A 49,429-nucleotide genomic window follows, 5' to 3' on the forward strand; every position below is an offset into this window, starting at 1 on the left:
CCGCATCCGCTCGAGCGCGATGAGACGACGACGAATCATCCGACGAGCCGCATCGCGCTCGATCTCATTCCGTCACGGGCATGAGTCAGCGCCCAGGCCAATCCGGCCCGACCTGGTCATGTCCTGGGTCACCGATACAGCCGGTCGCCGTATTTGCGCTTCAGGTCCTCGCCGTAGAGGTGGGCGACCTGCTCGGCGTAGCCGTTGAACAGCTTGGTGGGCACCTTTTCGGGGCTGGCGAGGAAGCCGACGTCGTCCGTGCTTTGCAGGAACTCTTCCGTCGCCTGGCTCCAGCGCGGGTGGTCGACCTCGGGGTTCACGTTGGCCCAGAAGCCGTACTCGCGCCCGTTCACCTTGGACCAGAAGGTCTTCGGCATCGCCTCGACGAAGCTGACGCGGACGATGCCCTTGATGGACTTGAAGCCGTACTTCCACGGCACGACCAGGCGCAGGGGCGAGCCGTTCTGCTTGGGCAGGGGGTGGCCGTAGGCGCCCGTGCCGATCAGCGCCAGCTCGTTCGTGGCTTCCTCGATGGTCAGCGCCTCGACGTAGGGCCAGGGGTACCAGGGCGAATCCTGACCGGCGGCGACCCCGGGGTCGTGGAAGGTCTCCAGGCGCACGTACTTGGCGCCGGACAGCGGCTTCGCCATCTCCACCAGCTTGCGCAGGGGAAAGCCGGTCCAGGGCACCGCGATCGCCCAGGCTTCCACGCAGCGGTGCCGGTAGCGCCGCTCCTCCAGATCCATGCGGGCGAGCAGGTCCGCCGCGTCGATCTGCTGCTCGTTTTCCACCGCGCCGTCGATCGTGACCGTCCACGGGCGGATGGGCAGATCCTGCGCCTTTTTCCAGATGGTCTTGGAGGAGCCGAACTCGTAGTAGTTGTTGTAGGTGGAAACCAGCTCCTCGCCGGAGATGGGGCGGTCCAGGGTGTAGGCCTCGTTGCGCGGGGCCGGGTATTTGCCGGCGGCGGGCGCGTCGGCCGGCGCCCCGATCTTCTTCGCCGAAGCCGTCACGGGCCACGCACCGGCCGTCCCGGCGACGGCTGTGGCCCCGGCGGCCTGCATCAGCCGGCGGCGGTTCCAGAACACGTCCGGGTCGGTGACGGCGTGGTCCGGAAGGTCCCAGGGACGCGAGCGCTTGATCCGCATGGCCGGCCTCCTGTGCCGTATAATCCCATGATGTCGGGCCAGCGCGGGGTCCGGCAATGCCTCCGCGCCGCCCGGACGGATCAGCCGCGCGAGACCGGGGCGTTGATGGACCAGTCGTAGCGGTCGTCGCCGATCGACGAGAAATCGGCCAGCTTGTCCTTGAGCGCGGGCTCGGCGTACTGGCGCAGGTGTTCGATCACGCCCGCGTCGGAGCCGCCGAAGTCTTCCTGGAACCATTCGTAAATCGAGGACACGACCAGCTCGCCGTTGCGCACCGTGGCGCCGCGCGGGTGGTTGACGTAGGTGCGCGCGGCTTCGTTCAGCTGCTGGTCCAACTTGGCGCCGGTGAAGGGCTCGACGCGCAGGTTGGGGCAGCCGATCGAGGCGCAGTTGACCGCGTAGTGCACGCGCGGATCCTGCCAGATCGGGCGCAGAATGCGGTGCTCGATGTCGTTCAGGGACAGCTCCGCGCCCTCGACCGTGACCAGCTTCTTGCCCCAGGGGCCGTCGCTGAAAAGGCCCGGCGAGATGTCGATGTCGCGGATGGTATCCACGGGCCAGTGGCGCAGGATCACTTCGACGGTGAGCGCGTTGTAGAGGTTGGCCCAGTAGGCGAACTGCTCGGCGCGGTTGTACTCGCTGATCCGCGTGCCGGTGAGCGCGTCCAGATAGCCCTTGAGCGCCGTGCGGTCGGCCTGATCCACCGCCCCGTAGGCCACGCGGTTCACGCCGTCTGGCCCGCGCGAGACGTATTTCTTCAGGAAATCGCCCCAGGCGCCGTGGTCGATCGTCTTTGTGGACTCGGGATCGTGCTTTTCCCAGCGCGGCCAGAGGTCGGCCTCCGGCGCGGCGCGGGCGGGCACGGGCAGCGTGGCGCCCACGGCCAGCGCGCTGGCGGTTCCCAGAAACGTGCGGCGGCTGACGAAGCGGGCGGTCATGGCGCGGCCCTCCCTGTGTGCGGCGGTTCCGCTCCGGTATGTGCCGCGCACCGATCCCGAAACAAGTCTGTTCACGCGGATCTGTTCGCGGTGTGAACGGCGGGGCGTGGGGTGTCGGAAAGGAAAACGCCCGGCCCCGCGCACGGGGCCGGGCGGATCACGGCGTGCATGCCGACGTGCGCCGGTTAGGCGGCTTTGGCCTCGCGCGTGGGCGGCGCCATGAACTCGGGACCGACGGGATCGGTTACCGTCTCGTTCACGATGCGCTCCATCTCCACGAGCGTGGCGTCGTCCAGCGCGATGTCCGCGACCTCGTGCACGGGGTCGAGCTGATCGGGCCGGCGCGCGCCCCAGAGCGCCACGCCCACGCCGGGCTTGCGCAGCAGCCACGCCAGCGCGAGATGCAGCACGCTCTTGGCGTCGTGTTCGCGCGCCAGGGCGTCCAGCTTGGCCACGGCGTCCAGGTACTGCCGGTAGCGGGGATTCTTGAACTTGGGATCGACGTTGCGGAGGTCGTCGCCCTCGAACGTGGTGTCCGGCGTCAGCTTGCCCGTGAGCAGGCCGCGGCAGAGCGCGCCGTAGGTGAGCGTCGTCTGGCCGTGCTCGCGCGCGAAGGGGAAGATGTCTTGCTCCGCGTGGCGCTCGAAGATGTTGTAGGGCGGCTGGATGACGTGCAGCGGCGCCTCCGCGCTGAAGCGCCACATCTCCGCGGGCGCGAAGTTGCTCACCCCGATGGCGCGGATCTTCCCTTCGTCGTACAGCGCCTTCATCGCCTGCGCCGTTTCCTCGACCGGCACCAGGGGGTCGGGCCAGTGGACCTGATAGACGTCGATCACGTCCGTCTGCAGACGGTGCAGGGAGTCCTCGATCTCCGTGCGGATGCGCGCAGGCGTGGCGTTGCGGTAGGGCTGGTTGCCGTGCCACTCCAGCCCGACCTTGGTGGCGAGCACCACCTTGTCGCGCCGGCCGCCCTCGGCGAGCGCGCGGCCAACCAACTCCTCGGACTCGCCCATGCCGTAGACGGGCGCGGTGTCCACCAGCGTGATGCCGCGGTCCACGGCGGCCTGGACGGTACGGATGGATTCCGCCTCATCCGTGCCGCCCCACATCCAGCCGCCGATGGCCCAGGTCCCCAGGCCGATGCGGGTGGCCGACATGCCGGTGTCGGCGATTGCGGTGGTCTCGATCATGGCGGGCCCTCCTGTGTTGCGAAGCCCAACACGTATGATGCGCCGCACAAACGGCGGCGCGAAACCCCCGTGCGACAGGATGCTTCACCTCTTTCGGGGGAGAGGGCGCCGACGGCACGAAAATGGCCCGGTCGCGTGCGACCGGGCCGTGTGCGGTGGGCGGCGAGATGCGCGATCAGCTCAAGTGCGCGCGCAGCATCCAGGCGTTCTTCTCGTGGACCTGAAGGCGGTCGGTGACCAGGCCCTCGGTGACGTGGTCGCTGGCCTGCGCGGCCGTGGTCACGACCTGGCGCAGCGTGCCCACGACCGTTTCCTGGTCCTCGGCGAGCTGGCGCACCATCTGCTGCCAGTCCGGCTGGCCGGTCTCTTCCGGCACGGCCGCGAGCTTTCCGAATTCTCGGAAGCTGCCGGGAGCGTGGTGGCCCAGGGCGCGGATGCGCTCGGCGATCTCGTCGATCGCCTCGCGCAGGTCCGTGTACTGCTCCTCGAACAGCTCGTGGAGCTGCTTGAAGGACGGGCCCTCGACGTTCCAGTGGTAGTTCTGCGTTTTCACGTAGAGCGTGTAGCTGTCCGCCAGGACGCGCGACAGGCCCTCGGCGACGCGCTTGCGGTCCTCGGCGCTGATCCCTGTGTTCACCTGCGTCATGCTGCTCTCTCCTTTGTCCGGGGTGGCGGCGGCGACACCGGCCGTTCCCCTTTGTGACGTGGCCTGCGTTCGGCAGTGCCGCAAGATCTCTTTAGACCAGTTCTAAACTGTTCCAGACCCGTTTACGCAGGCCGGGCCGCGCCGGATCACCGCCTTTCACCATTTTCCGGCAGGCGCCTCACGAGGCCGGCATGCGGTGCAGCACGCGCTCGGCCTCGCGGCCGGTCAGCTCCTGCAGGCGCTCGAAGCGGTGGGTGAAGAAGCCCAGCCCGCGCGTGAGCGAGCGCAGGTCGATGATGAAGTCGTCCAGCGCGGCCGCCGGCATCAGCGCTTCCAGGTCGTCCCAGCCGGTCCAGCCGGGCTTGTCGTCGAAGCCCAGCACCTGCCCGCGCCGCTCAGCGACCAGGCCGTGCATGTTGTGGGTGTAGTGCTTGGGCACCGAGACGGTGACGCGCTCGATGGGCTCCAGCAGCACGGGATCGCAGCTCGGCAGCGCCTCGGACACGGCCATGCGGCCGACCGTCTTGAAGGCCTGCTCGCTGGAATCGACCGAATGGTACTGTCCGTCGAACAACTCCACGGCCACGTCCACCACCGGGAAGCCCAGCGGGCCGCGCTCCAGCGCCTCGCGCACGCCCTCCTCGACCGCCGGGACGAACTGCTTGGGCACCGTGCCGCCGACGATCGCGTTGGTGAACTGAAAGCCCTCGCCGCGGGCGCGGGGCGCGATCTTGATTTGGACGTCGGCGAATTGCCCGTGCCCGCCGGTCTGGCGCTTGAAGCGGCTGTGGTGGGTGGTGCCCTGGCGGATGGTTTCGCGGTAGGGCGTGGGCGGGCGCTCGGTGCGCACCTCGACGTTGAAGCGGTGGCGCAGCTTGTCCAGCGCCACGGCCAGGTGCATCTCGCCCTGACCCTGGAGCAGCATGCGCCCGGTGTCGGGGTCGTGCTCCAGGCGGTAGGCCGCGTCCTCCTCCACCAGGCGTGAAATGCCCGTGGTCAGCTTGACCTCGTCGGCGCGCTTCTCCGGCTCCACGACGAGCGTGTAGACCGGCTCCGCCGGGCTCGGCCAGGGCAGGGCGGTGTCGCTCAGCGTGGCCTTGCCGGTGATGAGGCTGCCGGTGTGCAGCGCGTCCAGGCGGGGTAGGGCGACCAGCTCGCCCGCGCCGGCCGCCCCCACCTTGCGCGGCTCGCTGCCGGTCAGGCGGTAGATGGCGGACAGGCGCTGGCCCGCTACGGTGTCGCCGTCTGTGAGCTGGCCCTGCCAGACGCGGGTGAGCGAGAGCTTGCCGGCGTGGGGCTGGTGGAAGGTGCGCACGACCGTGGCCGCCAGCTCGCCGTCCCCGAGGCCCGCGGCCTCGCGCACGCCCAGGCGTTCCGCGCCCGCTGCCGGCCCCGGCGTTTCGTGGCGCAGCGCCTTCCACAGCCGCGTGATGCCGTGGCCGTGCGCCGCCGAGCCCAGGAAGACCGGCACCACGAGGTCGTCGCGCACGTCCTGCTTGAGGTCGGCGTAGATCTCCTCGGCGGGCGGGACGGCGTCCTCCAGCAGCTTTTCCAGCAGCTCGTCGTCGTAGTCGGCCAGGGATTCCAAGAGCGCCTGACGGGCCTCCTCCTCCCGCTCGGCCACGTCCTCGGGCAGGCTGACGAGCTCGGACGGCTGGCCGTCGCGGTAGCGGTAGGCGCGCTCGCTGACCAAGTCGACGTAGCCCGAGACCTTGCCGCCCTCGCGGATGGGCACCTGGCGCAGCACCAGCGGGCGCGCGGACACGTCCTGCAGCGCCGCCATGACCTCGCGCACGGGCGTTTCGGCGCGGTCCATCTGGTTGATGAAGACCATGTGCGGGATGGCGTAGGCGTCCAGGGTGCGCATCAGCGGGTCGAGCGCCAGGACGCGCTCGGGGTCGGGCTCCGCGACCACCACGGCCACGTCCGCCGCCATCAGGCAGGTGCGGGTGTCGTGCATGAATTCGATGGAGCCGGGGCAGTCGATGATCGACCAGGGATCGCCCAGGTAGCTCGCCTCGGCGACGTTGGGCTCCACCGACATCTCGCGCTCGCGCGCCTCGCGGCTGGCGTCGCCCACGCTCGTGCCTGCGCTGGGCGAGCCCCGGCGGTCGAGCGCGCCGGCACTGTGGAGCAGGGCTTCCAGCAGCGTCGTCTTGCCGCTGGTGTACTGCCCGGCAAGCACCGCGCAGCGCGGCGTCGCGGCGGCATCGTGCGTCATCCCGGCACCTCCCCGTTCCGGTTGCTCCGGCGGGGTGCCGCCCCGGGGCCGGCGATGCGGGCGCGGGACGGCACCGCGCCGGTCGTTGGGGAAATGGTTTCAAAACCGCGCCAGTTCCGGCAACACAAAAACGCGCCGGCGGACACGGATCGGGATGTGCGCATGGGCCGGGACGCGCCCCGGCCCGGCCATCATGTCAGCTCGGCGCAGGCCTTTTCGATGCGCTCACAAGCCTTTTCGAGCGCGTCCATCGAGGTCGCGTAGGAGATGCGGAAGAAGGGCGACAGACCGAACGCCGCGCCGTGCACGCACGCCACGTTGGCGTGGTTCAGCAGGTACTGAACGAAGTCCTCGTCGGACTGGATGGTCGTCCCATCCGGCGTGGTTCTGCCGATGACGCCCGCGCACGAGGGGTAGACGTAGAACGCGCCCTCGGGCTTCTGGCAGCTCAGCCCGGCGCACTGGTTCAGCTTGTCCACGACGTACTCGCGCCGGGCCTGGAAGGCGCTGGCGCGCTCGCTGAGGTGCTCCTGCGGGCCGTTGAGCGCTTCCACGGCCGCCGCCTGGCTGATCGAGGAGGGGCTGCTGGTGGACTGCGACTGGATCTTCGCCATGGCCGCGATCAGCTCGCGCGGGCCGCCGGCGTAGCCGATGCGCCAGCCCGTCATGGCGTACGCCTTGGAGACGCCGTTCACCGTGAGCGTACGCGCGTACAGCTCGGGCGCCACCTGGGCGGGCGTACAGAATTCGAAGCCGTCGTAGACGAGGTGCTCGTACATGTCGTCGGCCATCACCCAGACGTGGGGATGGCGCTTCAAGACCTCGGCCAGCGCCTGCAATTCGGCGCGGGAGTAGCCCGCGCCGGTGGGATTGCACGGGCTGTTGAGGATCAGCCACTTGGTGCGCTCGGTGATGGCGGCTTCCAGCTCGTCTGGCTGCAGCTTGAAGCGGTTGGCCTCCTTCGTCGCCACCGTCACGGGCTCGCCGCCGGTGAGCAGCACCATGTCCGGGTAGCTGACCCAGTAGGGCGCGGGGATGACGACCTCGTCCCCGGCCTCGACCGTAGCGAAGAGCGCGTTGAACAACACCTGCTTGCCGCCGGTGCCGACGCTGATCTGCTGGGGCTCGTACGTCAGCCCGTTCTCGCGCGCGAACTTGGCGGCGATGGCCTGCTTCAGCTCGGGCGTGCCGTCCACGGCCGTGTACTTCGTCTGCCCGGCGTCCATGGCCGCCTTGGCCGCGGTCTTGACGTGGTCGGGCGTGTCGAAGTCGGGCTCGCCGGCGCCCAGGCCGATGACGTCGTAGCCCTGGGCGCGCAGCTCGCGCGCCTTGCTGGTGACGGCGATCGTGGGCGAGGGCTTCACCCGGTCGAGGCGGCTGGCGAGGATGGACATGGCGCGGCCCCTTGCGGCGCTGCACGGAAAACCGGCGCGACCGTACTGCCCGGTTCGTGGCGTGTCCAGCGGCCGGCCGACGAGTGCGCCGCGACGCCCCCGCCGCATTGCAAAATGCGGTCACGATGGGTACGACCGAAGGCTGCCCGGTGCGCCCGGGCCACCAGCAACGTTTCCACGGAAGCGTCGTGAACGGGGACACCGCCAACGTTCAAACCGCGCCCGGACGCCCCGGCGCGGTCCACCGGCCGGCCCGCGCGTGGCCGCCGCCGGCGGCGAGTCGCGCAGCAACCGAGCGCCGCCGCCCCAGTGTCCCCTGATCAACCGCGGACGTGATGACAACCGCCACCGAAACGCCGACCGAACCCGCGACCAGCAGTCGCCCCCGCGCCAAGCCCATTCAGCTTACGCTGGTGCAGCTGTGCGCCCTGTCCATCGGGCTCGGCATCGTGACCGGCATCGGCGCCGTGATCTTCCGGTTGCTGATCGGATTGATCCACAACCTCTTCTTTTTCGGCGAACTCTCGCTCGTCTTCGAATCCGAAGAGTTGATGCCGCTGAGCCCGTGGGGGCCGTGGGTGATCCTGGTCCCCGTCATCGGCGGGTTGGGCGTCACCTGGCTGACGCGCACCTTCGCCCCGGAGGCGCGCGGCCACGGCGTGCCCGAGGTGATGGACGCCATCTACCACCGCGAGGGCAACGTGCGCCCCGTGGTGGCGGCGGCGAAGTCGATGGCCTCCGCGCTCTCCATCGGCACGGGCGCCGCCGTGGGGCGCGAGGGCCCGATCATCCAGATCGGCTCTTCGTTCGGCTCCTCGTTCGGCCAGCTGCTGCGCGTGGTGACGTGGCAGCGCATCACGCTGATCGCCGCGGGCGCCGGCGCCGGCATCGCCGCCACTTTCAACACGCCCCTGGGCGGGGTGCTCTTCGCCATCGAGCTGATGTTGCCGGAGGTGAGCAGCCGCACCTTCCTGCCCGTGGTGCTGGCGACCACGACGGCCACCTACATCGGCCGGCTGGCCTTCGGCATGCAGAACGCCTTCGTGGTGTCGCTGCCGGCGGCGTCCCAGGCCGGGGTCATCAACATCCCCACGATCGCCGGCTTCATCCTCCTGGGGCTGGCGTGCGGGCTGGTCTCCTTCGCCTTCATTCGCGTGCTCAGCTTCATGGAGGAGACCTTCGAGCGCGCCTTCCGCAACGACTACGTCCGCCACACCGTCGGCATGCTCATCGTGGGCGGGCTGATGTACGCCGTCAGCCAGCTCTACGGCCACTACCTGATCGCGGGCACCAGCTACGGCACGATCACCGCGCTGCTGCACGGCGAGCTGGCGGGCGTGACCATCATGGCCCTGTTGCTGGTGGCCAAGCTCGTGGCGACCACGGTCAGCCTGGGCTCGGGCGCGTCGGGCGGGATCTTCTCGCCGTCGCTGTTTTTCGGCGCCACGCTGGGTGCGGCCATGGGCGGGGCGCTGAACCTGCTGTGGCCGGGCGCGGGCTTTTCGCCGGTCGAGTTCGCCATGGTCGGCATGGCCGGCGTCGTCGGCGGCGGCACGGGCGCGGCCATGACCGCGATCGTGATGGTGTTCGAGATGACGCAGGACTACGTCATCATCGTGCCCACGGTCATGGCGACGGCCCTGGCGATCGGCGTGCGGCGCTGGCTGTCGGACGAGAACATCTACACCATCAAGCTGGCCTGGCGCGGCAAGCACATCCCCAAGGAGCGCCACACCAACATGTTCCTCGTCCGCCACGCGGACGAGATCATGGAGACGGAATTCATCACGATCCCCAGCCACGTGCGGCTGGACAAGGTGCTCTCCGATCTGAGCGAGCACACCAGCAAGCGCTACATCCTGGTGGCCGACGACGACACCGTGCGCGGCGTCATGCCCGTCGACGACGTCGTGCGGCTGTGCCACGGCGTGTCCGACGACTTCACGCTCGGCCAGCTCGCCAACACCGCGCACGCCTGGTGCGGTGCGACGGAGATCCTGCACGACGTGCTCAAGCGCATGGTCAACGAAAACGTGCCCTACGCGCTCGTGGTCACCGACGACCGGGTGGACTCGCCCGATGCCGGCTCGGTCGTGGGCATCGTGGACAAGGACCACATCGCCGACAGCGTGATGCACCACTTCAAGACGTGACGCCCTTCACGGTTCCACCTGTCCGTCATCGGGCTTATGGCGGTTCCGGCGCGGGGCGGCGCCCAACAGGCGGTCCAGGCGTTCGGCCAGGACGGGCCGGCGCCGGCGCAGCACCCGCCGAACCAGCCGCGCGCGCCCGGACGTCCGCCAAAGCAGCGCCAGGCCGACGCCGACGACGAGCGCGCCCAGCGGAATGGGCGAGATGAACAGCGGCACGCCCACCACGACCAGCAGGGCGCCCGTCGCGGCAAGGACCGCGCGAAACCGGTTCCGCCGTTTCCGCATCGCGCCGCAGGGTAGCGAAAGCGCGTGACACGCGTGTTGCGCGCCGCACGCCCGAGCGGGCGTTCACGCAGGTTTCATCGCCCTGTCCGCAAACCGTGATCCGGCAGCCGTACCCTTGCCGCACCACGGGACGGGGGTGCGGCGGCCCATGGCCTCCGAGATTCAGCGCCTGCACCGCTACCGGGCGGTTTGGATATCCGACGTCCACCTGGGAACGCGCGGCTGCAACGCGGAGCTGCTGCTGGACTTCCTGGACACCGTGGACACCGAGCGCCTCTACCTCGTCGGCGACATCGTCGACGGTTGGCGGCTCAAGCGCTCCTGGTACTGGCCCGAAAGCCACTCGGCCGTCATGCACGCCATCCTGCGCAAGGCGCGCCACGGCACGCGCGTGATCTACGTGCCGGGCAACCACGACGAGGTGGCGCGCGCCTACCTCGATGTGGCGCTGGGGTCGATCGAAATCCGCGACCCGGCCGTGCACACGAGCGCGGACGGGCGCCGTTTCCTCGTCCTCCACGGGGATCAGTTCGACGGCGTCGTGACCTGCGCGCGTTGGCTGGCTCTCCTGGGCGATTGGGCGTACGATACAGTTTTGCGGACGAACATCGTCTTCAACGCCGTGCGGCGGCGGCTGGGGCTGGGCTACTGGTCGCTGGCGAACTTCCTAAAGGGGCGCGCGAAGACCGCCATGCAGTACATCTGCGACTTCGAAGCGGCGGTGGCCGAGGAAGGCCGGCGGCAGAAGGTGGACGGCGTGATCTGCGGCCACATCCACCACGCCAGCCTGCGCCAGATCGACGGCATCACCTACGCCAACGACGGCGACTGGGTGGAAAGCTGCACGGCGCTGGTTGAACACCCGGACGGGCAACTGGCGATCGTGGACTGGACGGTGCCGCAGCCGGCGGCGCAACCGGACCCCGGCCCCGAACCGGAGCGGGCGGCCGCGTGATGCGGATCGCGCTGGTCACCGACGCCTGGCACCCGCAGGTCAACGGCGTGGTGCGCGCGCTGTCCACGACGATTCGCGAACTGGAGCGCCAGGGCCACGCGGTCACGGTGATCGCGCCCGACGGCTTCCGCACGGTGCCGTGCCCCAGCTACCCGGAAATCCGCCTGTCGGTGGCGCCGTACCGGGCGGTGGCGCGCCGCCTGGACAGCTTCGCGCCCGAGGCCGTGCACATCGCCACCGAAGGCCCGCTCGGCTGGGCGGCGCGGCGGCACTGCCGGCGGCGGGGGTGGCCCTTCACCACCTCTTTCCACACGCGCTTTCCCGAGTACGTTCACGCGCGCACGCGTCTGCCGCTGCGCGCGGGGTACGGGCTGCTGCGGCGCTTCCACGCGCCGGCGGCGCGGGTGATGGTGACGACCGAAACCCTGCGCCGCGAACTCGCCGACCTGGGGCTGCATCGCACGGCCATCTGGACGCGCGGCGTCGATACGACGCTGTTCGGCCGGCAGGCGCCGGCCGAGCTGGACCTGCCGCGCCCGGTGTTCGCCTACGTCGGCCGCGTCGCCGTCGAAAAGAACCTGCGCGCCTTTCTGGACCTGGATCTGCCGGGCAGCAAGCTGGTGGTGGGCGACGGGCCGCAGCGCCCGGCGCTGGAAGCCGAGTATCCCGACGCCCGCTTCGTGGGCGCCAAGCACGGGCCCGAGCTGGCGGCGCACCACGCCGCCGCCGATGTCTTCGTCTTCCCCAGCACGACGGACACCTTCGGCCTCGTGCTGCTGGAGGCGCTGGCGAGCGGCGTGCCCGTCGCGGCCTATCCCGTGACCGGGCCGACGGACGTCCTCGGCGACAGCGGCGCGGGCGTGCTGCGCGACGATCTGCGCGCCGCGGCGCTGGACGCGTTGAACATCCCGCCACAGGTGTGCCGCGCCCACGCCGAGCGCTTCGCCTGGCCCGCCACGGCGCGCGAGTTCGTCGCCAACCTGGAACCGATCGCGACCGGCGCCCCCGCCGCCGCGGCGTGAGCGCGGGGCGGGCGTTTACAGCCCGCCGCTGGCCATGACGCTGGGTGGTTGCGTTGCCAACTCAGCCGCGGCGAGCTTCTGATACGAATTGTGCTTCATCATGCCGCGGATTTCCCGCACGTAGGCGTCGCCGCGCTGGGAGTACGCCTTCAGGCCCGCCATCAGCCGGTGCGAGTTCAACCCTCCGTTGCCCTTGCGCTGCTCGGCGCGCAGGCGCCGGAAGGGTTCGTAGGCGGAGTGCGTGTTGAGGTTGCGCATGTAGCCCGCGACCGAAGCGCCCAGGGTCGGGAACTTGCGCACGCCGTAGTTGCCCTTGCCCTTTTGCAGGCTCTTGGGGGCCATCGCCTGCGAGGTGTCCCAGGTCCACTGCCCGAAGAGCGCGTTGCCCTGGCGGGCGAAGCGCGAGGTGCCCCAGCCGGACTCGTTGGCCGCTTGGGCCAGCGCCATCGGCACCGGCACGACGTCCACGCGCTGCCTGAGCTTGCCGAGGTCCGGCTTGTTCAGCTTGTATTGCTTGGCAAGCGCCGTCAGCCACTGCCGTTCCGCCGCCGCGAGGTCTCGGCCGTCCGGCTCGTCGCTCTTGGCGATCAGCTTCAGCAGGCGCTCGCGGTCGGCGCGGATCTCCGCGTTGGCCTTGAGGATGAGCGGCAGGACGATCTTCTCGAACAGCGTCTTGCGCGTCTCGCCGCCGTCGAGGGTCGCCCAGTCGCGCGGCATCTCGCGCACGAAGATCGGCGGCACGCCGCGTTCGTCCGCCGCGATGGCGGCGAGGTCGTAGGCGTTGCGCTCGTAGATGCCTTGCAGCGTCTTCACCGAGACGCCCTGAACGGGCATGGCCGTGATCGAGCGCTCGCCCACCGGCTCGGGCACCATTTCGAACTCGGTGGTGTCCTGCATGGCCGGCGGGACGGCCAGATGGATGCCGAGCGCCACGGGCGCCGCCAGAAGCATCACGCCGCCCGCGAGCGCGATCGCGGCGACTTTTCCGGTGTCCGGCCCAAGCGTTCGCACGGGTCCGTCCTCCTGTGCCGTTCGGCGGGCGAGCCTGCCCGAATGGGGGAGGGTTTTCCACCCCCGGGGTTACGCCGGGCTCTCGGCGGGCGCCACGGGATGCTTTCGGGACCTGCGCTGTCGCCTTAGCCTGCGCGGGCCGAACGACCCTTGGGAGCGAGCGAATGACGGACGCGCGTGCGGACACCGGCGAGCTGGCGCGGCTGCTGGCGGCGGCCGATTCACCGTACGACGTGCCCACGCTTGACGAGCTGCTGGCGGGCGTCGCGGCCAGCCACCGCCAGCTCGGCGATCCCGACGCCTGGATGCGGCTGGTGGCGGCCGACCCGGCCCCGGCCCTGCGCGACGCGCTCAACGCGCGGCTGGAGCGGGTGTTGGCGCACGCGGACGGGGGCCTGAGCGCCGGCAAGACCGCGACGGCCGAACGCCTGGCGGCGCTGCGCGCGGAGCTGGACCGGCGCGGGCTGGACGGTTTCGTGATCCCGCGCGCCGACGTGCACCAGGGCGAGTTCGTGCCGCCGCACGCGCAGCGGCTGGCGTGGCTGACCGGCTTCACCGGGTCCGCCGGCACGGCCGTGGTGCTGCGCGAGGCGGCGGCGATCTTCGTCGACGGCCGTTACACCGTGCAGGCGCGTGGGGAGGTGGACACCGACCGGATCGCGGTTTGCTACACGGGCGAGACGCAGCCGGCCGACTGGATCGCCGCCAACCTGGGCGACGGGCGCCTGGGCCACGATCCCTGGCTGCACACCGAGCGCGGCGTCCAGCGGCTCCAGAGCGCGGCGGCGCGCGCGGGCGGGCAGGTGGTCGCCACCGACGGCAACCCGCTCGACGCCGTGTGGACGGACCAGCCGGCGCCCCCGATCAGCGCCGTGGTTCCGCACGAGCTTGCGTATGCGGGCGAAACCAGCGCCGCCAAACGCGCGCGGGTGGCGCGGACCGTTGCCGAAGCGGGCGCGGATGTGGGCGTGCTGACGCTGCCGGACTCGATCACGTGGCTGCTCAACGTGCGCGCCAGCGACATCGAGCACACGCCCGTGCCGCTGTCCTTCGCCGTGCTGCACGCGGATGGGGCGGTGACCTGGTACCTGGACGCCCGCAAGCTGCCCGACGCGACCCGTTCAGCGCTGGACGACGCCGTGACGATCCGCCCGATGGCGGCCTTCGCGGACGAGGTGGCGGCGCTGGCGGGCGACGGAACGCGCCTGCTGGCGGACCCGGCGACCGCCCCGGCGCGCGTGCTGGACGCCATCCGCGCCGCCGGCGGCGAGCCCGTGACCGGCAGCGATCCGGTGCGTCTGCCCAAGGCGTGCAAGACGGCGGCGGAACTGGCGGGCAGCCGCGCCGCCCACGAACGCGACGGCGCGGCGCTGACGCGCTTTCTGGCGTGGCTGGCGCGCGAGGTCCCCGAGCGCGCGGGCGGCGACGCGCCCGTGACAGAGTTGGAGGCGGCGGAGGCGCTGACGGCGCTGCGCAAGGGCGATCCCGCGTTCCGCGACGCCGCTTTCGGCACCATCTCCGCCGCCGGGGAGCACGGCGCCATCGTGCACTACCGCGTTAGCGCCGCGAGCAACCGGGCGCTCGGCGCGGGCGAGCTCTACCTCTGCGATTCCGGCGGGCAGTACCCCGACGGCACGACGGACGTGACGCGCACGATCGCCGTCGGCCAGCCCACCGAGGCGCAGCGGTGGCGCTACACGCGCGTGCTCAAGGGCCACATCGCGCTGGCGACGGCCGTGTTCCCCGAGGGCACGACGGGCCACCAGCTCGACCCCTTCGCGCGCCGGCCGCTGTGGGCGGCGGGGCTGGACTACGCGCACGGGACGGGGCACGGCGTGGGCAGCTACCTGGGCGTGCACGAAGGCCCGCAGGTCATCAGCAAGCGTGCCAGCGAGACGGCGCTCAAGCCGGGCATGATCTGCTCCAACGAGCCGGGGCACTACCTGGAGGGCGCGGACGGCATCCGCATCGAGAACCTCGTCGCCGTCACCGAGGTCGAGGTGCCGGGCGCGGACCAGCGCGTGCTCGGCTTCGAGACGCTGACGCTCGCGCCCTACTGCCGCGCCCTGATCGCGCCCGAGCTTTTGACGCCCGACGAAATCGCCTGGATCGACGCCTACCACACCCGCGTGCGAGAGACGCTCACACCCGCGCTGGACGCCCGCACGGCCGAGTGGTTGGCCGAAGAGACGCGCCCCCTGGCGGGATGATACGCGGTGTCAGCGCAGCTCGGTCGGCTCTTCGTCGTCCTGCTTGGGCTGGCGGGCCTGCTGGGTTTCCGTCGGCTCCCCACCTGCGGTGTCGGTGGCAGCCCCGGTGACCGCATTGCCGGCGCTGGAGATATCGCGGCCCAGTCCCTCGACGGTATTGCAGCCCGCCGCGCCCGCGGCGAGGCCGATGGCGGCGAGAAGGGCGATCACGTGTCGCGGCATCGGAACGTCCCCTTTTGTGCCTTTCGAGGCCGCGCGGCTCGCAACGGGCGGTCCCGCCCGGCTATGTCCGCGCGGTGCACAGTATGCGGCGCGGTGCGGGCGCGTTCCACGTCCCCTCGTGTACATTCCGTGGCAAAGGCGTGGGAGGCGCGGGCCGAAGGCGCTACGTCCCGAGGGCGATACGGGGCCACATACGAAAGGGCCGCCAGCCCGGAAGCTGGCGGCCGAACCACGGGCGCGGGCCGGCATCGCGGCCGGCCGCGCCTTACTGGAATCGCACGTCGACGATCTCGAAGTACTTCTGCCCCTTGGGCGTCTCGATCTCGACGGAATCGCCGACGGACTTGCCGATCAGCCCGCGGGCGATGGGCGAGGTGACGGAGATCTTGTTCTCCTTCACGTCGGCTTCCACCTCGCCGACGATCTGGTAGGTCGTCTCCTCGTCCGTGTCCTCGTCGGCGATCGTGACCGTGGCGCCGAACTTCACGGTGTCGCCCGACAGCTTGGAGACGTCGATCACTTCCGCGCGCGCCATCTGGTCCTCGATCTCGGCGACGCGGCCCTCGATGAAGCTCTGGCGGTCGCGCGCGGCGTGGTATTCCGCGTTCTCGGACAGGTCGCCGTGCTCGCGCGCCTCGGCGATGGCCTGGATGACCTCGGGCCGCGCGGTCAGGCGCAGATGCTGGAGCTCTTCCTGAAGGCGGTTATAGCCTTCGGCCGTCATGGGAATCTTCTGTGTCATTGGCACTCAACCGCGGCCAACTCGTGTGGTCCAGAAACTGACGTGATGGCGGCGGCGCTCGGCGCAAGCACCGCGATCAGAACGATCCTTCAAAGTAGGATTGAAGCGGTGCGACTTCAAGCTGGCCGGCCCGCAGCGCCTGGATGGCGCGGGTCGCCGCCACGCACCCCGACACCGTCGTGTAGTACGGGATGCTGTGCGTCAAGGCGGTTCGGCGCAGGGAGAAGGAATCGGCGATCGCCTTCGCGCCCTCGGTCGTGTTGAAGACCAGGTCGATCTCGCCCGACTTCATCGAGTCGAGCACGTGCGGCCGGCCCTCGCGCACCTTGTTGATGCGCGTGACGGGCAGCTCTGCGGCCTCCAGGCGGTCGGCGGTGCCGCCCGTGGCGACGATGGTGAAGCCGAGAGCCAGCAGCTCACGCGAAAGCTCCACCATCGCTTCCTTGTCCCGGTCCTTCACCGAGATGAAGGCGGTGCCGGACTCCGGCAGCTTCACGCCCGCGCCGATCTGCGCCTTGGCGAAGGCGCGCGCGAAGTCGCCGTCCAGGCCCATGACCTCGCCGGTCGACTTCATCTCCGGGCCCAGGATCACGTCCACGCCCGGGAAGCGGGTGAAGGGGAAGACCGCCTCCTTCACCGCGACGTGGCGGCGCTTGGCGCGCTCCAGCTTGAAGGCGTCCAGGCGCTCGCCCGCCATGAGGCGCGCGGCCACCTTGGCGATGGGCGCGCCGATGGCCTTGGCGACGAAGGGCACCGTGCGGCTGGCGCGGGGGTTCACCTCAAGAATGAAGATGTCGGTGCCGTGGACGGCGAACTGGATGTTCATCAGCCCCACGACGCCCAGCTCCAGCGCCAGCCGGCGCGTCTGGCGCTCCAGCTCGGCGACGACGTCCTCGCTCAGCCCGTGCGGGGGCAGGGCGCAGGCGGAGTCGCCGGAGTGGATGCCGGCCTCCTCGATGTGCTCCATGATGCCGGCGACGAAGACGTCCTCGCCGTCGGAGAGCGCGTCCACGTCCACCTCGACCGCGTCGGCCAGGTAGCTGTCGATCAGCACGGGGTTCTTGCCGGAGACGCTGACGGCGGAGGTGATGTAGCGGTGCAGGTCCTCCGGCGTGTGCGCGATCTCCATGGCGCGCCCGCCGAGCACGTAGGACGGCCGCAGCAGCACGGGGTAGCCGATGCGCTCGGCCTCGCGCGCGGCTTCCTCCTGGCTGGTCGCCAGGCCGTTGTCCGGCTGCTTCAGGCCCAGGGAATTGAGCAGCGCCTGGAAGCGCTCGCGGTCCTCGGCGCGGTCGATGGCGTCCGGGGGCGTGCCCAGGATCGGGATGCCCTGGGCTTCCAGGTCGCTCGCCAGCTTCAGCGGCGTCTGCCCGCCGAACTGCACGATCGCGCCCGCGAGCCGGCCCTTGCGCTGCTCCACGGCGCCGATCTCGGCCACGTCCTCCGCCGTCAGCGGCTCGAAGTAGAGGCGGTCGGCGGTGTCGTAGTCCGTCGAGACCGTCTCCGGGTTGCAGTTGACCATAATGGTCTCGTACCCGGCGGCCTCCAGCGCGTAGCAGGCGTGGACGCAGCAGTAGTCGAACTCGATCCCCTGGCCGATGCGGTTGGGCCCGCCGCCCAGGATGAGGATCTTGTCGCGCTCGCTCGGGTCGGCCTCGTTTTCGACCGGATTGACGCCGTCGCCCTCGTAGCTGGCGTACATATAGGGCGTGGGCGAGGGGAACTCGCCGGCGCAGGTGTCCACGCGCTTGAACACGGGATGCGCGTCCAGGCGGTGCCGGTGCGCGGCCACATCCGCGTCGCTGCCGCCGATCAGCGCCGCCAGGCGCGCGTCGGAAAAGCCCATCCCCTTCAGCCGCAGCATCTCGCGCTGGCTTTCGGGCAGGCCGTTCGCGGCCACCTGCGCCTCGGTCTGGACGAGCTGCTGGATCTGGCGCAGGAACCAAGGGTCGATGCGGCAGGCCTTGTGCACCGCGTCCACGCTCAGGCCGTGGCGGAAGGCCTGAGCCACGCGCAGCAGGCGGTCCGGCACGGGCTCGGCCAGCGCGCCGCGGATGGCCTCGCTGTCGACGTTGCCCTGCTCGTCGACCGCACCCTCGATCGCGACCGGATCGAAGCCGCTCAGCCCCGTTTCCAGGGAGCGCAGCGCCTTCTGCACGGATTCCGCGAAGCTGCGGCCGATGCTCATGGCCTCGCCCACGGACTTCATCGAGGTCGTCAGCGAGGCCTGCGCGCCGCGGAACTTCTCGAAGGCGAAGCGCGGCATCTTGGTGACGACGTAGTCGATCGTGGGCTCGAAGGAGGCCGGCGTGACCCGGGTGATGTCGTTGGTCAGCTCGTCCAGCGTGTAGCCCACGGCCAGCTTGGCCGCGACCTTGGCGATGGGGAAGCCCGTGGCCTTGGACGCCAGCGCCGAGGAGCGCGAGACGCGCGGGTTCATCTCGATGACCACCATCTCCCCGGTTTCGGGGTGGATGGCGAACTGGACGTTGGAGCCGCCGGTGTCGACGCCGATCTCGCGCAGGCACGCGATCGAGGCGTCGCGCATGCGCTGGTATTCCTTGTCGGTGAGCGTCAGCGTCGGTGCCACGGTGACGCTGTCGCCCGTGTGGATGCCCATGGGGTCGATGTTCTCGATCGAGCAGACGATGATGCAGTTGTCCGCGTGGTCGCGGACGACCTCCATCTCGTACTCCTTCCAGCCCAGCACGGACTGCTCGATCAGGATCTCGTGCATGGGCGAGGCGCGCAGGCCGTTGCGGACGATCTCCTCGTATTCGTCGTCGTTGTAGGCGATGCCGCCGCCCGTGCCGCCGAGCGTGTAGCTGGGCCGGATGATCGCCGGCACGCCCACGTGCTCGCGCGCGGCCATGGCGTCCTCGTAGGAGCGCACGATGCGCGCCCGCGGGCTCTTCAGGCCCACGGCGTCCATGGCGGCGCGGAACTGCCAGCGGTCCTCGGCCTTTTCGATAACGTCGGCGCGCGCGCCGATCATCTCCACGCCCAGGCGCGAGAGCGTGCCGTCGCGCCACAGCTCCAGCGAGGTGTTGAGGCCCGTCTGCCCGCCCATCGTGGGCAGGATGGCGTCGGGGCGCTCGCGCTCCAGCACCTTGGCGACCGTGGCGGGCTCGATGGGCTCGATGTAGGTGGCGTCCGCGAGCCCCGGATCGGTCATGATGGTCGCCGGGTTCGAGTTCACCAGGACGACGCGGTAGCCCTCCTCCTTGAGGGCCTTGATCGCCTGGGTGCCGGAGTAGTCGAACTCGCACGCCTGCCCGATGATGATCGGGCCGGCGCCGACGATGAGCACGGAGCGGATGTCGGTGCGCTTGGGCATGCCTGGGCGGGTCGCTTGCTGGTGCGGTGGCTGGGTGGCTGCGCGGTTTTAGCGGCTGCTGCGCTCGCCGATCTGCTCGATGAAGCGCTCGAACAGGTAGTGGCTGTCGTGCGGGCCCGGGCTCGCCTCCGGGTGGTACTGCACCGAGAAGACCGGCGCGTCGCTCAGGCGCAGGCCCTCGTTGGAGCCGTCGAACAGCGAGACGTGCGTGGCCTCGGCGTTCGCGGGCAGGCTGTCGGGCAGCACCTTGAAGCCGTGGTTCTGGCTCGTGATCTCCACGCGCCCGGTCGCCAGATCCTTGACCGGGTGGTTCGCGCCCCGGTGGCCCAGGTGCATCTTTTCGGTGCGCGCGCCCAAAGCGCGGGCGAGGATCTGGTGGCCCAGGCAGATGCCGAAGACGGGCGTGCCCGTCTCCACGATCTTCTCGACCGTGGGCACGGCGTATTCCCCGGTCGCCGCCGGGTCGCCGGGCCCGTTGGAGAGGAAGACGCCGTCGGGCTCGTGGCGCATGACGTCCTCGACCGTCGCCGTCGCCGGGACGACCGTGACCTGACAGCCGGCCGCCGCGAGGTTGCGCAGGATGTTGCGCTTGGCGCCGTAGTCGATGGCGACGACGCGGTAGCGCGGCTCCACCAGCCGGCCGTAGCCCGTCGCCGGATCCCAGGTGGTCTCGTCCCAGGTGTAGAGCTGGCGGCAGGTCACCTCGCGCGCCAGGTCCATGCCGTTCAGGCCGGGCCACTCGCGCGCGCGCTGGATGGCGGCGTCCAACTCGAAGCGGCCGTCGGGGGCGTGGACCACGACGCCGTGGGGTGCGCCCAGGTCGCGGATGCGGCGCGTCAGCGCGCGCGTGTCCACGCCGGAGATGCCCACGACGTCCTGGTTTGTGAGCCAGGCGTCGAGGTGCTGGGCGGCGCGCCAGTTGGAGGGCTCGGTCACTGGCGCGCGCAGCACCACCGCGCGGCAGGCGGCGTCGCGGGTTTCGAGATCCTCGGTGTTGGCGCCGACGTTGCCGATGTGGGGAAAGGTGAAGGCGATGAGCTGGCCGGCGTAGGAGGGGTCGGTGACGATCTCCTGATAGCCGGTCATGCTGGTGTTGAAGCACACCTCGCCGACGGCGCGGCCCGTGGCCCCCACGCCGCGGCCCCAGAACACCGTCCCGTCGGCCAGGACGAGCGCGGCGGTGGCGTCCTGCGGGGCGTCGGATGTCATTCGGCTGGCTCCCGGTCCGGCAGCGGGCTTGTCTGCGTCTCGCACGCGCGTATATACGAGCGCCGCGGCGCGTTCCAATGCATTGTGCGAATGCGAAGGGCGGCCGCGCGTGTGCGCGTGCTGATCCACGCCCGCTGCCCCGGGCAGCGGGCGGCTTTCGTTTACGCGCAGTTCGCGCTTCGGTCAAACGTAAGGCGGTGGCGGGATGTTGCGCCAGCAGCTCAATGATGCCCTCAAGCAGGCCCTGCGCACGCGCGATGAGCGCACGGCGGCGACGCTGCGGCTGATCCTCGCGGCTCTGAAGGACCGCGACATCGCCGCGCGCGCGCAGGGAAGCACCGACGGCATCGACGACGATGAGATCCAGCGCATGCTGGAAAAGCTCGCCCAGCAGTCGCGCGAGGCCGCGGCCAACTACGACCGCGCCGGCCGTGCGGACCTGGCGGAGAAGGAGCGCCAGGAGATCGAGGTGATCCAGCGCTTCCTGCCGCGCCAGCTGGACGAGGCGGAGACGCGCCGGGCCGTGGACGACGCCATCCAGGAGCTGGGCGCGCACAGCCTCAAGGACATGGGCCGCGTGATGAACCACCTGCGCAGCCAATACCGCGGGCGCATGGACTTTACCCACGCCTCCAGCATCGCCAAGCACAAGCTGGATTAAAGATCGCGAGGATTGACCCGATCACGTTTGGGGCGAATTGTCTCGCTGTGATTGCCGAGCAGATGCTTGATTCATGTTTCTTCTGTGATATCGGCGTCGTCGCAACCTCCTCGGAAAATGCGATCATTCCGCCGCGACAACGCCGAGGGCGGCATATGTATGCTGGTCTCGGCATGTGTCTGCCGAGCACGGCGTGACGTTGCCGACCGGTTGTGGTATCCTGCGCGCATGGATGTCGAACCCAAGCGTAAACGACAGACTTCAAGCGCGCTGCGTCAACCGTTCGATTATGTGTTTCGGACAAATTCTCATGTTCGTATATTGCGAGTTCTTTATAAAAAGGGTTCGCCGATGTCCAACACACTGATCGCTCGATGGGCGGGTTTGCCGGTTCGGACAGTACGGGCAGCGGTCTCGGAACTCGAGAATGTATCTGTCATAGAGATGCACGGTTCCCAGCATCATCCCACATTTTCATTAAAGTCTGACAGTGTTCTGGCAGATGCGGTTGTGCAGATCTTCGGTGCAGAAGAAACGCGCTACGCCGACATTCTGGAGACGATCGAGCACGAAGTCTCAGTGCTGGGCAAACATCTCGATGCGGCGTGGCTGTTTGGAAGCGTGGCGCGCGGCGATGACAAGCCTGACAGCGACATCGATATCGCGGTGGTGTCGAGTGCCAACATGACCAAACAGCAGCAAATGGATTTGCAGACGCTGTTAGCGCAACGCCTCTTTGTTGTGACGTATAAGCACCAATACGAAGTGTCCGTGGTGCTGATTGATGAAGCTGATATCCGGGAATACGAGCGCCTGGAGAATGCGTGGTGGGAAAACCTCAAGGCTGAGGCTCGAACCCTTGTTGGTGACGACCCTGTCACCATGAGCAAGCGGATCGCTCGTCAGGCGCCCAACCGAGGGGCGCGGCAATGACCCGCAAGGGCCGGAGGACGATCGCGACTCCCGAGACGGGGCGCGCACGTTTCAAGAAGGCAAAACGCGACCATGCGTCGGCTGAAACGTTGTTGGCACTCAAGAGCGATGAGCATGAAGCGGCGGATGATGTTGCAAAGCTCATCATTCAGGCCGCGATCGCTTACACCGATGCGGTGACAGCCGAGTATGGCGGAGAAATTGCGCAGGGGAGGCACGCCGAGAGCGTTAAGGTGCTCCGCGACGCGCTGGGCAACAAGTTGCCCAAGGAACAAGAGACGCGCTTGGGTCGATTGCTAACCCATAAGGAAACCGTGGAGTATGGCGCACGCGAAACGACCGTGAAGCAGGTCCAGCAGCTTCAACTCGACCTGGATCGGTACGCCTCCTGGGCGCGTGAGTTGTTGGGTCGTTCGTAATCGGCATCACCGACGCTGTTGCTGCGTTCACGCGTCGTTGGCGTGCCAGTGCCGGCGTGCGGCGGCCGGCGGGGGCGTCACGCGCGGCATGGGGACGACGACCCGGCTCCGCGCCGGTTCGGCCGTCCGCTGCGGCCGGTTCACGGCGTAGAGCTGCTTGCCCGCTTCCAGCATGAGCACGCCGCCGAAGTGCGGCATCCAGCGCTGGCCCAGGCGTTCGAACGCGGGCGCGGCGCCCAGCAGCGTGCGCGAGCGCGTCGGCGGCACGAAGAGGGCCCGGCGCGTCTGGATCGGCATGAACATGGCCTCGCGCAGCACGCCCGCGAGCTGGCTTGCGGAATAGGGCTTGCCCTGGCCGAAGGGCGTGCTGTCGAAGCGCGACCACAGCCCGCGCCGGTTGGGCACGATCACCACCACGCGCCCGTCGCCCATGAGCACGCGCCACACCTCGCGCAGCATCTCGCGCAAGTTTTCGGTGCTTTCCAGGGAGTGCGCCAGCACCACGCGGTCGACGGAGAAGTCGGTCAGCGGCAGCGCACTCTCGTCCACCAGGGCCGTGCGGTTCGCCCCGACCTCGGGCCAGCCGAGCACCCCCTGCTGCGCCGGCATGAAGCTGAGCACGCGCTCGGCCTCGTCCTCGAAGGGCGCCAGGAAGGGCGTGGTGTAGCCCAGGCCGAGCACGCGCTGGCCGCGCAGGTCGGGCCAGGCGCGGCGCAGCTCGCGGCGCACGATGCGCCGGGCGACGCGCCCCGTCCGGGTGGCGTAGAAGTCGCGCAGATCGACGACGTCGGCGAACATGCCTCGACGTATCCCATGAAAACCGGGTGCTGGGCGCGCCCGGGCGCGCGGGCCTTTTGTCGCGATGGCGGGCAGTTTACCGTGCGTCCGCGCCGCGGTGCAACGCGCGCCGGGCGCGAGATCAGCCGCGCCCATGCGGCGTTTCGTCGGTCGGCAACCATCGAGGAGGATGCCGGGATGGCCGAGCTTCAGGTCGTGCTCGTTCCCGCCCTGTCGGACAACTACATCTATCTGGCCCACGAGCCATCCACGGGCGAGACGGCGGTGGTCGACCCCGCCGAGGCCGAGCCCGTGCTGCGCGCCGCGCGCGATCGCGGCTGGACCATCACCCACATCCTCAACACCCACCACCACGGCGACCACACCGCCGGCAACCGCGAGGTGCAGGACGCCACGGGCGCGCCCATCGTCGGCCCCAAGGCGGATCAGGGCCGCATCCCCGGCATCACCGTGGCGCTGGACGAGGGCGACACCTATTCGGTGGGCGAGGCCGAGGCGAAGGTGATCTTCACGCCCGGCCACACCAGCGGCCACGTCAGCTTCTGGTTCCACACCGCCGACGCGCTCTTCGCCGGGGACACGCTGTTCGCGCTTGGCTGCGGCCGGCTGTTCGAGGGCGACGCCAAGCAGATGTGGACCTCGCTGCAGAAGCTGCGCGAGCTGCCGGATGCCACGCGCCTCTTCTGCGGCCACGAGTACACGCGCACCAACGCGCGCTGCGCGGTGACGGTCGATCCCGACAACGCCGAACTGAAGCGCCGCGCCGACGAGATCGAAAAGCTGCGCGAGCGCGGCGAGCCGACGATCCCGTCCACGCTGGGCGCGGAGAAGGCGACCAACCCCTTCCTGCGCGCCGACGCGCCGGAGATCGGGCAGGCGCTGGGCATGCCGGGCGCCGATCCCGTCGAGGTCTTCGCCGCCGTGCGCGAGCGCCGCAACCGTTTCTGAACCGCTCGGGAACGGGCCACGACAAACACGGAGAGCCGCGATGCTGCTGCGCTATTCGCCCACCTCGCCCTACGTGCGCAAGGTGACGGTCGCCGCCGAGGAGATCGGGTTGGCCGACCATCTGACCTGGCAGCACACCAACCCGTGGGTGCCCGAAAGCGACATCGGCACCCACAACCCGCTGGGCAAGATTCCCGCGCTGGTCCTCGACAGCGGGGAAACGCTCTACGAGTCGGACCTGATCTGCGAGTACCTGGACAGCCTGCACGCGGGCGAGAAGCTGTTTCCGCCCGAAGGCGAGCGGCGCTGGCGTGCGCTCAAGCTGCACGCGCTGGCCGACGGCATGCTCGACTCCGCCGTGCACCGCATCGTGGAGAACAACAAGCGTCCCGCCGAGCTGTACTGGGCGGACTGGGACGCCTATCAGCAGCGCAAGATCGACCGCGGCCTGGACGCGCTGGAAGCCGACCCGGACCGCCTGGAGGAACGCCTGACCATCGGCCAGATCGCCGTCGCCTGCGCCCTGGGCTTCCTCGACTTCCGCTTCCCCAGCGTCGCTTGGCGCGAGACGCGCCCCCATCTGGCGGCCTGGTACGACGCCTTCGCCAAGCGGCCGTCGATGCAGAAGACCGTGCCGCAGCAGCCGTCGTAACGCCGTGGACGCCGCCACCGTCATCGCCCGCCTGGGCCTGACGCCCCATCCCGAGGGCGGGGCCTACCGCGAGACCTTCCGCGAGCCCGATCCGGCCGGCGGGCGCGACCGCACCAGCGCGATCTACTACCTGCTGGCGGCGGGCGAGGTGTCGCACTGGCACCGCGTGGACGCCAGCGAGGTCTGGCACCACTACACGGGCGATCCGCTGGCGCTCGCGATCTCGCCGGACGGCGTGACGGTCGAGCGCATCGTGCTGGGCAGCGATCTGGCGGCGGGGCACCGGCCACAGGCCGTGGTCCCGGCGTGGGCGTGGCAATCGGCGGAAACGCGGGGCGCCTGGACGCTCGCGGGCGCGACCGTGACGCCCGCCTTCACCTTCGACGGCTTCGAGCTGGCGCCCGCCGACTGGGCGCCCGGGGTGTCATGAGCGCCCGCCCGCAGGCCGTCACGCTCGCCCTGCACGGCGCGCTGCTCGACCGCGACAGCGGGGTGGCGGCGGCGCTCGCGCCCTGGGCGGAGCGGCACGGCGTCGAGGCCGATGTGGGGCCGCTGGTGGCCGCCTTCCACCGCCACGAGCCGCGCCGCCTGCGCGAGAACCCCGAGCTGCGCTACCCGGACGTCCTCGAACTGGTATTCGCGGATCTCGCGCGGGATTTCGGCGTCACGCCCACGGGCGCGGAGGCGGCGGCGTTCGGTGAGTCCGTGGGCGACTGGCCGCTCTTCGCCGAGAGCGCCGAGGCGTTGGGCGCGCTTCAGCGCCACGTCCACGTGGCCCTGGTCGCCAACATCGACCGCGCCACCTTCACGTCCGTCGCCGGGCGGCTGGGCGGGCAGCCCGACGTGCTCGTGACGGCGGAGGATGCGGGCGCCTACAAGCCCGAGCGCGCGCCCTTCGAGATGGCGCTGGACTGGCTGAGCGAGATCGGCGTGGGCTTCGACGCCGTGCTGCACACGGGCGAGGCGCGCGACGCCGACATCGCGCCGGCGCGGGCCATGGGGCTGCGCACCTGCCGCATCGACCGCGCGGACGAGGGGGCGGGCGAGGCGGACTGGCGGGTGGGCTCGCTCAACGAGCTGGTGGCGGCGATCCGTCAGATGTGATGGGAGGACGGCCGCGGTGGCGGGCGAAGCGGCGAGTGTACCCGTCTGGGTGTTCGACCTGGACAACACCCTCTATCCCGCGTCCTCGCGCCTGTTCGATCAGGTCGACGCGCGCATGGGCGCGTTCGTGCAGGACGCGCTCGGCATCGCCGACCGCGACGAAGCGCGCCGCATCCAGAAGCAGTACCTGCGCGAGCACGGCACCACGCTGCGCGGGCTGATGGACCGCCACGGCGTCGATCCCGACGCCTTCATGGCCTACGTCCACGACATCGACCTCTCGCCGCTGGCCCCCGACCCGGCCCTGGACGCGGCGCTGAGCGCGCTCGCCGGGCGCAAGCTCATCTTCACCAACGGCCCCGAGGCCCACGCCAGTGCCGTGCTGCACCGCCTGGGCATCGCGCGCCACTTCGAGGCCCTGGTCGACTTCGCCGCCACCGGCCACCGGCCCAAGCCCGACCGCCGCGCCTACACCGCGCTCATCGAGCGCCACGGCGTTGCCCCCGAGCGTGCGGTCTTCCTCGACGACATGCCACGCAACCTCGCCCCCGCCGCCGAGCTGGGCATGACCACGGTGTGGGTGGAAAACGACAGCCGGTGGGCGCGCCTCGACCACACGGGCGAGGAGCCCTTCATCCACCACCGCACGCGCGACCTTGTCGGCTGGTTGCAGCGCCGCACACGGGCCGCTTGACGCCCTTCCGGGGCGTGCGCACAGTCCCGCCGCTCAACCGGGCGGCAGCGGGACACGGGGGCCGAAAATCGCCATGACGCAGCAGGATTTGCAGCAGACCATCGACGAGGCGTTCGAGCAGCGCGACTCCATCACGCCCGAGACAGGCGGCGCCGTGCGCGAGGCGGTGGAGACCGCGCTCAACGGGCTGGACGCCGGGACCTACCGCGTGGCGGAAAAGGTCGACGGCGAGTGGACCGTCAACCAGTGGCTGAAGAAGGCGGTGCTGCTGTCCTTCCGCCTCTACCCGAACGCCACGATCGGCGGCGGCCCGCGCGGCGATCAGTTCGGCGAGGGCACCTGGTTCGACAAGGTGCCGTCCAAGTTCGCGGGCTGGACCGACGCGGACTTCCAGCAGGCCGGCTTCCGCGCCGTGCCCGGTTGCTGGGTGCGCCGGTCCGCGCACATCGCGCCCAAGGTCGTGCTCATGCCCAGCTTCGTGAACGTGGGCGCGCACGTGGACGCGGGCACGATGGTAGACACCTGGGCCACGGTCGGCTCCTGCGCCCAGGTGGGCAAGAACGTGCACCTCTCCGGCGGCGCCGGCATCGGCGGCGTGCTGGAGCCGTTGCAGGCCAATCCCGTGGTCATCGAGGACAACGTCTTCGTCGGCGCGCGCGCCGAGGTGGCCGAGGGCGTCATCGTCGAGGAGGGCGCCGTGCTGGCGATGGGCGTCTACCTGGGCGCCTCCACGCCCATCGTGGACCGCCAGACGGGCGAGGTGACGCGCGGGCGCGTCCCGGCCTATTCCGTGATCGTGCCGGGCACGCTGCCGGGCAAGCCGCTGCCCGACGGCAGCCCCGGCCCGAGCACCTACTGCTGCGTTATCGTCAAGCGCGTGGACGAGAAGACGCGGCAGAAGGTCTCCATCAACGAGCTGCTGCGGTAAGGGAACCCGTCATGGCCGCCGTCACCGCCCCGGACCCGGTGGAGCTGGCCCAGCGCCTGATCCGCTGCCCGAGCGTCACCCCGGCGGAGGGCGGCGCGCTCGACGAGCTGGAGACGGTGCTCGGCGGCCTGGGCTTCCGCTGCACGCGCCTCACCTTCACCGAGCCGGGCACGGCGGACGTCGCCAACCTCTACGCCCGCATCGGCACCGGCTCGCCGCACATCGCCTTCGCCGGCCACACCGACGTCGTGCCCGTGGGCGACACGGCGGCCTGGTCCGTCGACCCCTTCGGCGGCCAGCGGGTTGGGGACGAGGTGATCGGCCGCGGCGCGGTGGACATGAAGGGCGCCATCGCCGCCTTCGTCGCCGCTGTCGGCCGCTTGCTGGAAGAGCGCGGCGGCGATCCGGGCGGCAGCATCAGCTTCCTCATCACCGGCGACGAGGAAGGCCCCTCCATCAACGGCACGCGCAAGCTGCTGGAGTGGATGCAGGCCGAGGGCGAACAGCCGGAGATGTGCGTCGTCGGCGAGCCCACGAGCGAGGCGGCGCTGGGCGACACCATCAAGGTCGGCCGGCGCGGCAGCCTGACGGCGCGGCTGACGGTGCACGGCACCCAGGGCCACACGGCCTATCCGCACAAGGCGGACAACCCCGTCCACCACCTCACCCGCGCGCTGCGGCGGCTGATCGACGAGCCCATCGACGACGGCAGCAGCCACTTCGAGCCGTCTCAGCTTCAGATCACCAGCGTCGACGTGGGCAACCCGGCCCACAACGTGATCCCGGCTTCGGCGACGGCGACGCTCAACGTGCGCTTCAACGACCGCCACACCAGCGACCACGTGCTGGGCTGGATTCGCGCGCGAGTCCACGCCGAAACCACCAACTTCGAGCTGACCCCGCGCATTTCCGGGGAATCCTTCCTCTCGCCGCCGGGCGCGCTGACGGACGCCCTCGCCGCGGCGGTGCAGGAGGTGACCGGGCGCACGCCCGCGCTCGGCACGGGCGGCGGCACCTCGGACGCGCGCTTCATCAAGGACCTCTGCCCCGTGGCGGAGCTGGGCCTGCGCAACGCCACGGCCCACCAGGTCGACGAGCGCACGACGACGCAGGAGCTGCGCGAGCTGTGCGCCATCGACCACGCCGCCCTGCGCCGGTTGCTCGCGCCCTGATGGTGCCGGACCTGCCGGCCATCGTCCGCGCGCTCGCGGGGGCGGCGCGGCTCGCCCGCTTCGACCCCGACGGGCTGATGTATTTCGACGATGACGCGCGCGCCGTCGTGCAGTCCTTCTTCGCCGCCGTGCTCGTGGCACCCGGTTACGCGATCCTTGTGGTGCAGCACCTGGGCCGCGTGGACGTGACCGCGGGCCCGCTCAGCGCCGGGCTGGTGGAGTTCTTCGGCTACGTCATCTCGTGGACGGCGTTTCCCGTGGCCGTGCTCGAATTGTCCCGCCTGATGGAGCGCGGCGAGCGCTGGTTCGGCTTCGTCGTGGCGCTGAACTGGTCGAAGGTGCTGCAGATGGCCCTGTACTTGCCGGCCGCGCTGCTGGCGGGCGCCGCCGCCGGGGAGAGCGGCCCCGGCGCCGCCTCGCTGCTGACCTTCCTGGCCCTGATGGCGATCCTGGCCTACCAGTGGTTCGTCACCCGCAGCGCCCTCAACATCACCGGCGTCCAGGCCGCCGGCCTGACCGGCATCGACGTCGTCCTCGGCCTCATGATCACCGGCCTGACGGACGGCGCGATTTCCGGCTGAGGTTCATACGGGCGGCCATAGCGGTGTATCGACTCCGGTCCATGGCCTCATTCTGTCTTTGCGCGCCCTTGGCGCGCGAGCGAGCTGTCCTCCTGAAAGGAGGACAGGCGCTTTCAGCGCCTCGCACGCTTCAGCGTGCAAAGGACCGACCCGCCGCTTCCGCAAAACTCCACGGACATGAAGCAGCTCAAATCCCCCACGCGGAATGCTATTTCCATGTCCGCCGGTATCAGCCCCCGTCCGCCCCGTTTTCCAGGTGCTTCCGCGCTTCTTCGGGGGTTTCGAAGATGTGCGGGGCGACGTGGCGGGTGAGCGCGGTGCCCAGCTTCAGGCGCAGGAAGGCGCTGGTGGTGTAGCGCGAGACGCCCAGGTAGTAATTCTCTTCCATGTGCCGGACCATCTCGGCGTAGCTGTCCAGCAGGTCGGGCGGGATCTGGACGTTGTCGTAGTTGACGATCACCCAGACGCGCTTGCCGATCGCCTCGCACCGCGCGGCCACGGCGTCGCGGATCTCGGCGATGTCCTGCTCGCTGCGCACCTGCATGCCCTCGAAGTTGAGGAAGAGGATATTGCGCCCCTCGTCGTAGCTGATGCGCTCGTTGAGGTTCAGGGACAGCAGGATGTCCTTCAGGCCCATGGTCTCGTCCGCGAAGATGCGCGGGTCCATCGTCTTGGGCGCGCGCACGATGGGCGTGAAGTCCATCTTCGCCAGGATGTCGCGCTCGATGTCGATGCCGGGCGCGACCTCCACCAACTCAAGCCCATCGGGCGTGAGCGCGAAGACGCAGCGCTCGGTGACGTAGCGCACGGGCTGGCCCTGGTTCACGGCGTGGTCGCCGGAGAAGGTGACCTGCTCCACGGCCGCGTTGAACTTGCGCGCCTTGCCCTCGTTGACGATGCGCAGCTTGCCGTCCTCGACCGCGACCTCCAGCCCGCCGGCGGTGAAGGTGCCGGCGAAGATCAGCCGCCGCGCGTTCTGCGAGATGTTGATGAAGCCGCCCGCGCCCGCGAGCTTGGCGCCGAAGCGCGAGACGTTGACGTTGCCGTGGGCGTCCGCCTGCGCCATCCCCAGGCAGGCGAGGTCCAGCCCGCCGCCGTCGTAGAAGTCGAACTGCTGGTTCTGGTCGATCAGCGCATCGGTGTTCCGGGCGGCGCCGAAGTCCAGGCCGCTGGCGGGCAGGCCGCCCACCACGCCCGGTTCGGCCGTGAGCGTGATGTAGTCCAGCACGCGCTCCTCGTTGGCCACGCGCGCCACGCCCTCGGGCATGCCGATGCCCAGGTTCACCACGCCGTTGGGCGGCAGCTCGAAGGCGCAGCGCCGCGCCACCAGCTTGCGCGCGGTGAGCGGCATGGGCTCGCCGTCGTCCAGCGGCTCGGCGATCTCGTGCGCGAAGCCGGGGGAGTAGGGCGTGGCGTAGGTCTGGTGGTGGTTCTCCGGGTCGGCCACCACCACGCAGTCCACCAGCACACCGGGGATCTGCACCTGCCGCGGGTGCAGCGTGCCCGGCTTGGCGATGCGTTCCACCTGCACCACCACGAAGCCGTTGGAATTGCGCGCCGCCATCGCCATGGCGAGGTTGTCCAGCGTCAGCGCCTCGCGCTCCATCGTGATGTTGCCGGCGGGGTCGGCCGTGGTGCCGCGCAGGAAGGCCACGGTGATGGGGAAGCCCTCGTAGAACAGCCAGGGCTCGCCGCCGATCTCCTGGCGGTGGACGATGTCGCGTGTGGTGAGCGCGTTCAGCCGGCCGCCCTCGCGTTCGGGATCGACGAAGGTGTTCACGCCGACCTTGGAGAGCGTGCCCGGCTTGCCCGCCGCGATGTCGCGGTAGAGGTGGGAAATCACGCCCTGGGGCAGGTTGTAGGCCTCGATGCGCTCGGCAAGCGCCAGCTCCGCCACGTGCGGGATCAGGCCCCAGTGGCCGCCGATGACGCGCTTGAGCAGGCCGTCGCGGGCCAAGCGGTTCAGCCCGCGCTCCTTGCCGTCGCCCTGGCCGGCGGCGAAGACGAGCGAGAGGTCGCGCGGGTGGCCGTCGTCCGCGTGGCGCTGCGCCAGCGCCGCCAGCAGCTCGTCCGGCGTGCCGATGCCGACGAAGCCCGACGTGGCGACGGTGTCCCCGTCCCCGACGATGGCGACCGCTTCCTGGGCCGAGACGATCTTGTGCTTCATGGCCGTCGTGCTCCCGGCGAACGTGACGCTTGGCCGCGACCGCTCCGCCGGCCGCGAGGCCTCCCCGCCGGGATCGTGCCGCGATTGTCGGGCGCTGGGAAACCCCTGCCGCGCACCTCGCGCGTCAGGTTCCGTCGTAGGCCACGTGCGTCAGGTACAGGCCCTCGGGTGGCGCCGTGGGGCCGGCGGCCGAGCGGGCGCGCGCGTTCAGGGCGCGGGCGACGTCCTCGGGCGTGAACTTGCCCTGGCCGACGAATTGCAGTGTGCCCGCGATGATGCGCATCTGGTTGTGCAGGAAGGAAAGCGCGCGCGCGGTGATGTGGATCTCGTCGCCGTCGCGCGCGACGGCCAGGTGGTCCAGCGTCTTCACCGGGGAGTCCGCCTGGCACTCGCTGGCGCGGAAGGACGTGAAATCGTGCCGCCCGACGAGATGCCGGGCGCCTGCCTGCATGGCGTCGGCGTCGAGCGCCATGGGCACCCACCACACGCGCCCGCGGTCCAGGGCCGGCGGCGCGCGGCGGTTCAGGATGCGGTAGAGGTAGCCGCGCTCCGTGGCGGAAAAGCGGGCGTGGAAATCGTCGCTCACGGCCTCGGCGCCGACCACGGCGACGCCGCGCGGGCGCAGGAAGTGGTTGAGCGCGTCGCGCACGCGGCCCGTCGGCACGGTCTTTTCGATGTCGACGTGCGCCACTTGGCCGAGCGCGTGCACACCCGAGTCCGTGCGGCCGGCGGCGACGACCGTCGGCGTCTCGCCGGAAAAAGCGTAGACGGCCTCTTCCACGGCCTGCTGCACGCCCACGCCGGTGGCCTGGCGCTGCCAGCCGACGAAGCCGGCGCCGTCGTATTCCAGCACCAGCTTGAAGCGGGTCATTGCAGCCGGGCGCCGTGCTCCAGCGCGTAGCCGCGAAGGAAGGCCGCGGTGTCCATGGGGCTCTTGCCGCTGCGCTGGACGCGGATCAGGCGCAGCGAGCCCAGGCCGCAGGACACCAGGAAGGTCGTCTCGTCCAGCACCTTGCCGACCGGCGTGCCCGAGGGCGGGCCGGGCGCAACCTCGGCGCGCAGCACCTTGAGCGTCTCGCCGTCGGGCAGCGTGGTGGTCGCGCCGGGCTTGGGCGCCAGCGCGCGGATCAGGCGCTCCAGCTCGATCGCGGGGCGGCGCCAGTCCAGCTTGCGGTCGGCCTTGGTCAGCTTGGGCGCGGTCAGCGCCCAGGTATCGTCCTGCGGCTGCGGCGTGACCTCGCCCGCATCCAGCGCGGTCAGCGCCTTCGGCATCAGGCGCGCGCCCACCTCCGCCAGGCTGTCGTGCAGCTCCCCGGCGTTGGTGTCGGCGGCGATGGCGACGCGCTCCTGCATGACGATGGGGCCGGTGTCGAGCCCGCTGTCCATCTTCATCACGGTGACGCCGGTTTCGTCGTCGCCGGCCAGGATGGCGCGTTGGATCGGGGCCGCGCCGCGCCAGCGCGGCAGCAGCGAGGCGTGCACGTTCAGGCAGCCCAGGCGCGGCGCTTCCAGCATGGCCGCGGGGAAGATCAGGCCGTAGGCCACGACCACCGCGGCGTCCGGGTTCAGCTCCGCGAAGCGCTGCTGCACCGCCTCGTCGTCCAGGCGCTCGGGCGTTTCCACGGCGATGCCGTGCCGCTCGGCTTCCGCCTGCACGGGGGTCGGCTGTTCCGTGTAGCCGCGCCCGGCCTTGCGCGGCGGCTGGGTGTAGACGCACGCGACCTCGTGCCCCGCCTCGACCAGGGCGCGCAGCGTCGGGACGGCGAAGTCCGGGGTGCCGAAAAACGCGAGCCGCATTGTGGCGCTTCGTCCTTGAGTTCGTGTTCAGGGAACCGACCGGAAACCGTGCTCTGGCAGCCTCTCTCTTCGGGGTGCGAGCAGTTTCCGCGCCTGCGGCGCGGGAGCCGGTGGCTGTCCACGCACGAGCAAGCAGAATCACGCCGGGACGCCACGGCGGCGTGGGCGTCCGAAAAAGCTGATTCTGCTTTACGGCGATCTGCTCTAGGCCGCCGTCTCTTTCGCGCGGTTCTTGCGGCTCTTGCCGCCTTTGTACTGCTTGGCGAGCTTGCGCAGGATCATGTTCTTCTTCAGCGAACTCAGGTAGTCGATGAAGAGCACGCCGTTGAGATGGTCGATCTCGTGCTGGAGCACCGTGGCGAGGAAGCCCTCGGCCTCGACGGTCTGTTCGGCGCCGTTTTCGTCCAGATAGCGGATCGTCGCCTGGCGGGGGCGGGTGATCTCGGCGTAGACCTCGGGCAGGGAGAGGCAGCCCTCCTCCTGCGTCTCGGTCTCCTCGCCGGTCCACACCACCTCGGGGTTGACCATGCGGTAGGGCTGGGGCTCTTCCCCTTCGCGCGAGGCGTCGGCGACCAGCACGCGCTTGTTCACGCCCACCTGCGGCGCGGCCAGGCCCACGCCGGGTGCGGCGTACATCGTCTCCAGCATGTCGTCCATGAGCCGGCGCAGCTCGTCGTCGACCTGCGTCACGGGCTCGCTGCGCTTTTTCAGGCGCTGGTCCGGCGCCACGAGGATGGGAAGTTCGGCCATTACGGTCCCCGGCGAACACTCGCGTGCACGCGACCGGCGCGGAACCGGCCGCTGGACGGTCAGGTATGGGGCGCGGCCGCCGCGGTCAAGCGGCGGCCGCGCCGCTTACGTGCTCTCGTGCTGCAATTCCGCCACGACGGGGCGGAATTCCGCGATCACCTTGTCGTAGACGTCGCGCTTGAAGGGCACGATCAACTCCGGCAGTTCCGACAGATCGGCCCAGCGCCACGCCTGGAATTCCTGGTGGTGGCGCGTCAGGTCGATTTCGTCGTCACTGCCCAGGAAGCGCAGGAGGAACCAGCGTTGGCTCTGCCCCCGGTACTTGCCGCCCCACACCTTGGGGATCAGCCACGGCGGCAGGTCGTAGCTGTGCCAGTGCTGACTTTCCGCCAGGATCTCGGCGTTGGCGGTGCCGATCTCCTCCTCCAGCTCGCGCATCGCGGCGTCCGCGGGGGTTTCACCGGGGTCGATGCCGCCCTGGGGCATCTGCCAGGCGCCGCCGCGCACGTCCACGCGCTGCGCGATGAAGACCTGTCCCTTCTTGTTGAGCAGCATCAGCCCGACGCACGGGCGGTAGGGTAGCTGTTCGATCTCTTCCGGGGACGGCTGTTGCGCCCGTTGTTTGCTCATCCGGCCTCCGGCTGCAACGGGGCGCGCCGGGACACAGCCGGATCCCGCCGGGCCTCAGCGCAGCCGCGCGGCCTGCTCCGCAGCCGGCTGCGCCAGCGCCGCCGAGACGGGAACCAACGCGATCCCGCGCGCCTTCAGGGTCTGACTCCAGCGCGTGAGCGCATCCAGCGTCATCGGATACGCGTTCACGAGCACCAACGCCAGTCCGGAGTCCTGCGCAATGCGTTCGGCGGCCGCAAGCCAGCTGTCCACCACGGCGCGGCTGATCGGCCGGCGGTCGAGGATGGCATCCGCGGACAGGTGCGGGAGCTCGATCTCGCCGGCCACCTCGGCCGTCACGTCGCTGCGCGAGCGCCCGTTGGCGACGTAGATCAGCCCGCGCTTCTTCAGGTCCCGCAAGATGGGCGCGACGGCCTGCCGCCGCTCCACGAACGCGGAGCCCCACCGCGCGACCGCGCCCACGAGCGAATCGCCCGCGCCCAGGACATTTTCCAACCGTTCGAGGTTGCGCGCCGGGTCCGCCTTCAGCTTCAGCGCCATGCCGCCGGGGTCGGGCACGGGAAAGCCCTTGGGCTGCATGGGCAGGTCCATCAGCAGTTCGTGCCCGGCTTCCCGCGCACGCTGCATCCAGGCGTCCAGTTGGCTGCCGTAGGGCGAGAAGGACAGCGACACCGCGCCCGGCAGCTCCGCGATGGCGCGCTTGGTGACGGCGCGCTTCAGACCCAGCCCCCGCACGACGACGGCAATGCGGTCGAAGCCCGCCGGCACGCCGGCCGCGTCGCGGGCGTGCCGCCGCCACGCCTCGTCGCTGGCCGGCTGCTGGGGGGTGTTTTGTCCGGCCTGCTCGGGGATGGCCGGCGGTTCGGTTCCGGCAACCTCGGTGGGAACGGCGGGCGCCTGCGGCGTTGGCGTCCGTGCGGCGTCGCCGCTTTGCGATCCCGTGTCCGCCGGCACCCCGACCTCCGGTGCGGCCGGGGAGTCGACCGTGGTATCGCGGAGCGGGCGGAGCGGTACCCCCCCCTCCGGGGTCAGTGGCCGGCTGGCGGTCGTGTCGCTCCCACTGGTGCTGCCGCCGCCGTCCGGCTCCGCGACGGGCGGCAGGCTCGTCGAGTAGGCGGTGCGCTCGCCCAGCCGGTCGGGCGTCCCCGAAACCACGGCGTACCCCACCGCCAGCCCGAGGACGGCCGCCAGCGCCATCCACGCCCCGACGAGCGCCCGCGAGGGACCGCGGGGCTCGGGGTCGTCGTCGAACTCGGGCCCGTACGGCGGGGTCACGGCGCGCCCCGTCCGGCCGGCCATAGAGCAGATCGCCGTAAAGCGGGATCAGGGGTCTGATCCCGCTTGCTCGTGCGTGAATCTGCTCGCACTTGAAAAATGGGCGCCTTCCCGAGGTTTCCAGTTCGCTCCGCGACCAAGACTTCACGCACGATGCTCTAGTTCTGCAGGACGCGGGACTGGAAGAGCGTCAGCCCGCGCAAGAGGTCCACGGCCCGGGACAGTTGGTAGTCCTCCTGCAGCCGGGCGGCCTTCTGCGCCGCCTTCTCTTCGGCGTCCTCGGCCTCGGCCGAACCGGCACCCTCGCCATTGTCGTTGGCGGCGCCGTCGCCGTTTTCACCGTCGCCGTTCTGGCCGTTCTCCAGCGCCCCGCGCAGGTCGGCCTCGCGGCGGCGTTCGCCGTTCTCGATCGGCTTCACCTCGGCCTGGCGCACCTTGAGGTCGGGGTGGATACCGTCGGCCTGGATGGAGCGCCCGGAGGGCGTGTAGTAGCGCGCGGTTGTCAGGCGGATGGCGCCGTGGCCGGGCAGGGGCATGATGGTCTGCACCGAGCCCTTGCCGAAGCTGCGCGTGCCGAGCACGAGCGCGCGGCCGTGGTCCTTCAGCGCGCCGGCGACGATCTCGGAGGCGGAGGCCGAGCCGCCGTTGATCAGCACCACCAGCGGCGCGCCGTTGGTCATGTCGCCGGCGTCGGCGTTGTAGCGCTTGTTGTCCTCGTTGTCCCGGCCGCGGGTGGAGACGATCTCGCCCGCGTCGAGGAAGGTGTCGGACACCGAGATCGCCTGTTCCAGCAGGCCGCCGGGGTTGTTGCGCAGGTCGAGGACGTAGCCCTTGAGGTCGTCGCCGAGGTCCTCGGAGATCGATTCGATCTTGGATTCCAAGCCGGGCTGCGTTTGCTCGTTGAAGGTGGTCACGCGCACGTAGCCGACGTTGCCGAAGGTCTCCGAACGCACGGACTCGATTTCGATGACGTCGCGGGTGATCGTGACCTCGAAGGGCTCCTTATCGCCGCGGCGCACGGTGAGCGTGATGTCCGTGCCCTTCTTGCCGCGCATCTGCTCCACGGCCTCGGCCAGCGTCATGCCCATCACGGGGTTGCCGTCGATCCCCACGATCAGGTCGCCGGCGCGGATGCCCGCTTTGGCCGCTGGCGTCTCGTCGATGGGGGAGACGACCTTCACCAGGCCGTTCTCCATCGTGACCTCGATGCCGAGCCCGCCGAACTCGCCCTCCGTCTGGACCTTCATGTCCTGAAAATCGTCCTTGTCCAGATAGCTGGAGTGCGGATCGAGCGAGCTGAGCATGCCGCGGATGGCCGATTCCACCAGCTTCTGGTCGGACACCTTTTCGACGTAGTTGGCGCGCACGCGCTCGAAGACGTCGCCGAACAGCTTGAGCTGCCGGTAGGTGTCGCCGTTCTCGCTGGTCTGGCCGCCGTCGTCCTGCGCCAGCGCCGCGGGGGACACGGCGAGCATCGCCGCCGTCAGCAGCGCCGCCCCTGCCTTGTTGAACATCAGCCTCGCACCTTGTTGCCGCGCCGCGCCAGCCACGGCGCCGGGTCGATCGGCTGACCCGCGCGGCGCAATTCCACGTACAGCTCGGGCGGTTGGCCGGAGGGATCACCCATGACCCCGACGGGCTCGCCCGCGAGCACCCACTGCCCGACGATGGCGTCGATCCGCCCCAGCCCGGCGAGGAGCGAATGGTACCGATCGCCGTGTTGTATAATCAAGATGCGCCCGTAGGTCTTAAAGGGGCCCGCATAGACCACCTTGCCGTCGTAGGGTGCGACCACGCGCGCCCTCGGGCGGGTGGCGATCATCATGCCCTGATCGCCCGTCGTCGTCCCGCGCCGCTCGACGGTCTCGCCGTAGCTGGCGACGACCTCGCCGCGCGCCGGCATCCGCAGGCTGTTCTCGCTGTCCGGGAAGGCGCGGATGTCGGCGGGCCGGGTGAGCGCGGCCGTGCGCGTTTCCTGCGGCGTCGCGTCGCGACGCCCGTTGCCGGGCCCGGTGTCCGTCGCGCCGTCCGCCACGGCTTGCCCGCTCTGCGATCCACCGGTTTCCCCCTCGGGCGGGGCGGGCTTGCGGCCGGGCACGGGCACGTCCGTGGCGCGGACGGCTTGGCGCGCCGCGCGTTGGCGGTCGAGCGCCGTCATGAGCGCGCGCATGTCGTCGGCCTCGCGGGCCAGCCGCTCGGCGTCCCGCCGCGCTTCCCGCGAGGCGGTGCGCGTGCGCTTGACCAGGCGCTTCTTGCGCGCCATGAGCGCTGTCAGCTCTTCGCGCTTCGCCGAAAGATCCGTGCGCGTGTTCCGCAGCCGCGTGCGCTCCTGGTTGATGCGCTTGCGAACTGTTTCGAGTCGCTGGAGGTCCTGGCGCACGGCCGCCGCGCGCTTTTCGATCTCGGGCACGGCCGTGTCCAGCAGGCTCGCGGCGCGCGCCACGTCGATGGGCGACTCGGGGCTGACCGCCAGCGCGGCCGGCGGCTGCATGGCGATGCGTTCCAGCGCCTGGAGCGTGCCCACGAGCTGCTCGCGCCGCGCGTCCAGCTGCTCGCGCAGTGTCTCGCGCCGCCTCCGCAACTCGTCCAGGCGGGACTCCGTCGCGCTCAGCCGGGTTTCCAGGGTCTGCGTCTTGCGGGCGAGCTCGACGGAGCGCTCCTTGAGCGCCTGCAGCTCCTTCGCCAGCGCCTCGGCCTTCTCGGCGAGGTCGCGGGCGCGCTCGCGGTCCTTCTCGGCGCGCTTTTCGATCTTTTCCAGGGACGTCCCAGTATCCGCGCTGCTTTCCTGCGCGTTCGCGGGCAGCGCCCCGGCAGCCGTCAGCAGGGCCGCCGCGAGCCAACCGGCCGCGGTGAGCACGACCGCCCGCCGCATCACCGCCGCGGGCCGGCCGTCATCCCGACGCCCGCAGCGCCGGTTCGGCGTCCGGGCCTTCGGCATCGGCGGCGCTGGGCAGCAGGGACCGGCCCGTCATGGCTTCCGGCTGCGGCAGCCCCATCAGGGCCAGCAGCGTCGGCGCCACGTCGGCCAGCCGCCCGTCGCGCAGCTGGTCCACGCCGGCCGGGCCGCCGCTCAGCACCACGGGCACGGGGAAGGTCGTGTGGGCGGTGTGCGGCTGTCCCGTCTCGGGGTTGCGCATGCGGTCGGCGTTGCCGTGGTCGGCGGTGACGAGCAGCGCGCCGCCGGCCATGGTCACGGCCTCCGACAGCCGGCCCAGGCAGGCGTCCACGGTTTCCACGGCACGAATGGCCGCATCCATGTCGCCGGTGTGGCCCACCATGTCGCCGTTGGCGTAGTTGACCACGATGAGGTCGTAGGTGCCGTCGCCGACGGCTCGGGTCAGGCGGTCGGTGACCTCCACCGCCGCCATCTCCGGCTTGTGGTCGTAGGTGGGCACGTCCGGCGAGGGCACGAGCACGCGGTCCTCGCCCGCGAACGGCGTCTCGCGGCCGCCGTTGAAGAAGAAGGTGACGTGGGCGTACTTCTCCGTCTCCGCCACGCGCAGCTGGCGCAGCCCGTGCCCGGCCACGACCTCGCCCAGCGTCGCCTCGGGCTGCTGCGGCGGGAAGATCGCCGGCAGCACGGGCGCGAGATCGTCCGTATAGGTGACCATCCCGGCCTGCGCGGCGAAATCCACGGTGCGCGCGCGCTCGAAGCCTTCGAAGTCCGGCAGCAGCAGGGCGCGCAGGATTTGGCGCACGCGGTCGGCGCGGAAGTTGGCCATGATCAGGCCGTCGCCGTCGGCCATGCCCGCGTAGCCGCCGATCGCCGTGGGCGGGACGAACTCGTCGCCGGTGCCGTTGGCGTGGGCGGTGGCCACGGCGGTCGCCGCGTCCGGCGCGTGCTCGCCGCGTGCGTCCACCATAACGTCGTGCGCGCGCTTGACGCGGTCCCAGCGCTTGTCGCGGTCCATGGCGTAGTAGCGCCCGCTGACCGTGGCGATGTCCGCGTTGGGTGCCGCCGCCACGAAGTCGCGCAGGTGGTCCGGCGCGGCGCGCGGCGGGGTGTCGCGGCCGTCGGTGAAGGCGTGCACCTTCACCGGGATGCCAGCGGCGTGCAGCGCGTTCGCCAGCGCCGCCATGTGGTCCTGGTGGGCGTGCACGCCGCCGGGCGAGAGCAGGCCCATGAGGTGCGCGGTGCCGCCCGTCTCGCGCAGGCGCGCGATCAGCGCGCGCAGCGCTTCCGCCTCGGCCAGCGAGCCGTCGGCCACGGCGGCGTCGATGCGCGGTAGCTCCTGCAGCACCACGCGCCCGGCGCCCAGGTTCATGTGGCCGACCTCGGAGTTGCCCATCTGCCCGGCGGGCAGGCCGACATCGGCGCCGTGCGTGGTCAGCGTGGCGTGCGGGTTGTGCTGCCACAGCCGGTCCATGACCGGCGTTTCGGCCTGGGCCACGGCGTTGTCGCTCGCGTCGGGGTTGAGCGCCCAGCCGTCGAGGATGCAGAGCACGACGGGACGGGGCCGGTTGCTTGGCGCCATGGTCATCGCACCGGTCGGGTCATGGGATCAGCGGGGCGTGCTCATCGATGGTACGGGTGGCCGCTCAGGATCGCCGCGGCCCGGTAAAGCTGCTCGGCGAGCATAACGCGCGCAAGCATGTGGGGCCATGTCTGTGCGCCGAACGAAAGGCGCAGATCGGCGCGCGATCGGACTGCCTCGCTCAGACCGTCGGCACCGCCGATGGCGAAAGCGACGTCCACGCCCGTGTCCCGCCAGCCGCTCAGCCGCTCGGCGAACTGCGGGCTCGTCAGTTCGCGCCCGCCGGGGTCGAGCACGACCACCACCGCATCGGGCGAGAGCGCCGCGAGGAGCCGCTCACCCTCGCGCTCGCGCAGCTGCTCGGCCGGGAGACTGCGGCGCTCAACGACCTCCTTCTCCAGCACCGCCCAGGGCAGGCGGGCCAGGTAGGAGTCGACCAATTCGCGCTCGGGCCCCCGCTTCAGCCGCCCGACGGCCGCCAGCGTGATGCGCATGCCGCAACCGGACCTTTTCGCACCGCGGGCCGCCGGGACGGCGCGTCAGTGCGCCGCGGGTTCCCCGTCCGTCACGACGGCTTCGCCCCACATCTTCTCCAGGTTGTAGAAGTCGCGAACCTCGGGCTGGAAGATGTGGACGATCACGTCGCCGCCGTCGATCAGGACCCAGTCGGCCTGGTTCATGCCCTCGGGGCGCACGGTGCCGTGGCCGGCGTCCTTCAGGCGGTCGCACAGATGGGTGGCCATCGCGCTGACCTGGCGGCCGGAGCGGCCGCTGGCCACGACCATGTGGTCGGCCATGGCGGTCTTGCCCGCCAGATCGATCACGACGATGTCCTGACCCTTGTCGTCTTCCAGCGACCGGGTCACGAGGTCCAGCAAGGGATCGTCCATTGCCGGACGGGGGCCGGCGTCCGTGGCCGGCTCGATGCGCTGAACGTCGTGTATGGCTCCTGCCTCCTCGCGGTCGTTAACATCCCTCACGGCCGCAGCACGCACCCGCCGCGGCACCGGGGCGGGCCACGGTCAACAACACCCAGTCGGCCATCTCGGCCGCATGCGTCAGGAAGGGGTCTGTGCGCACCGTCGCGGCCATGAGCGGACGGTTTCAGCCTCTCGCTGTCGGGCCCGGATCGCCGTCGCGGACCGTGGATCCTGCGGCTGGTGCAGGAAAACCCAAGCCGGCGGCGGCGTCTCCGCCAGGCGGGCGGCCGTGCGTTCGGGCAGCCGGACCCGCCGGAAGCGGTGCGCGGCTTTCGCGGACCGCACAGTCTGAGAATAGTGCGGACGATTGAACACAGCAACCGGGACCCGTTCGAAAATGCGCTCCCAGTGCGCCCAGCGGTCGATCTGGAAAAGATTATCGGCGCCCATCAGCCACACGAAGCGCACGCCCGGCATCCGCCGGGTCACGGCATTGAGCGTGTCCAGGGTGTAGAGCGTGCCCAGCGCGTCTTCCAGGGTCGTGACCCGGATGCGCGGGTGGTCGCCGACCACGCGCTGGGCGCTGGCGACGCGCGCCGCCAGCGGCGCCATGCCGGCCTTGGGCTTGAGCGGGTTCTGCGGCGAGACCAGCCACCACACCGCGTCCAGCTCCAGGCGGCGCAGCGCTTCTTCCGAGATGGTGCGGTGCCCGCCGTGGGCCGGGTTGAAGGAGCCGCCGAGCAGGCCGATGCGCTGCCCCCGGCTGGGCAGCGCGCCGCCGAGCGCGGCACCCAGGCGGCGGGTGGTGGCGGGTTTGCGGCTGAGCGAACTGGGGCCCGCGGCGGTCCAGGCGCTGCGCGGCCGGTCGGGCGGTGTCGGCTGGTGCGGGGACGATGCGGACGTGGGCGCGGGCACCGGCGGCTCCTGGCGGTAACGGACCGGAATGAACGCATGCCCGGCGAACGCGGGGCTGTCAAACCGGGGTCAGGCGCCGGCCACGCTGCCGTCCTCCGCCACCACGCAGTTGCGCCCCCGGTGCTTGGCGGCGTAGAGCGCGTCGTCGACGCGGCGCACGAGCTGGTCCAGCGGCTCGCCGTAGCGGTATTCGGCCACCCCGGCGGAGAGCGTGATGCGGCCGTAGCGCCGGTGCGTGGTGCGGCTGGTCAGGCTGTGCCCGGCCAGGCCGGCGCGGATGCGGTCGGCGAGCTTGCCGCCGTCGTGCAGGCGCGTTTCGGGCAGGATGAGGGCGAACTCCTCGCCGCCGAAGCGCGCGGCCGTGTCGCGGCCCTTGATCTGCTCGCGCAGGTGGCGGGCCACGAGCTTGAGCACCTCGTCGCCGACGTCGTGGCCGTACTGATCGTTGAACTGCTTGAAGTGGTCGATGTCGGCCAGCGCGATGGTCAGCCGCGTGCCGTGTTCCATCGCCGCCGCCATGGAATCGCGCAGGCGTTCGTCGAACAGCTTGCGGTTGGCGATCCCGGTCAGGCCGTCCGTAACGGCGTCCCGCCGCGTGTCCTCCAGGTCCTTGCGCAGGGATTCCACCTCGCGCGAGGATTGGTGCAGGCGCTGTTCCAGCTCCTGGTTGCGGTGGAGCAGGGCGCGCGTCTCGCGCACGATCTCGCGCACCGTCTCCTGAATGACCGAGAGGCTGCTGTCGCCCGTGAGGTGGCCGGAGAGGCTGGCGATGCGCCGGCCCGTGGCGTCGCTTTCGCGCCCGCCCTCGTCGAGCGCGCTGAGGATGCGGGAAATCGCCTGTTCCAGGCGGTGGCTGGTGTCCGCGACCTGGCTGAGCTGATCCCCGCCGCCGCCGAAGAAGCGCGCGTGGATCTCCGCATTGCGCTCCTCCGTGAAGGTGTCGCGGTTGGAGACGAGGACGTCCAGCGCCCGGCTCAGGTCGGGATGCGTGCCTGCGCAGTAGGCGTACCAGACCTGGTAGTTCTCCGGCGTCGCCGGAATGCCGAGCGCCTTCATCCGCGCCAGCGCGGTTTCGGCGATGGCGTGGGTGCCGCTGTCGCAACGCTCGCTTGACATCGCGCGCCCCGGGGCCGGCAGGCGGCGTGTGGGCACCGCCCGTGACAGCCCCGAGGGAACCGTAATCAGGGTTCACAAATCGTTAGCATGCGCGCGCGAAATGAACATCAAGCTGAAGCAGTGCACGCGACGCGTGCCGCCCGGGGCTTACGCGCGCGTCTGCCCGGTTCCGCGCACGACGTACTTGTAGCTCGTCAACTCCGTGGCGCCGATGGGCCCGCGCGGCACCGTGCGGTCGGTGGCGATGCCGATCTCCGCGCCCATGCCGAACTCGCCGCCGTCGGCGAACTGCGTGGAGGCGTTGACCATGACGATGGCGGCGTCCACGCGCTCGCAGAAGGTGCGCGCGGGCGCGTCGTCGCCGCTCAGGATGGCCTCGGTGTGGCCGGAACCGTGGGCGTTCACGTGCGCCACGGCCTCGTCCAGGGAGTCGACCGCCTTCACGCTGACGATGGGCGCCAGGTACTCGGTGTCCCAGTCCGCCTCGGTGGCCGCGGCCACGCGGCTGTCGGCGGCTTGGATGGTTGCGTCACCGCGCAGCTCGCACCCCGCCTCGGCGAGGTCGTCGAGAATGCCGGGCAGGTGGCTTGCGATGGCGTCGCGGTCGATCAGGATGGTTTCCGTGGCGCCGCAGATGCCGGGCCGGCGCATCTTGGCGTTGTGGATGACGCTGCGCGCCATCGCCGGGTCGCACGAGGCCTGGACGTAGCTGTGGTTCACGCCCTCGAGGTGGGCGAGCACGGGCATGCGGCTTTCCGTCTTCACGCGCTCCACCAGCCCGCGCCCGCCGCGCGGCACGATCAGGTCGACGTGGCTGTCCATCGTCAGCAGGACGCCCACGGCCTCGCGGTTCGTGGTGGGGACGCGCTGCACCGCGCGCTCGGGCAGCCCGGCGGCGGCCAGGCCCTCGTGCAGGCATTCCAGAATGGCGCCGGCGGAGTGGTAGCTCTCCGAGCCGCCGCGCAGGATGGCGGCGTTGCCGGCCTTGATGCACAGCCCCGCCGCGTCCGCGGTGACGTTGGGGCGGCTCTCGTAGATGATGCCGATGACGCCGATGGGCGTGCTCACCCGCGCGATGTCCAGGCCCGTCGGCACCTGCCAGCGCGCCAGCTCCGCGCCCACGGGATCGGGCAGCGCGGCGATGGTTTCCAGGCCGCTCGCCATGCCCTCGATGCGGCCGTCGGTGAGTTCCAGCCGGTCGAGCTGCGCGTCCGTCAGCCCGCGCTCGCGCCCCGTCTCCAAGTCGCGCGCGTTGGCGGCCTTGAGCGATTCGACGTTGCGGCGCAGGGCCGCGGCGGCCTGGCGCAGGGCGGTTTCCTTGGCGTCCGCGCTGGCGGTGGCGAGCCCGCGCCCGGCTGCCACGGCGGCGTCGCCCAGCTCGTGCATCTGCGCTTGCAGGTCCGTGCGCTCGGCAGCGTTCGCCGTCATCGCTCCCCTTCCTTCGCTGTATCGTCCGCCGCTTTATCGCCCAACGCTGGATCGTCCGCAGTCGTCAGCGCCAGGTCGTCGCGGTGGATCAGTTCCTCGCGGCCGCTATAGCCCAGGATGTCCGCGATCTCGGCCGACTTGCGCCCGGCGATCCGGCGCGCCGCGTCGGCCGAGTAGGCGATCAGGCCGCGGGCGAGTTCGCGCCCCTGGCGGTCTTGTACCACGACGGCGTCGCCGCGCTCGAACGTGCCGCCAACGGCCACAACCCCGGCGGGCAGCAGCGAGGTGCCGCGCCGCAGGGCCTTCTGTGCGCCGTCGTCCACGGTGATCCGACCCGCCGGGCTGAGCGAGCCGGCGATCCAGCGCTTGCGCGCCGCGCGCGGCTCCTCGGCGGCGACGAACCAGGTGCAGCGCCCGCTCTCGCGCATGTGCCGCAGCGGCCTGTCCACGTGTCCCTGGGCGATCGCCATGTGGCAGCCGGCGGTGAGCGCCACGCGCGCGGCGGCCAGCTTGGTGACCATGCCGCCGGTGGAATAGCCGCGCGGCGCCGCGCCGGCCATGCGCTCGATCTCGGGCGTGATGGCGTCCACGCGGGGGACGAAGGCGGCGTCGGGGTCGCGGCGCGGGTCGCCGGCGTAGAGGCCGTCCACGTCGGACAGCAGCACCAGCGCCTCGGCGTCGATCATCGCGGCCACGCGCGCGGCGAGGCGGTCGTTGTCGCCGAAACGTATTTCGTTGGTGGCGACGGTGTCGTTCTCGTTGATGACCGGCACCGCGCCCAGCGAGAGCAGCGTGCCCACGGTGCTGCGCGCGTTCAGGTGGCGGCGGCGCTCCTCGGTGTCGGCCAGCGTGATGAGGATCTGCGCCACCGTCAGCTCGTGGCGCGCCAGCGACTCCTGATACGCGTGGGCGAGGCGGATCTGCCCCGCTGCCGCGGCGGCCTGCTTTTCCTCCAGGCGGATGCTGTCGCGCGTCAGCCCGAGCTGCCGCCGGCCCGCCGAGATGGCGCCCGAGGACACCACGGCGACCTCGACGCCGTGGCGGCGCAGCTCGGCGATGTCGTCCACCAGCGCGTCCAGCCACGCCCGCTTGAGCGCGCCCGTCTCGGCGTCGACGAGCAGGTTGGAGCCAATCTTCACGACGACGCGCCGCAGCGCCGTAAGGTCCGGGCGCCCGGCGGCGCGGGTGGATGAGTCGCTCACGGCCGCCACTCCGAGCGCTCGGGTTCGGGGCGCGCGGCTTCCACGCTGTCCCAGACCGCCTCCAACAGCGCGTCCATGCCCGTGCCGGACACGGCGGAGACGCGGTAGACCGGGCCGGAACATGCGGCTTCCAGCGCCTGGGCCTGTTCCGCCACCAGCTCTTCGGGCAGCGAATCGATCTTGGACAGCGCCACCAGTTCCGGGATGTCGGCGAGCGGCGGGCCCTCGGCGTCCAGCTCCCGGCGCACCTGCTTGTAGGCGTCCACGACGTCGTCCTGGGTGCAGTCGACGAGGTGCAGCAGCACGGCGCAGCGCTCCACGTGGCCCAGGAAGCGATCGCCCATGCCGCGGCCTTCGTGGGCGCCCTCGATCAGGCCCGGCACGTCGGCCAGCACCAGCTGCTCGCCGTCGCGGTAGATGACGCCCAGGTGCGGGTGGACCGTGGTGAAGGGGTAGTCCGCCACCTTGGGCCGGGCGCGCGAGGCGGTCGCCAGGAAGGTGGACTTGCCCGCGTTGGGCAGGCCGACGAGGCCCGCGTCCGCGATCAGCTTCAGGCGCAGCCAGACCCACAGCTCCTCGCCCTCGCCGCCGGGCTCGGCGTGGCGCGGCGCCTGGTTGGTGGAGGACTTGAAGCGGGTGTTGCCGCGCCCGCCCGTGCCGCCGTGGGCCATGGTGACGCGCTGGCCGGGTTCAGTCAGATCGGCCAGCAGCGTTTCCTTGTCGTTCGCCAGCACCTGCGTGCCCGGCGGCACCTGGACAACCATGGTCTTGCCGGCGCGGCCCGCTTTGTTGCGGCCCTCGCCGTTCTGGCCCTTGGGCGCCTTGAAGTGCTGCTGGTAGCGGAAGTCGATCAGGGTGTTCAGGTCGTGGTCGACCTCGAACACGATGTCCGCGCCGTCGCCGCCGTCGCCACCGTCGGGGCCGCCGAACTCGACGTACTTCTCGCGCCGGAAGGAGACGCACCCGTTCCCGCCGTCGCCGGCCTTCAGGTAGATCTTGGCCTCGTCCAGGAACTTCATGGGTTCGGGACCCTTGCGGCGAGCGGTGCGCGCAACCCGCGGCGGGCGAAACGAAAAAAGGGGGAATGGCAGCCCATTCCCCCCGACCCGTCGGCCGATGGCCGGGGTGGGTTACTCTCCCGGCACCACCGAGATGTAGGTGCGCCCGCCGGCCTTCTTGTGGAACTTCACGTGACCGGGCTCGGTCGCGAAGATGGTGTAATCGCGGCCCAGGCCGACGTTCTGGCCGGGGTGCCAGCGCGTGCCGCGCTGGCGGACGATGATGTTGCCGGGCACAACGGCCTCGCCGCCGAACTTCTTCACGCCGAGGCGCTTGCCGATCGTATCGCGGCCGTTCTTGGTGCTGCCGCCAGCCTTCTTGTGCGCCATCGCTGGACCTCCTTACGCCTCGTCGTCCGCCTCGGCGCCGCCGCCGGGCAGGGTGGTGTCGAAGACGGTGTTGCGCTGGCGCGCCGTGCGCGCCTTGGCCTTGTTGCGCGCGTTCAGCCCGGCGTTCGTGGCCTCGCGCAGCTGCTGCGGGCTCTGACGCGGCGTGGGGGCGCTGGCGTCTGTCTCGGAAGCCTTGGCGCCGTCCACGGCGATGTCCGTGATGCGCAGCACGGTCTGATGCTGCCGGTGGCCGTGGGTGCGCCGGTAGCCCTGACGGCGCTTCTTCTTGAAGACCGTGATCTTGCGGCCGCGGGTCTGCTCCAGCACCTCCGCGGTCACGCGCGCGCCGTCCACCGTGGGCGCGCCGACGCGCGGGCTGCCGCCGTCCTGGCCGACCAGGAGCACCTGGTCCAGCTCGACCTCGCTGCCGGGCTCGGCGGCGAGCTTTTCCACCGTGATGACGTCGTTGCGCGCCACCTTGTACTGCTTGCCGCCCGTCTGAAGCACTGCGAACATGGCTGCCGCCGATCGTTCCTGTTGGGTTCGGTTGGTCGACCCGCCGGGCTCGGTTCGTCCCGTCGGGCCGCGTTCCTCAGCGTGTGCGATGCGTTCGGCCGACGCGCCCGGCGTCGGGCTTCGCGGGGCCGGGGCGGTCTCCATCCCGGTCCGATCGACCCGGCGGGACGGACGCACGACCCGGGCGCAGCCGCGCCGATGGCGCCGCGAACGTGGGCGCGGACGATAGCCACGGCGGCGCGCGTGTCAAGCCTGTCAGCCCGGGGCGCCCGCACGCGGCCGCCCCCGCGTCGCCGTGCGCGGCTCCGCCCCCGCACGCATCCCGGACGAGGCCCGACGCACCCTGTTGCAGGCTCGCGCGCGAGATGCTACCTCCCACGCCACTGACGCCGGAGGGGTGGCCGAGTGGTCGAAGGCGGCGGTCTCGAAAACCGCTGTAGGGCAACCCCCTACCGTGGGTTCGAATCCCACCCCCTCCGCCATCGTTTCCGGTTGTTTTCCCCGATAGCTAAATTCGTTCCCGATTGTGCGCCGTGGCGGCGGCGGCAATTTGGTGGTGGCGTGCCTTTTGATCCGCGTCGCGCCGCGCCGTGACGGGATAACCTGCGGCCTGTGAGCTTGCTGCCACGGGGCCGTTCGATGACGCATGCCGACATTCCCATTCGCTGGGCGCGGGCGGAAGAGGCCGGCGCGATCGCGCGGCTGTTCCTGATCTCCTCGGACGGGCTGGCGGCCTACATCTGGGGCCAGATGGAGATGCCCGGGCTGTCGCTGGAAGAGGTTGGCGCGGCCCGCTACGCGCGGCGGAACACGCCGTTTTCCTTCGAGAATTGCTTGGTCGCCGCAAACGCCGACGGCGTTCTGGGCATGGCCCATGCCTTCGCCATGCCGCCCCGCGAGTCCGGCGAGGTGGAGACCGATCCCGTGCTCCGGCCCTACAGCGAGCTGGAGGATGCCGGTTCGCTCTACGTCTCGGGCCTCGCCGTGTTCGAGCCGCATCGCGGCCGGGGCATCGGGCGCGCGCGGGCTTGCCCGAGGGCGAGGAGCACGTGGCGCGCGGCGTAACGGGTTCCGCCCCGGAATCCGCGGGCGTCGCAGGCGCTGAAACGGCTCGCCCTGGAAAACAAGGGCTGGTCCGCATATTTCCAGCGCTCCAGGCAAACACGGTTTCACGCACGACGTTTTAGAGCAGATCGCCGTAAAGTGGAATCAGCTCTTTCGGACGCCCACTCCGCCGTGGCCGTCCCGGCGTGATTCTGCTTGCTCGTGCGTGGACA

46 protein-coding genes, 1 tRNA gene and 1 pseudogene are annotated in these 49,429 nt (G+C 70.7%); 17 read left to right on the forward strand and 31 right to left on the reverse strand.

All coding sequences use genetic code 11. From position 1 onward, the window contains the following. Positions 1-128 precede the first annotated feature (128 nt). The 6 genes from msrP to BLQ43_RS11450 all read right to left on the reverse strand — a co-directional run bounded on the left by msrP (position 129) and on the right by BLQ43_RS11450 (position 7,537). Complete coding sequence (gene msrP / locus BLQ43_RS11425; protein ID WP_090020956.1) at positions 129-1,148, reverse strand: protein-methionine-sulfoxide reductase catalytic subunit MsrP; 1,020 nt, start codon at positions 1,146-1,148, stop codon at positions 129-131. A gap of 80 nt (positions 1,149-1,228) precedes the next feature. Beyond that, entirely contained in the window at positions 1,229-2,086 is an 858-nt protein-coding gene (locus BLQ43_RS11430) for a DUF547 domain-containing protein (protein ID WP_090020958.1), read from the reverse strand. 185 nt (positions 2,087-2,271) lie between these two features. Beyond that, the gene (locus tag BLQ43_RS11435) at positions 2,272-3,276 is read right to left on the reverse strand and encodes an aldo/keto reductase (RefSeq protein ID WP_281217572.1); all 1,005 of its coding nucleotides are present in this window, start codon (positions 3,274-3,276) and stop codon (positions 2,272-2,274) included. A 175-nt stretch (positions 3,277-3,451) separates the two neighbouring features. Continuing rightward, the gene (locus BLQ43_RS11440) at positions 3,452-3,922 is read right to left on the reverse strand and encodes a Dps family protein (protein ID WP_090020960.1); all 471 of its coding nucleotides are present in this window, start codon (positions 3,920-3,922) and stop codon (positions 3,452-3,454) included. A gap of 178 nt (positions 3,923-4,100) precedes the next feature. Continuing rightward, the gene (locus BLQ43_RS11445) at positions 4,101-6,143 is read right to left on the reverse strand and encodes an elongation factor G (RefSeq protein ID WP_090020962.1); all 2,043 of its coding nucleotides are present in this window, start codon (positions 6,141-6,143) and stop codon (positions 4,101-4,103) included. A 191-nt stretch (positions 6,144-6,334) separates the two neighbouring features. Beyond that, the gene (locus tag BLQ43_RS11450; RefSeq protein ID WP_090020964.1) at positions 6,335-7,537 is read right to left on the reverse strand and encodes a pyridoxal phosphate-dependent aminotransferase; all 1,203 of its coding nucleotides are present in this window, start codon (positions 7,535-7,537) and stop codon (positions 6,335-6,337) included. Between the two features lie 335 nt (positions 7,538-7,872). On the opposite strand from BLQ43_RS11450, the gene BLQ43_RS11455 reads away from it, so the two are divergent. Next, positions 7,873-9,690, forward strand: a complete 1,818-nt coding sequence (locus BLQ43_RS11455) for a chloride channel protein (protein ID WP_090020966.1) — start codon at positions 7,873-7,875, stop codon at positions 9,688-9,690. 6 nt (positions 9,691-9,696) lie between these two features. Here the strand turns inward: BLQ43_RS11455 and BLQ43_RS11460 are convergent, their stop codons facing one another. Then, positions 9,697-9,975: a hypothetical protein gene (locus BLQ43_RS11460; RefSeq protein ID WP_090020968.1), complete on the reverse strand. Its 279-nt coding sequence runs from the start codon at positions 9,973-9,975 to the stop codon at positions 9,697-9,699. A 148-nt stretch (positions 9,976-10,123) separates the two neighbouring features. On the opposite strand from BLQ43_RS11460, the gene BLQ43_RS11465 reads away from it, so the two are divergent. Further along, a complete protein-coding gene (locus BLQ43_RS11465; protein WP_090020970.1) occupies positions 10,124-10,930 on the forward strand; it encodes a UDP-2,3-diacylglucosamine diphosphatase in 807 nt (268 codons plus the stop codon). Continuing rightward, a complete protein-coding gene (locus BLQ43_RS11470) occupies positions 10,930-11,952 on the forward strand; it encodes a glycosyltransferase family 4 protein (protein ID WP_090020972.1) in 1,023 nt (340 codons plus the stop codon). Before BLQ43_RS11465 ends, BLQ43_RS11470 begins: the two co-directional genes overlap by 1 nt. Before the next feature lie 15 nt (positions 11,953-11,967). Here BLQ43_RS11470 and BLQ43_RS11475 read toward each other — a convergent pair whose 3' ends face one another. Beyond that, positions 11,968-12,963, reverse strand: coding sequence for a glucosaminidase domain-containing protein (locus tag BLQ43_RS11475; RefSeq protein ID WP_143006270.1), 996 nt, complete (start codon positions 12,961-12,963; stop codon positions 11,968-11,970). 164 nt (positions 12,964-13,127) lie between these two features. Here BLQ43_RS11475 and BLQ43_RS11480 point away from each other — a divergent pair, with 164 nt between their 5' ends. Further along, entirely contained in the window at positions 13,128-15,173 is a 2,046-nt protein-coding gene (locus BLQ43_RS11480) for an aminopeptidase P family protein (RefSeq protein ID WP_090020976.1), read from the forward strand. Positions 15,174-15,182: 9 nt separating this feature from the next. Here BLQ43_RS11480 and BLQ43_RS14455 read toward each other — a convergent pair whose 3' ends face one another. The 4 genes from BLQ43_RS14455 to carA form a co-directional block, all read right to left on the reverse strand. Continuing rightward, positions 15,183-15,395, reverse strand: a complete 213-nt coding sequence (locus BLQ43_RS14455; protein ID WP_143006271.1) for an entericidin A/B family lipoprotein — start codon at positions 15,393-15,395, stop codon at positions 15,183-15,185. Between the two features lie 265 nt (positions 15,396-15,660). Beyond that, entirely contained in the window at positions 15,661-16,137 is a 477-nt protein-coding gene (gene greA, locus BLQ43_RS11490) for a transcription elongation factor GreA (RefSeq protein WP_090020981.1), read from the reverse strand. A gap of 76 nt (positions 16,138-16,213) precedes the next feature. Beyond that, positions 16,214-19,474, reverse strand: coding sequence for a carbamoyl-phosphate synthase large subunit (gene carB, locus BLQ43_RS11495; protein WP_090020983.1), 3,261 nt, complete (start codon positions 19,472-19,474; stop codon positions 16,214-16,216). A 48-nt stretch (positions 19,475-19,522) separates the two neighbouring features. After that, positions 19,523-20,683, reverse strand: coding sequence for a glutamine-hydrolyzing carbamoyl-phosphate synthase small subunit (carA, locus tag BLQ43_RS11500; RefSeq protein ID WP_090020985.1), 1,161 nt, complete (start codon positions 20,681-20,683; stop codon positions 19,523-19,525). A 205-nt stretch (positions 20,684-20,888) separates the two neighbouring features. Here carA and BLQ43_RS11505 point away from each other — a divergent pair, with 205 nt between their 5' ends. From BLQ43_RS11505 to BLQ43_RS11515, 3 genes are all read left to right on the forward strand, one after another. Beyond that, entirely contained in the window at positions 20,889-21,344 is a 456-nt protein-coding gene (locus BLQ43_RS11505) for a GatB/YqeY domain-containing protein (RefSeq protein WP_090020987.1), read from the forward strand. A 228-nt stretch (positions 21,345-21,572) separates the two neighbouring features. Then, the gene (locus tag BLQ43_RS11510) at positions 21,573-22,277 is read left to right on the forward strand and encodes a nucleotidyltransferase family protein (RefSeq protein WP_176758651.1); all 705 of its coding nucleotides are present in this window, start codon (positions 21,573-21,575) and stop codon (positions 22,275-22,277) included. Then, positions 22,274-22,696, forward strand: a complete 423-nt coding sequence (locus BLQ43_RS11515; protein ID WP_090020991.1) for a hypothetical protein — start codon at positions 22,274-22,276, stop codon at positions 22,694-22,696. The genes BLQ43_RS11510 and BLQ43_RS11515 overlap by 4 nt, the downstream gene beginning before the upstream one ends. Positions 22,697-22,723: 27 nt before the next feature. Here the strand turns inward: BLQ43_RS11515 and BLQ43_RS11520 are convergent, their stop codons facing one another. Then, the gene (locus BLQ43_RS11520) at positions 22,724-23,494 is read right to left on the reverse strand and encodes a class I SAM-dependent methyltransferase (RefSeq protein ID WP_090020993.1); all 771 of its coding nucleotides are present in this window, start codon (positions 23,492-23,494) and stop codon (positions 22,724-22,726) included. Positions 23,495-23,671: 177 nt separating this feature from the next. Between BLQ43_RS11520 and gloB the strand changes: the two genes are divergently transcribed. The 8 genes from gloB to BLQ43_RS11560 all read left to right on the forward strand — a co-directional run bounded on the left by gloB (position 23,672) and on the right by BLQ43_RS11560 (position 29,573). Further along, a complete protein-coding gene (gloB, locus tag BLQ43_RS11525; protein ID WP_090020995.1) occupies positions 23,672-24,442 on the forward strand; it encodes a hydroxyacylglutathione hydrolase in 771 nt (256 codons plus the stop codon). Between the two features lie 40 nt (positions 24,443-24,482). After that, positions 24,483-25,094 carry a glutathione S-transferase gene (locus BLQ43_RS11530; protein WP_090020997.1) on the forward strand — a complete coding sequence of 204 codons (612 nt, stop codon included), beginning with the start codon at positions 24,483-24,485 and terminating at the stop codon, positions 25,092-25,094. 4 nt (positions 25,095-25,098) lie between these two features. Continuing rightward, on the forward strand, positions 25,099-25,524 hold the full coding sequence (locus BLQ43_RS11535) for a cupin domain-containing protein (protein ID WP_090020999.1): 426 nt from the start codon (positions 25,099-25,101) through the stop codon (positions 25,522-25,524). Further along, positions 25,521-26,198 (forward strand): HAD family hydrolase, encoded by a 678-nt coding sequence (locus BLQ43_RS11540; RefSeq protein ID WP_090021001.1) that lies wholly within the window; start codon positions 25,521-25,523, stop codon positions 26,196-26,198. The genes BLQ43_RS11535 and BLQ43_RS11540 overlap by 4 nt, the downstream gene beginning before the upstream one ends. Positions 26,199-26,214: 16 nt before the next feature. Beyond that, positions 26,215-26,892, forward strand: a complete 678-nt coding sequence (locus BLQ43_RS11545) for a pyrimidine 5'-nucleotidase (RefSeq protein ID WP_090021003.1) — start codon at positions 26,215-26,217, stop codon at positions 26,890-26,892. 73 nt (positions 26,893-26,965) lie between these two features. Beyond that, positions 26,966-27,820: a 2,3,4,5-tetrahydropyridine-2,6-dicarboxylate N-succinyltransferase gene (gene dapD, locus BLQ43_RS11550; RefSeq protein ID WP_090021006.1), complete on the forward strand. Its 855-nt coding sequence runs from the start codon at positions 26,966-26,968 to the stop codon at positions 27,818-27,820. 11 nt (positions 27,821-27,831) lie between these two features. Further along, positions 27,832-28,992: a succinyl-diaminopimelate desuccinylase gene (dapE, locus tag BLQ43_RS11555; protein ID WP_090021010.1), complete on the forward strand. Its 1,161-nt coding sequence runs from the start codon at positions 27,832-27,834 to the stop codon at positions 28,990-28,992. Beyond that, positions 28,992-29,573, forward strand: coding sequence for a hypothetical protein (locus BLQ43_RS11560; RefSeq protein WP_090021012.1), 582 nt, complete (start codon positions 28,992-28,994; stop codon positions 29,571-29,573). Before dapE ends, BLQ43_RS11560 begins: the two co-directional genes overlap by 1 nt. 229 nt (positions 29,574-29,802) lie before the next feature. Here BLQ43_RS11560 and BLQ43_RS11565 read toward each other — a convergent pair whose 3' ends face one another. From BLQ43_RS11565 to rplU, 18 genes and pseudogenes are all read right to left on the reverse strand, one after another. Next, positions 29,803-31,740 carry an acyl CoA:acetate/3-ketoacid CoA transferase gene (locus BLQ43_RS11565; protein WP_090021014.1) on the reverse strand — a complete coding sequence of 646 codons (1,938 nt, stop codon included), beginning with the start codon at positions 31,738-31,740 and terminating at the stop codon, positions 29,803-29,805. A gap of 124 nt (positions 31,741-31,864) precedes the next feature. Continuing rightward, complete coding sequence (truA, locus tag BLQ43_RS11570) at positions 31,865-32,611, reverse strand: tRNA pseudouridine(38-40) synthase TruA (protein ID WP_090021016.1); 747 nt, start codon at positions 32,609-32,611, stop codon at positions 31,865-31,867. Then, positions 32,608-33,537 carry a methionyl-tRNA formyltransferase gene (gene fmt, locus BLQ43_RS11575; RefSeq protein WP_090021019.1) on the reverse strand — a complete coding sequence of 310 codons (930 nt, stop codon included), beginning with the start codon at positions 33,535-33,537 and terminating at the stop codon, positions 32,608-32,610. The genes truA and fmt overlap by 4 nt, the downstream gene beginning before the upstream one ends. A gap of 204 nt (positions 33,538-33,741) precedes the next feature. Then, on the reverse strand, positions 33,742-34,287 hold the full coding sequence (gene def, locus BLQ43_RS11580) for a peptide deformylase (protein WP_090021021.1): 546 nt from the start codon (positions 34,285-34,287) through the stop codon (positions 33,742-33,744). A 105-nt stretch (positions 34,288-34,392) separates the two neighbouring features. Continuing rightward, complete coding sequence (locus BLQ43_RS11585) at positions 34,393-34,917, reverse strand: RNA pyrophosphohydrolase (protein WP_090021023.1); 525 nt, start codon at positions 34,915-34,917, stop codon at positions 34,393-34,395. Between the two features lie 54 nt (positions 34,918-34,971). Beyond that, positions 34,972-36,192 (reverse strand): divergent polysaccharide deacetylase family protein, encoded by a 1,221-nt coding sequence (locus tag BLQ43_RS11590; RefSeq protein ID WP_176758652.1) that lies wholly within the window; start codon positions 36,190-36,192, stop codon positions 34,972-34,974. Between the two features lie 158 nt (positions 36,193-36,350). Further along, positions 36,351-37,706, reverse strand: coding sequence for a S41 family peptidase (locus BLQ43_RS11595; protein WP_218119195.1), 1,356 nt, complete (start codon positions 37,704-37,706; stop codon positions 36,351-36,353). Next, a complete protein-coding gene (locus BLQ43_RS11600; protein WP_176758653.1) occupies positions 37,706-39,064 on the reverse strand; it encodes a murein hydrolase activator EnvC family protein in 1,359 nt (452 codons plus the stop codon). The genes BLQ43_RS11595 and BLQ43_RS11600 overlap by 1 nt, the downstream gene beginning before the upstream one ends. 19 nt (positions 39,065-39,083) lie before the next feature. Beyond that, positions 39,084-40,673: a 2,3-bisphosphoglycerate-independent phosphoglycerate mutase gene (gene gpmI / locus BLQ43_RS11605; protein ID WP_090021029.1), complete on the reverse strand. Its 1,590-nt coding sequence runs from the start codon at positions 40,671-40,673 to the stop codon at positions 39,084-39,086. Positions 40,674-40,708: 35 nt separating this feature from the next. Beyond that, a complete protein-coding gene (rlmH, locus tag BLQ43_RS11610; protein ID WP_090021032.1) occupies positions 40,709-41,161 on the reverse strand; it encodes a 23S rRNA (pseudouridine(1915)-N(3))-methyltransferase RlmH in 453 nt (150 codons plus the stop codon). A 45-nt stretch (positions 41,162-41,206) separates the two neighbouring features. Next, positions 41,207-41,557 (reverse strand): ribosome silencing factor, encoded by a 351-nt coding sequence (gene rsfS / locus BLQ43_RS11615; protein WP_090021034.1) that lies wholly within the window; start codon positions 41,555-41,557, stop codon positions 41,207-41,209. Positions 41,558-41,725: 168 nt separating this feature from the next. Then, on the reverse strand, positions 41,726-42,502 hold the full coding sequence (locus BLQ43_RS11620; protein ID WP_342670369.1) for a nicotinate-nucleotide adenylyltransferase: 777 nt from the start codon (positions 42,500-42,502) through the stop codon (positions 41,726-41,728). A gap of 69 nt (positions 42,503-42,571) precedes the next feature. Beyond that, entirely contained in the window at positions 42,572-43,618 is a 1,047-nt protein-coding gene (locus BLQ43_RS11625; protein ID WP_090021037.1) for a GGDEF domain-containing protein, read from the reverse strand. A gap of 147 nt (positions 43,619-43,765) precedes the next feature. Next, complete coding sequence (locus BLQ43_RS11630) at positions 43,766-45,046, reverse strand: glutamate-5-semialdehyde dehydrogenase (RefSeq protein WP_090021040.1); 1,281 nt, start codon at positions 45,044-45,046, stop codon at positions 43,766-43,768. Next, complete coding sequence (gene proB, locus BLQ43_RS11635) at positions 45,043-46,257, reverse strand: glutamate 5-kinase (protein WP_090021042.1); 1,215 nt, start codon at positions 46,255-46,257, stop codon at positions 45,043-45,045. Before proB ends, BLQ43_RS11630 begins: the two co-directional genes overlap by 4 nt. Beyond that, positions 46,245-47,267, reverse strand: a complete 1,023-nt coding sequence (gene obgE / locus BLQ43_RS11640; RefSeq protein WP_090021044.1) for a GTPase ObgE — start codon at positions 47,265-47,267, stop codon at positions 46,245-46,247. Before obgE ends, proB begins: the two co-directional genes overlap by 13 nt. A 111-nt stretch (positions 47,268-47,378) precedes the next feature. Beyond that, entirely contained in the window at positions 47,379-47,636 is a 258-nt protein-coding gene (gene rpmA, locus BLQ43_RS11645; protein WP_090021047.1) for a 50S ribosomal protein L27, read from the reverse strand. Positions 47,637-47,843: 207 nt separating this feature from the next. Beyond that, a pseudogene (gene rplU / locus BLQ43_RS11650) lies at positions 47,844-48,152 on the reverse strand (50S ribosomal protein L21); the annotation flags it as partial. 391 nt (positions 48,153-48,543) lie between these two features. On the opposite strand from rplU, the gene BLQ43_RS11655 reads away from it, so the two are divergent. After that, positions 48,544-48,634, forward strand: a tRNA-Ser gene (locus BLQ43_RS11655). Between the two features lie 157 nt (positions 48,635-48,791). After that, positions 48,792-49,217 carry a GNAT family N-acetyltransferase gene (locus BLQ43_RS11660; RefSeq protein ID WP_176758654.1) on the forward strand — a complete coding sequence of 142 codons (426 nt, stop codon included), beginning with the start codon at positions 48,792-48,794 and terminating at the stop codon, positions 49,215-49,217. Positions 49,218-49,429 lie beyond the last annotated feature (212 nt).

The sequence above is a fragment of the Limimonas halophila genome, from assembly GCF_900100655.1.
Lineage (GTDB): Bacteria > Pseudomonadota > Alphaproteobacteria > Kiloniellales > Rhodovibrionaceae > Limimonas > Limimonas halophila.

Coding starts and splice junctions, on each gene's coding strand:
- msrP (WP_090020956.1), bottom strand. CDS start 1,148: ATGCGGATCAAGCGCTCGCGTCCCTGGGACCTTCCGGACCACGCCGTC.
- BLQ43_RS11430 (WP_090020958.1), bottom strand. CDS start 2,086: ATGACCGCCCGCTTCGTCAGCCGCCGCACGTTTCTGGGAACCGCCAGC.
- BLQ43_RS11435 (WP_281217572.1), bottom strand. CDS start 3,276: ATGATCGAGACCACCGCAATCGCCGACACCGGCATGTCGGCCACCCGC.
- BLQ43_RS11440 (WP_090020960.1), bottom strand. CDS start 3,922: ATGACGCAGGTGAACACAGGGATCAGCGCCGAGGACCGCAAGCGCGTC.
- BLQ43_RS11445 (WP_090020962.1), bottom strand. CDS start 6,143: ATGACGCACGATGCCGCCGCGACGCCGCGCTGCGCGGTGCTTGCCGGG.
- BLQ43_RS11450 (WP_090020964.1), bottom strand. CDS start 7,537: ATGTCCATCCTCGCCAGCCGCCTCGACCGGGTGAAGCCCTCGCCCACG.
- BLQ43_RS11455 (WP_090020966.1), top strand. CDS start 7,873: ATGACAACCGCCACCGAAACGCCGACCGAACCCGCGACCAGCAGTCGC.
- BLQ43_RS11460 (WP_090020968.1), bottom strand. CDS start 9,975: ATGCGGAAACGGCGGAACCGGTTTCGCGCGGTCCTTGCCGCGACGGGC.
- BLQ43_RS11465 (WP_090020970.1), top strand. CDS start 10,124: ATGGCCTCCGAGATTCAGCGCCTGCACCGCTACCGGGCGGTTTGGATA.
- BLQ43_RS11470 (WP_090020972.1), top strand. CDS start 10,930: ATGCGGATCGCGCTGGTCACCGACGCCTGGCACCCGCAGGTCAACGGC.
- BLQ43_RS11480 (WP_090020976.1), top strand. CDS start 13,128: ATGACGGACGCGCGTGCGGACACCGGCGAGCTGGCGCGGCTGCTGGCG.
- BLQ43_RS14455 (WP_143006271.1), bottom strand. CDS start 15,395: ATGCCGCGACACGTGATCGCCCTTCTCGCCGCCATCGGCCTCGCCGCG.
- greA (WP_090020981.1), bottom strand. CDS start 16,137: ATGACACAGAAGATTCCCATGACGGCCGAAGGCTATAACCGCCTTCAG.
- carB (WP_090020983.1), bottom strand. CDS start 19,474: ATGCCCAAGCGCACCGACATCCGCTCCGTGCTCATCGTCGGCGCCGGC.
- carA (WP_090020985.1), bottom strand. CDS start 20,683: ATGACATCCGACGCCCCGCAGGACGCCACCGCCGCGCTCGTCCTGGCC.
- BLQ43_RS11505 (WP_090020987.1), top strand. CDS start 20,889: ATGTTGCGCCAGCAGCTCAATGATGCCCTCAAGCAGGCCCTGCGCACG.
- BLQ43_RS11510 (WP_176758651.1), top strand. CDS start 21,573: ATGGATGTCGAACCCAAGCGTAAACGACAGACTTCAAGCGCGCTGCGT.
- BLQ43_RS11515 (WP_090020991.1), top strand. CDS start 22,274: ATGACCCGCAAGGGCCGGAGGACGATCGCGACTCCCGAGACGGGGCGC.
- BLQ43_RS11520 (WP_090020993.1), bottom strand. CDS start 23,494: ATGTTCGCCGACGTCGTCGATCTGCGCGACTTCTACGCCACCCGGACG.
- gloB (WP_090020995.1), top strand. CDS start 23,672: ATGGCCGAGCTTCAGGTCGTGCTCGTTCCCGCCCTGTCGGACAACTAC.
- BLQ43_RS11530 (WP_090020997.1), top strand. CDS start 24,483: ATGCTGCTGCGCTATTCGCCCACCTCGCCCTACGTGCGCAAGGTGACG.
- BLQ43_RS11540 (WP_090021001.1), top strand. CDS start 25,521: ATGAGCGCCCGCCCGCAGGCCGTCACGCTCGCCCTGCACGGCGCGCTG.
- dapD (WP_090021006.1), top strand. CDS start 26,966: ATGACGCAGCAGGATTTGCAGCAGACCATCGACGAGGCGTTCGAGCAG.
- dapE (WP_090021010.1), top strand. CDS start 27,832: ATGGCCGCCGTCACCGCCCCGGACCCGGTGGAGCTGGCCCAGCGCCTG.
- BLQ43_RS11560 (WP_090021012.1), top strand. CDS start 28,992: ATGGTGCCGGACCTGCCGGCCATCGTCCGCGCGCTCGCGGGGGCGGCG.
- BLQ43_RS11565 (WP_090021014.1), bottom strand. CDS start 31,740: ATGAAGCACAAGATCGTCTCGGCCCAGGAAGCGGTCGCCATCGTCGGG.
- truA (WP_090021016.1), bottom strand. CDS start 32,611: ATGACCCGCTTCAAGCTGGTGCTGGAATACGACGGCGCCGGCTTCGTC.
- fmt (WP_090021019.1), bottom strand. CDS start 33,537: ATGCGGCTCGCGTTTTTCGGCACCCCGGACTTCGCCGTCCCGACGCTG.
- def (WP_090021021.1), bottom strand. CDS start 34,287: ATGGCCGAACTTCCCATCCTCGTGGCGCCGGACCAGCGCCTGAAAAAG.
- BLQ43_RS11585 (WP_090021023.1), bottom strand. CDS start 34,917: ATGAGCAAACAACGGGCGCAACAGCCGTCCCCGGAAGAGATCGAACAG.
- BLQ43_RS11595 (WP_218119195.1), bottom strand. CDS start 37,706: ATGTTCAACAAGGCAGGGGCGGCGCTGCTGACGGCGGCGATGCTCGCC.
- BLQ43_RS11600 (WP_176758653.1), bottom strand. CDS start 39,064: ATGCGGCGGGCGGTCGTGCTCACCGCGGCCGGTTGGCTCGCGGCGGCC.
- gpmI (WP_090021029.1), bottom strand. CDS start 40,673: ATGACCATGGCGCCAAGCAACCGGCCCCGTCCCGTCGTGCTCTGCATC.
- rlmH (WP_090021032.1), bottom strand. CDS start 41,161: ATGCGCATCACGCTGGCGGCCGTCGGGCGGCTGAAGCGGGGGCCCGAG.
- rsfS (WP_090021034.1), bottom strand. CDS start 41,557: ATGGACGATCCCTTGCTGGACCTCGTGACCCGGTCGCTGGAAGACGAC.
- BLQ43_RS11625 (WP_090021037.1), bottom strand. CDS start 43,618: ATGTCAAGCGAGCGTTGCGACAGCGGCACCCACGCCATCGCCGAAACC.
- BLQ43_RS11630 (WP_090021040.1), bottom strand. CDS start 45,046: ATGACGGCGAACGCTGCCGAGCGCACGGACCTGCAAGCGCAGATGCAC.
- obgE (WP_090021044.1), bottom strand. CDS start 47,267: ATGAAGTTCCTGGACGAGGCCAAGATCTACCTGAAGGCCGGCGACGGC.
- rpmA (WP_090021047.1), bottom strand. CDS start 47,636: ATGGCGCACAAGAAGGCTGGCGGCAGCACCAAGAACGGCCGCGATACG.
- BLQ43_RS11660 (WP_176758654.1), top strand. CDS start 48,792: ATGACGCATGCCGACATTCCCATTCGCTGGGCGCGGGCGGAAGAGGCC.